The sequence below is a fragment of the Thalassobacterium sedimentorum genome, from assembly GCF_031127905.1.
GTDB lineage: Bacteria > Verrucomicrobiota > Verrucomicrobiia > Opitutales > Coraliomargaritaceae > Thalassobacterium > Thalassobacterium sedimentorum.
Map to the genome: position 1 here is coordinate 57,672 of NZ_JARXIC010000003.1, position 57,145 is coordinate 114,816.

General features: G+C 51.0%; 57 protein-coding genes (1 of these 57 running past the window's edge). 18 read left to right on the forward strand and 39 right to left on the reverse strand.

The window, feature by feature from the left end; translation table 11 throughout:
• Positions 1-73: the 5' portion of a Crp/Fnr family transcriptional regulator gene (locus QEH59_RS02445; RefSeq protein WP_308983773.1), read on the reverse strand. Its footprint begins 668 nt before the window's first position; 73 of the gene's 741 nt are visible here — the first part of the coding sequence; it begins with the start codon at positions 71-73; its stop codon lies beyond the left edge, outside the window.
• 131 nt (positions 74-204) lie between these two features.
• Here QEH59_RS02445 and QEH59_RS02450 point away from each other — a divergent pair, with 131 nt between their 5' ends.
• Positions 205-666, forward strand: coding sequence for a DUF2249 domain-containing protein (locus QEH59_RS02450; RefSeq protein WP_308983774.1), 462 nt, complete (start codon positions 205-207; stop codon positions 664-666).
• 1,215 nt (positions 667-1,881) lie between these two features.
• Here QEH59_RS02450 and QEH59_RS02455 read toward each other — a convergent pair.
• The 6 genes from QEH59_RS02455 to QEH59_RS02480 form a co-directional block, all read right to left on the reverse strand.
• Positions 1,882-2,667 (reverse strand): hypothetical protein, encoded by a 786-nt coding sequence (locus QEH59_RS02455; protein ID WP_308983775.1) that lies wholly within the window; start codon positions 2,665-2,667, stop codon positions 1,882-1,884.
• Positions 2,664-3,371, reverse strand: a complete 708-nt coding sequence (locus QEH59_RS02460; RefSeq protein WP_308983776.1) for an ABC transporter ATP-binding protein — start codon at positions 3,369-3,371, stop codon at positions 2,664-2,666. Before QEH59_RS02460 ends, QEH59_RS02455 begins: the two co-directional genes overlap by 4 nt.
• A complete protein-coding gene (locus QEH59_RS02465; protein WP_308983777.1) occupies positions 3,368-4,693 on the reverse strand; it encodes a NosD domain-containing protein in 1,326 nt (441 codons plus the stop codon). The genes QEH59_RS02460 and QEH59_RS02465 overlap by 4 nt, the downstream gene beginning before the upstream one ends.
• The gene (locus tag QEH59_RS02470) at positions 4,677-5,336 is read right to left on the reverse strand and encodes a hypothetical protein (protein ID WP_308983778.1); all 660 of its coding nucleotides are present in this window, start codon (positions 5,334-5,336) and stop codon (positions 4,677-4,679) included. The genes QEH59_RS02465 and QEH59_RS02470 overlap by 17 nt, the downstream gene beginning before the upstream one ends.
• A 122-nt stretch (positions 5,337-5,458) precedes the next feature.
• A complete protein-coding gene (nosZ, locus tag QEH59_RS02475) occupies positions 5,459-7,369 on the reverse strand; it encodes a Sec-dependent nitrous-oxide reductase (protein WP_308983779.1) in 1,911 nt (636 codons plus the stop codon).
• Between the two features lie 57 nt (positions 7,370-7,426).
• On the reverse strand, positions 7,427-7,966 hold the full coding sequence (locus QEH59_RS02480) for a plastocyanin/azurin family copper-binding protein (protein ID WP_308983780.1): 540 nt from the start codon (positions 7,964-7,966) through the stop codon (positions 7,427-7,429).
• A gap of 88 nt (positions 7,967-8,054) precedes the next feature.
• Here QEH59_RS02480 and QEH59_RS02485 point away from each other — a divergent pair, with 88 nt between their 5' ends.
• Both QEH59_RS02485 and QEH59_RS02490 read left to right on the forward strand, forming a co-directional pair.
• On the forward strand, positions 8,055-8,645 hold the full coding sequence (locus QEH59_RS02485) for an SCO family protein (protein WP_308983781.1): 591 nt from the start codon (positions 8,055-8,057) through the stop codon (positions 8,643-8,645).
• A gap of 94 nt (positions 8,646-8,739) precedes the next feature.
• Positions 8,740-9,000: an HPr family phosphocarrier protein gene (locus QEH59_RS02490; RefSeq protein WP_308983782.1), complete on the forward strand. Its 261-nt coding sequence runs from the start codon at positions 8,740-8,742 to the stop codon at positions 8,998-9,000.
• 2 nt (positions 9,001-9,002) lie between these two features.
• On the opposite strand, the gene tatA is transcribed toward QEH59_RS02490, so the two are convergent.
• Together tatA and QEH59_RS02500 are read right to left on the reverse strand one after the other, a co-directional pair.
• Positions 9,003-9,347: a twin-arginine translocase TatA/TatE family subunit gene (gene tatA / locus QEH59_RS02495; protein WP_308983783.1), complete on the reverse strand. Its 345-nt coding sequence runs from the start codon at positions 9,345-9,347 to the stop codon at positions 9,003-9,005.
• Between the two features lie 80 nt (positions 9,348-9,427).
• Positions 9,428-10,120: a glycosyltransferase family 2 protein gene (locus QEH59_RS02500; protein WP_308983784.1), complete on the reverse strand. Its 693-nt coding sequence runs from the start codon at positions 10,118-10,120 to the stop codon at positions 9,428-9,430.
• Positions 10,121-10,310: 190 nt separating this feature from the next.
• Here QEH59_RS02500 and QEH59_RS02505 point away from each other — a divergent pair, with 190 nt between their 5' ends.
• From QEH59_RS02505 to QEH59_RS19135, 3 genes are all read left to right on the forward strand, one after another.
• Positions 10,311-11,264: a glycosyltransferase family 2 protein gene (locus tag QEH59_RS02505; protein WP_308983785.1), complete on the forward strand. Its 954-nt coding sequence runs from the start codon at positions 10,311-10,313 to the stop codon at positions 11,262-11,264.
• A 17-nt stretch (positions 11,265-11,281) separates the two neighbouring features.
• Positions 11,282-12,382 (forward strand): DegT/DnrJ/EryC1/StrS family aminotransferase, encoded by a 1,101-nt coding sequence (locus tag QEH59_RS02510; protein WP_308983786.1) that lies wholly within the window; start codon positions 11,282-11,284, stop codon positions 12,380-12,382.
• A gap of 415 nt (positions 12,383-12,797) precedes the next feature.
• Positions 12,798-13,214, forward strand: coding sequence for a methyltransferase domain-containing protein (locus QEH59_RS19135; protein WP_308983787.1), 417 nt, complete (start codon positions 12,798-12,800; stop codon positions 13,212-13,214).
• Between the two features lie 8 nt (positions 13,215-13,222).
• Here the strand turns inward: QEH59_RS19135 and QEH59_RS02520 are convergent, their stop codons facing one another.
• The 10 genes from QEH59_RS02520 to QEH59_RS02565 all read right to left on the reverse strand — a co-directional run bounded on the left by QEH59_RS02520 (position 13,223) and on the right by QEH59_RS02565 (position 21,764).
• Positions 13,223-14,209 carry a Gfo/Idh/MocA family protein gene (locus QEH59_RS02520; protein ID WP_308983788.1) on the reverse strand — a complete coding sequence of 329 codons (987 nt, stop codon included), beginning with the start codon at positions 14,207-14,209 and terminating at the stop codon, positions 13,223-13,225.
• Between the two features lie 5 nt (positions 14,210-14,214).
• Positions 14,215-15,027, reverse strand: a complete 813-nt coding sequence (locus QEH59_RS02525; RefSeq protein ID WP_308983789.1) for an NAD(P)-dependent oxidoreductase — start codon at positions 15,025-15,027, stop codon at positions 14,215-14,217.
• Positions 15,028-15,045: 18 nt separating this feature from the next.
• A complete protein-coding gene (locus tag QEH59_RS02530) occupies positions 15,046-15,714 on the reverse strand; it encodes an acylneuraminate cytidylyltransferase family protein (RefSeq protein WP_308983790.1) in 669 nt (222 codons plus the stop codon).
• A 5-nt stretch (positions 15,715-15,719) separates the two neighbouring features.
• On the reverse strand, positions 15,720-16,535 hold the full coding sequence (locus tag QEH59_RS02535; protein ID WP_308983791.1) for an inositol monophosphatase family protein: 816 nt from the start codon (positions 16,533-16,535) through the stop codon (positions 15,720-15,722).
• A gap of 6 nt (positions 16,536-16,541) precedes the next feature.
• Positions 16,542-17,156 carry an SIS domain-containing protein gene (locus QEH59_RS02540; RefSeq protein WP_308983792.1) on the reverse strand — a complete coding sequence of 205 codons (615 nt, stop codon included), beginning with the start codon at positions 17,154-17,156 and terminating at the stop codon, positions 16,542-16,544.
• 74 nt (positions 17,157-17,230) lie between these two features.
• Positions 17,231-17,707 (reverse strand): NanQ anomerase/TabA/YiaL family protein, encoded by a 477-nt coding sequence (locus QEH59_RS02545; protein ID WP_308983793.1) that lies wholly within the window; start codon positions 17,705-17,707, stop codon positions 17,231-17,233.
• A gap of 47 nt (positions 17,708-17,754) precedes the next feature.
• Complete coding sequence (locus QEH59_RS02550) at positions 17,755-18,942, reverse strand: glycosyltransferase family 9 protein (protein WP_308983794.1); 1,188 nt, start codon at positions 18,940-18,942, stop codon at positions 17,755-17,757.
• A gap of 37 nt (positions 18,943-18,979) precedes the next feature.
• Positions 18,980-19,543 (reverse strand): methyltransferase domain-containing protein, encoded by a 564-nt coding sequence (locus QEH59_RS02555; protein ID WP_308983795.1) that lies wholly within the window; start codon positions 19,541-19,543, stop codon positions 18,980-18,982.
• A gap of 6 nt (positions 19,544-19,549) precedes the next feature.
• Positions 19,550-20,428 (reverse strand): hypothetical protein, encoded by an 879-nt coding sequence (locus QEH59_RS02560; protein WP_308983796.1) that lies wholly within the window; start codon positions 20,426-20,428, stop codon positions 19,550-19,552.
• Between the two features lie 10 nt (positions 20,429-20,438).
• Entirely contained in the window at positions 20,439-21,764 is a 1,326-nt protein-coding gene (locus QEH59_RS02565) for a polysaccharide biosynthesis protein (protein WP_308983797.1), read from the reverse strand.
• Positions 21,765-22,053: 289 nt separating this feature from the next.
• Between QEH59_RS02565 and QEH59_RS02570 the strand changes: the two genes are divergently transcribed.
• Both QEH59_RS02570 and QEH59_RS02575 read left to right on the forward strand, forming a co-directional pair.
• Positions 22,054-22,908 carry a 6-hydroxymethylpterin diphosphokinase MptE-like protein gene (locus QEH59_RS02570; RefSeq protein ID WP_308983798.1) on the forward strand — a complete coding sequence of 285 codons (855 nt, stop codon included), beginning with the start codon at positions 22,054-22,056 and terminating at the stop codon, positions 22,906-22,908.
• Positions 22,905-23,972 carry a glycosyltransferase family 2 protein gene (locus QEH59_RS02575; RefSeq protein WP_308983799.1) on the forward strand — a complete coding sequence of 356 codons (1,068 nt, stop codon included), beginning with the start codon at positions 22,905-22,907 and terminating at the stop codon, positions 23,970-23,972. The genes QEH59_RS02570 and QEH59_RS02575 overlap by 4 nt, the downstream gene beginning before the upstream one ends.
• Here the strand turns inward: QEH59_RS02575 and QEH59_RS02580 are convergent.
• The 5 genes from QEH59_RS02580 to QEH59_RS02600 form a co-directional block, all read right to left on the reverse strand.
• Positions 23,964-25,046, reverse strand: a complete 1,083-nt coding sequence (locus QEH59_RS02580; RefSeq protein WP_308983800.1) for a glycosyltransferase — start codon at positions 25,044-25,046, stop codon at positions 23,964-23,966. The two genes, QEH59_RS02575 and QEH59_RS02580, sit on opposite strands and share 9 nt — an antisense overlap.
• 12 nt (positions 25,047-25,058) lie before the next feature.
• Positions 25,059-26,237, reverse strand: coding sequence for a glycosyltransferase (locus QEH59_RS02585; protein WP_308983801.1), 1,179 nt, complete (start codon positions 26,235-26,237; stop codon positions 25,059-25,061).
• 16 nt (positions 26,238-26,253) lie between these two features.
• A complete protein-coding gene (locus tag QEH59_RS02590; protein WP_308983802.1) occupies positions 26,254-27,903 on the reverse strand; it encodes an ArnT family glycosyltransferase in 1,650 nt (549 codons plus the stop codon).
• Positions 27,904-28,040: 137 nt separating this feature from the next.
• Positions 28,041-28,493 carry a tRNA (cytidine(34)-2'-O)-methyltransferase gene (locus QEH59_RS02595; RefSeq protein ID WP_308983803.1) on the reverse strand — a complete coding sequence of 151 codons (453 nt, stop codon included), beginning with the start codon at positions 28,491-28,493 and terminating at the stop codon, positions 28,041-28,043.
• 3 nt (positions 28,494-28,496) lie between these two features.
• On the reverse strand, positions 28,497-28,901 hold the full coding sequence (locus QEH59_RS02600) for a diacylglycerol kinase (RefSeq protein ID WP_308983804.1): 405 nt from the start codon (positions 28,899-28,901) through the stop codon (positions 28,497-28,499).
• Positions 28,902-29,148: 247 nt separating this feature from the next.
• Between QEH59_RS02600 and argS the strand changes: the two genes are divergently transcribed.
• Positions 29,149-30,927 (forward strand): arginine--tRNA ligase, encoded by a 1,779-nt coding sequence (gene argS, locus QEH59_RS02605; RefSeq protein WP_308983805.1) that lies wholly within the window; start codon positions 29,149-29,151, stop codon positions 30,925-30,927.
• 9 nt (positions 30,928-30,936) lie between these two features.
• On the opposite strand, the gene QEH59_RS02610 is transcribed toward argS, so the two are convergent.
• From QEH59_RS02610 to hisG, 3 genes are all read right to left on the reverse strand, one after another.
• Positions 30,937-31,980: an agmatine deiminase family protein gene (locus QEH59_RS02610; RefSeq protein ID WP_308983806.1), complete on the reverse strand. Its 1,044-nt coding sequence runs from the start codon at positions 31,978-31,980 to the stop codon at positions 30,937-30,939.
• A 147-nt stretch (positions 31,981-32,127) separates the two neighbouring features.
• The gene (locus QEH59_RS02615) at positions 32,128-33,024 is read right to left on the reverse strand and encodes a carbon-nitrogen hydrolase (protein ID WP_308983807.1); all 897 of its coding nucleotides are present in this window, start codon (positions 33,022-33,024) and stop codon (positions 32,128-32,130) included.
• Positions 33,025-33,123: 99 nt separating this feature from the next.
• Entirely contained in the window at positions 33,124-34,005 is an 882-nt protein-coding gene (hisG, locus tag QEH59_RS02620; protein ID WP_308983808.1) for an ATP phosphoribosyltransferase, read from the reverse strand.
• Between the two features lie 151 nt (positions 34,006-34,156).
• Here hisG and bcp point away from each other — a divergent pair, with 151 nt between their 5' ends.
• Together bcp and QEH59_RS02630 are read left to right on the forward strand one after the other, a co-directional pair.
• The gene (gene bcp / locus QEH59_RS02625; protein WP_308983809.1) at positions 34,157-34,633 is read left to right on the forward strand and encodes a thioredoxin-dependent thiol peroxidase; all 477 of its coding nucleotides are present in this window, start codon (positions 34,157-34,159) and stop codon (positions 34,631-34,633) included.
• Between the two features lies 1 nt (position 34,634).
• On the forward strand, positions 34,635-35,372 hold the full coding sequence (locus QEH59_RS02630) for a response regulator transcription factor (RefSeq protein WP_308983810.1): 738 nt from the start codon (positions 34,635-34,637) through the stop codon (positions 35,370-35,372).
• A gap of 166 nt (positions 35,373-35,538) precedes the next feature.
• Here the strand turns inward: QEH59_RS02630 and QEH59_RS02635 are convergent, their stop codons facing one another.
• From QEH59_RS02635 to QEH59_RS02645, 3 genes are read right to left on the reverse strand one after another with little or no spacing between them, the layout of a single operon-like run.
• Positions 35,539-37,011 carry a tripartite tricarboxylate transporter permease gene (locus QEH59_RS02635; RefSeq protein ID WP_308983811.1) on the reverse strand — a complete coding sequence of 491 codons (1,473 nt, stop codon included), beginning with the start codon at positions 37,009-37,011 and terminating at the stop codon, positions 35,539-35,541.
• Positions 37,012-37,026: 15 nt separating this feature from the next.
• Positions 37,027-37,485 (reverse strand): tripartite tricarboxylate transporter TctB family protein, encoded by a 459-nt coding sequence (locus QEH59_RS02640; protein ID WP_308983812.1) that lies wholly within the window; start codon positions 37,483-37,485, stop codon positions 37,027-37,029.
• Positions 37,482-38,462 carry a tripartite tricarboxylate transporter substrate binding protein gene (locus QEH59_RS02645; protein WP_308983813.1) on the reverse strand — a complete coding sequence of 327 codons (981 nt, stop codon included), beginning with the start codon at positions 38,460-38,462 and terminating at the stop codon, positions 37,482-37,484. The genes QEH59_RS02640 and QEH59_RS02645 overlap by 4 nt, the downstream gene beginning before the upstream one ends.
• Positions 38,463-38,816: 354 nt before the next feature.
• Between QEH59_RS02645 and QEH59_RS02650 the strand changes: the two genes are divergently transcribed.
• A complete protein-coding gene (locus tag QEH59_RS02650) occupies positions 38,817-39,860 on the forward strand; it encodes a LacI family DNA-binding transcriptional regulator (RefSeq protein WP_308983814.1) in 1,044 nt (347 codons plus the stop codon).
• Between the two features lie 160 nt (positions 39,861-40,020).
• Here QEH59_RS02650 and QEH59_RS02655 read toward each other — a convergent pair whose 3' ends face one another.
• The 3 genes from QEH59_RS02655 to QEH59_RS02665 form a co-directional block, all read right to left on the reverse strand.
• Positions 40,021-41,112 (reverse strand): sugar kinase, encoded by a 1,092-nt coding sequence (locus QEH59_RS02655; protein ID WP_308983815.1) that lies wholly within the window; start codon positions 41,110-41,112, stop codon positions 40,021-40,023.
• A 5-nt stretch (positions 41,113-41,117) separates the two neighbouring features.
• A complete protein-coding gene (locus QEH59_RS02660; RefSeq protein ID WP_308983816.1) occupies positions 41,118-41,774 on the reverse strand; it encodes a bifunctional 4-hydroxy-2-oxoglutarate aldolase/2-dehydro-3-deoxy-phosphogluconate aldolase in 657 nt (218 codons plus the stop codon).
• Between the two features lie 123 nt (positions 41,775-41,897).
• Entirely contained in the window at positions 41,898-43,025 is a 1,128-nt protein-coding gene (locus QEH59_RS02665) for a substrate-binding domain-containing protein (RefSeq protein WP_308983817.1), read from the reverse strand.
• 187 nt (positions 43,026-43,212) lie between these two features.
• Between QEH59_RS02665 and xylA the strand changes: the two genes are divergently transcribed.
• From xylA to ilvB, 3 genes are all read left to right on the forward strand, one after another.
• On the forward strand, positions 43,213-44,517 hold the full coding sequence (xylA, locus tag QEH59_RS02670) for a xylose isomerase (RefSeq protein ID WP_308983818.1): 1,305 nt from the start codon (positions 43,213-43,215) through the stop codon (positions 44,515-44,517).
• A gap of 63 nt (positions 44,518-44,580) precedes the next feature.
• Entirely contained in the window at positions 44,581-46,161 is a 1,581-nt protein-coding gene (locus QEH59_RS02675; RefSeq protein WP_308983819.1) for a xylulokinase, read from the forward strand.
• A 264-nt stretch (positions 46,162-46,425) separates the two neighbouring features.
• Positions 46,426-48,126: an acetolactate synthase large subunit gene (ilvB, locus tag QEH59_RS02680; RefSeq protein WP_308983820.1), complete on the forward strand. Its 1,701-nt coding sequence runs from the start codon at positions 46,426-46,428 to the stop codon at positions 48,124-48,126.
• 232 nt (positions 48,127-48,358) lie between these two features.
• On the opposite strand, the gene QEH59_RS02685 is transcribed toward ilvB, so the two are convergent.
• The 3 genes from QEH59_RS02685 to QEH59_RS02695 form a co-directional block, all read right to left on the reverse strand.
• Complete coding sequence (locus tag QEH59_RS02685) at positions 48,359-50,323, reverse strand: phospho-sugar mutase (protein ID WP_308983821.1); 1,965 nt, start codon at positions 50,321-50,323, stop codon at positions 48,359-48,361.
• A 45-nt stretch (positions 50,324-50,368) separates the two neighbouring features.
• Positions 50,369-51,799, reverse strand: coding sequence for a UDPGP type 1 family protein (locus QEH59_RS02690; protein ID WP_308983822.1), 1,431 nt, complete (start codon positions 51,797-51,799; stop codon positions 50,369-50,371).
• 248 nt (positions 51,800-52,047) lie between these two features.
• Positions 52,048-52,383 carry an FtsB family cell division protein gene (locus tag QEH59_RS02695; RefSeq protein WP_308983823.1) on the reverse strand — a complete coding sequence of 112 codons (336 nt, stop codon included), beginning with the start codon at positions 52,381-52,383 and terminating at the stop codon, positions 52,048-52,050.
• 30 nt (positions 52,384-52,413) lie between these two features.
• Here QEH59_RS02695 and QEH59_RS02700 point away from each other — a divergent pair, with 30 nt between their 5' ends.
• The 3 genes from QEH59_RS02700 (at position 52,414) to QEH59_RS02710 (ending at position 54,546) form a co-directional block, all read left to right on the forward strand.
• On the forward strand, positions 52,414-53,232 hold the full coding sequence (locus QEH59_RS02700; RefSeq protein ID WP_308983824.1) for an ExeA family protein: 819 nt from the start codon (positions 52,414-52,416) through the stop codon (positions 53,230-53,232).
• A 115-nt stretch (positions 53,233-53,347) separates the two neighbouring features.
• Positions 53,348-54,106 (forward strand): hypothetical protein, encoded by a 759-nt coding sequence (locus QEH59_RS02705; RefSeq protein ID WP_308983825.1) that lies wholly within the window; start codon positions 53,348-53,350, stop codon positions 54,104-54,106.
• Complete coding sequence (locus QEH59_RS02710) at positions 54,106-54,546, forward strand: VanZ family protein (protein ID WP_308983826.1); 441 nt, start codon at positions 54,106-54,108, stop codon at positions 54,544-54,546. The genes QEH59_RS02705 and QEH59_RS02710 overlap by 1 nt, the downstream gene beginning before the upstream one ends.
• Positions 54,547-54,593: 47 nt before the next feature.
• Here QEH59_RS02710 and QEH59_RS02715 read toward each other — a convergent pair whose 3' ends face one another.
• The 3 genes from QEH59_RS02715 to infA form a co-directional block, all read right to left on the reverse strand.
• Positions 54,594-55,505, reverse strand: a complete 912-nt coding sequence (locus QEH59_RS02715; RefSeq protein ID WP_308983827.1) for a hypothetical protein — start codon at positions 55,503-55,505, stop codon at positions 54,594-54,596.
• 135 nt (positions 55,506-55,640) lie between these two features.
• Complete coding sequence (gene cysK / locus QEH59_RS02720) at positions 55,641-56,600, reverse strand: cysteine synthase A (RefSeq protein ID WP_308983828.1); 960 nt, start codon at positions 56,598-56,600, stop codon at positions 55,641-55,643.
• Between the two features lie 260 nt (positions 56,601-56,860).
• Positions 56,861-57,142 carry a translation initiation factor IF-1 gene (gene infA / locus QEH59_RS02725; RefSeq protein WP_345785319.1) on the reverse strand — a complete coding sequence of 94 codons (282 nt, stop codon included), beginning with the start codon at positions 57,140-57,142 and terminating at the stop codon, positions 56,861-56,863.
• Positions 57,143-57,145 lie beyond the last annotated feature (3 nt).

Sequence of the window (57,145 nt, forward strand, 5' to 3'; positions counted from 1 at the left end):
GCGTCTTCCGCAAGGATTGCACAATCATCACTTGCTGGGCGGATTGATTGTCGGAATGTTTAGACGTGGACATAGTAGCGATCGCAAACAGAAATAAAGGAAGCTCACGTAGATGCAGCGGGGCTCAGAAATACAACACATAGAGAATGAAATTGTTTTGATACAGATCAAGACCCCTTTCGCGAGATTCTATACACTACCCACATGAGTCCTTCCAATATGTTTACCCTCGACGTGCGCCCCTTACTAGAAGCGGGAACCGAGCCCATGACTGCCATCATGCAGGCAAAAGCCCAACTCAGCCCGGGGCAAACACTCCGTTTGCTCACAACTTTCGAGCCACGCCCGCTCTACGCTCTGTTTGAGGCCGACGGCTATCAAGCACAGCCGCGACAGCTAGATGCCAACCATTGGGAAATTTTATTTGTGCCGCAAAACGATGCGCCCGTCCCTGAGCAAGCAATGGACTTTCGCGGACAGCCCGAACAGGATTGGTTAGAGAAAGCCTTGGAAGCAGTCTCCTATCTAGGGCGTGAAGGTAATATCGTGCTCCACGCCTCAGAGCGGCCCAAGGCCCTACTAGCAGAACTCAACCCCGCCACCACCGACTACGATTGCGAAGCAGACGGTGAAGCACACTGGGTAATCACCATTTGGCGGCTCTAGCCCCCAAAAAACGTAATGGACCACTACGAAAAACGCGAAAGTGCGCGAAAAAGGCACTTTCGCATTTCGATAATCCGCGAACCTAGCGACGCAATAACCTTGATTGGTTTCGCGTCATTTAACGTTTGATCGTAATCAATTAACTATAGACAGGTAGGGAAGCCTCGCCGAGGCGTCCGTTGGCAGGAGATGTGCCGCAGCCCAAGTCGAGAGCTATCGGCAAACGATCCCAGCTGCAAAACGGCTCTCTCAGCGAGAGAGCCCTACCTTAAGAACAACTACATGTATCCTCTCGTCACGTAGGGTTTGGAGTTCCGAATTTATGCGGTCGATGGTACTAATCTTCGACTTAACGGATAGATCCAATTGCCAGAAAATCTCGCATGGTGGCATGACGCATGGCCGCATAAATGCGGAACTCCGAACCTCACCCGACTCAATGCCGACCACACCTTGGAAGCAACTTTCCTGGTAGGGAAGCCTCCCCGAGGCGTCCGTTGGCAGGAGATGTGCCGCCAGCCCAAGTCGAGAGCTATCGGCAAACGATCCCAGCTGCAGAACGGCTCTCTCGGCGAGAGAGCCCTACCCGCAGAACAACTTCATGTATCCTCTCGTCACGTTGGGTTTGGAACTCCGAACCTCACCCAACTCAATGCCGACCGCACCTTGGAAGCAACTTTACTGGTAGGGAAGCCTCGCCGAGGCGTCCGTTGGCAGGAGATGTGCCGCCAGCCCAAGTCGAGAGCTATCGGCAAACGCTCCCAGCTGCAAAACGGCTCTCTCGGCGAGAGAGCCCTACCCGCAGAACAACTTCATGCATCTTCTCGTCACGTAGGGTTTGGAGTTCCGCATCATGACCTGCGTAGCTCGACGAGCGAAGGAGGAAGAGTGAAGCATGGTTTATGCGGTCGGTGATACTAATCTTCGACTTCATGGGTAGATCCAATTGCCAGAAAATCTCGCGCCGTGGCATGACGCATGGCCGCATAAATGCGGAACTCCGAACCTCACCCGACTCGATGCCGACCGCTTATTGGAAGCAACTTTACTGGTAGGGACGCCTCGCCGAGGCGTCCGTTGGCAGGAGATGTGCCGCCAGCCCAACGAAGCTGATCTCGGACAAACGCTCCCAGCTGCAAAACGGCTCTCTCGGCGAGAGAGCCCTACCTGCGACCAGCATTCGGCAGCTTTCATCGAGAATGAAAGCCATGCTCTCTAATCGGAATATTTGCGACGAACAGAGCAAAGTGACAACGCGGCGCCGCTCAAGCTGAGCGACAGGCATGCATACCAGACACCGGGATGACGTAGCCACCACGCGGCTAAGGCTGGCAGTTCACCGGGATCGAAAGGTAGGTCGTCGATCGAAAAGAGTAGTCCGACGCGTAAGGCCTCGACGGGATGCAGCATCAGCGAAAGCGTCCAAAGCGATGGATGCGCCTGCAAGTAAGGCCAGCCTGCGGCCAGCCACGCAAAAATGCCGACACCAGCTAAGGCAAAAAATCCGAGTAACAAGGCACTTAAATGTGCCGCCACACTGTCACGGATCCAGCGTCCCAACAACAAGCCAGCAGCCAAAAAGACGGCCACTTCGCCCAGTGCATACGCCCACAGTTGCGGCAATGCCTGCCACTGCCCTGCGCGAGCGGCCGCGGGCAAGAGCCACAACAAGGCTACCAATCCCAACAGCAACGACCACAGTAACCACTTGACCAGCATGCGCTGCCCCACCCGCGGAATGCGCGAAGCGATCAAGGGCTCTTCCATGGCATCCCCTTGCGCGGCGGCCACACCTGCCAGCAAGCCGATTAAGGGGAGTGCATACAGCACCAGCGGCAACGAAAGCCAGACGGCGGTGCTCCCCTCACCGGCGCTGCCGGAAACGATCAAGAGTCCAAAGCAAAGGCACGCGAGTCCGAAGACCCAAATCACACGACTCGCCAACACGGTAGCCAACTCTCGCTGACTGAGTGCCAGCCAATGAACCGAATACGAACTCATCCCAATGCCTCCTGTTTCTGCTGCGGGACGCTTTCCATTTCAGAAAGTTCGTCCTGCATGTGAGCGACATCCAAGCTGTCGGCGATGCGCCCGCGCTCGCATAAATAACAATGATCGGCACGCCCCGCCCACTCCGCCAGTAAGTGCGTGGCCACCAGAATGGTGCGGCCCTCAGCGCACGCTTCACGCAACCAGCCTTGCAGACGACGACGCCAGAACGGGTCCAGACTCAGCCCGGGCTCGTCCAACATCCAGACCGCAGCGGGCGAGAGCGAAAGCACCGCCAGCCCGAGACGTTGACGCAGTCCACCAGAGAGCGCCGCGCTACGATGCCGCACATGCGCATCCAGCCCAAACTGTTCCACTGCCTGCGCCACCGCAGCCTTACCGCAGCCTTCGATTCGTGCATAAAAGCGAAGAATGTCCAGCACCCGCAGCCGCGGATGAAAGGCCGGCGCTTGCGGCAAATAGGCCACCGCACTTGATTGTGATGACGCAGCAGCTGCACCTGCACCTGTATCCACCATACGGATACGGCCGGAGTCAGCCTGCCAGAGTCCGGCACCGACTTTGAGCGCAGTCGACTTCCCGGCGCCGTTGGCACCGACGAGCAAATTAAGCTCCCCGACGGGAGGCTGCCAATCGAAACCGCGCAAGACGGGCTGTCCGCCCAGTTGCAGATGAATATCTTCAAAACAAATCATGGCGCAATCGTCCTCGTAAGTGGATGCGGGTCTTCAATAGTGGGCAGCTGTGGTAGCTTGGCCCGACTTTGTGCGAAACGGAGCAACTCTAGGCCTGGACTACCAGAGAGCAGGCCCACCAGTGGAAAACTACGCCGCATGTCGCCGAGAAAGTCAGCCTCGCGATGCGCCAGTTCGCCCACCCCATCGCCATCGAGATCGGGCGACTGCGAGAGCTGCCAGAGGTTGCCGTATTGCGGATCGCTCCATTGATTGGCATCGGCCGTCCCGGCAAATTCTGCAGGGTGCAAGTTGCGGGCAAATCGATTCTGCGCGACGCGATTATCCGCCGAACTGCCACCCATCCGTAAGCCGATATAGTTGCCCGCGATATGATTACCGACAAAGGCGTTGTGCTGACAGTTCTCGGCATACAGCCCGATGGTGTTGTCCGCAAAGAGATTGTTTTGGATGGTAGAATCGTCGACCGACTGCAGCAACATGCCGTAGGCACGGCTGCCACGATTGCCGCTAAAGTCGTTGTTCTCCACCCTCAGTCCGCCGGAATACATCAGCGCCGCCCCCGCGGCATTGCGGTCGAAGTAATTATGATCGAAACGATTCTCGTTACTATACATATAGTGCAGGCCGTAACGGGTGTCGCTGACATGATTGCCCGTGGCTACACAGGCATCGGTAAACGAAAAATAAATACCGTCGCGCGTGCGGGCCACGCGATTATTTTCAATGCGCAGATCCGACGAACTAAAAAGATGAATGCCATTGCCGCGGCGATTAGAGTCGAGCAAAGCCACTGCGCAAAACTCCGAACCACCGCCCAAGCGTGGCGCACCAGCGGTCAAGGCATCATGAATCGGCTCTAGCGTGCCACCTGTCGCACCGACGATGCTGTTGCCACGCAACGTGCCGCCTTTGACCTCGCGTAAGTAGATGCCATGCAGGCAACTTTCGATCCGATTGTTGATGATCGAGACCGAATCACCGGTGGCATGAATACCAGCCTCATCGTTGCCCAAGTTCAGGCCAGAGTTGCGAATCGTTAAGCCCTCGATGCTTACATGCGGCGCACGCACCCGAATAACCGAGCCCTCGCGTCCGCCGTCGATCACGGCGCCAGGCAGGCCACGCAGTGTCATAGCTTGCTCAATCGTGACCGGCCCACGGTAAATCCCCGCAGCCAACTCGAGCACATCACCGGGAGCGGTGGCATCGATGCGCGCTTGCAAAGATTGCGCAGGCAAGGTCGCCGCCGCGACGAGCGGGGCCGACAGCCCAGCCGCACAAGCAAGCAAGACTGCCCATTGACTATAACGAGTCCACATGACGTTTTCTAGAGAACCAAAATGCAGCGACAATCAGAACGGGGATCGTCATCATCAGCACCCCACCGATCAGCGGGAAGCTGTATTGGGTAAAATTCGCGATCTGATTCTTCCCCACCAACATGGGAGTAAACGGTTCCATGGTGATGGGCGCAGTGGGATCGAGCTCGTGGCCGTAGGTATAGAGACGGTAATAAAACAGTCCCACCGAAAAGAGCCCGAAGTAAGTGAAGAGCGCGAACAAATCAATAACGTGACTCATGCGTCCATGCACGGCAGCACGCAGCGCAATCATGGCAAACAAGCCCAGGGCGAAAGGCATCCACTTCATCTCAACGAAGTCACTCTGCACCAGCGGACGCATGCCGATGTAGTGATTCAAGTTATTAATTTCGAAGAGGTCTTGGCCATCCAGGCCACCGCCTTCGAGTTTATAACTATAGATGTTTACCCGCAGCCCTTCCTGATACTGTGGCGCAATCAGTGTGATGCGCCACAGTGGAAGAAATGCAGAGACCACGAAGCACAGCGCCACGAGTAGCAGGAAAAAACGTGAGAGCGGCGTCAGCGGACGATCGAGAAAGCGTGCTTCACGCCGCCACCAAGGGAGACTGCTGTCGTGACTGTTTTGTGTTTGGTGCATAGTTAAGTTACCTTGGTCATTCGTAGGGGCGCGACTTGTTTTCAATGCCCTTGGGCTGCACGCCCGCCGATCCTCGGCAGCCAGCCCAACGCGGGCGTGATAAATCGCGCCCCTACGTGTCCTCAATCAACCGAAGCGGTGGTGACACTTGCGGGTTTCACTTCCAAATAGCCCTGCATTTCCTGGTGCAGTGCGGAACAGAAGTTTGTGCAGTAGAATGGAAAGACGCCCACCTTGTCGGCCTTGAAGGTAACGGATTTCGTTTCGCCGGGATCGATGATGACATTCAAATCATAACCGCTAATAGCGAAGCCGTGAATGATATCAGTGGTTTGTTCCACATTAGTGATGTGGAGCACCACGGTGTCGCCCACTTCAGCGGTGATCTTATCGGGGCCGAATTGACTACGCACCGCAGCCACCTTAGCGGTCACCTTGCCGGGCTCACGCGTGTAGGTCGCATCCGACAAACTCCAGACCGCGTTGGGATTATTGCTTTCGGCCTTAGGATAGACTTCGATGGGCTGAATCATATCGGCCTTTAAGATCTGAGCAAAGTGTGGCTCTGGATCGGTGAAGGATTCATAGACCATCTCCATTTTCCTACCGGTGATATCAATCAATTGACTGCTTTCCGGCTGCGAGGGTCCCACCGACAGGTGACGCCCCTTGGAGAGTTTATTCATCGCCACCAACCAGTCGCCATAAGGTGCGCGGGTATCACTGCCGCCAATCACCAGGTGACCAATATTGTAGTGCACGCCGATCTTATCCAAGACGGTGAATTCGAGGTTAGCTTTTTCCGCATCCGTCCAAGGTGGTAGTTTCCACTTAGCGACTGCCGACTCGATATAGAGCGAAGTGTAGGCATTGCCTTTGCCGTCATATTGAGTGTGCAAAGGGCCGAGGCCGACTGGCACTTCGCCTTCGACGATGACGTCGTAATTGAGCACAGGCACGCCACGGAACTCCGCTTGAAACTCCTTATTATCGATGGCGGCTTGCACTTTCTCGAAATCAAAAACCGTGGTAGTGGGCTGTAGTTTGCCGGAAGCCGCGATCCAACGTCCGGAGGGATCGACATCGATACCGTGCGGCGACTTGCCGATCGGCACATAGTAGAGCACGCCCGGCACCTTGGCAGGATCAATCACTGGCACGCCGTCGAGCATGTCAGCCTTGCCATCTTTGACCGCCGCTTCGGCGGCCCTCCAATTAACGAAGGCTGCGTAATCGCGATCGCGCTGGCTCGCGTTGGCTTCCAACTTGGTGTGCGCCATCTCCGTATTATACGAAGTCCAGAACGCCCAACCACTGCTGGGTCCTTTGCCGGTGGAGCCGAGGTCCCAATTAAAGGGAGGTGTGATAATCTGCCAGCCGACCGATAGGTCGCCGCTCTCGGGGTCCACCTTTAGACCGCTGACCATGCCGTTAAACTCGTCGGCATAATCTTCAACGGGAGCGAAGCGCCCCATGGGCAGCGGCACCGAAAAACGTGTGCCGACCAATAGGTATTCAGAATTTTCAGTCACAAAGGACGAGCCATGATTACCACTAGAGTTGGGAATGGGCCCGAGAATTTGCTTGGTTTTAAAATCACGCAAATCGATACGAGCGACCCGATTATTGGCATTGTCGTTCACGAAGAGCCAACGACCATCATACATACCATCCGTCTTCGACAAGCCCGGGTGGTGCACATCGCCCCAAGTGAAGTCGCCCAACATCTCGCGCGACTCGTCGTCGAAACCGTAGCCCGTGCCCGGGCTGGGTGCGAAGACTGGAATCGTGATCAAGTGACGCATTGACGGCAGTCCCGCCACGAAGACTTGTCCCGAGTGTCCGCCCGAGTAGAACAAATAGTATTCGTCCTTCTCGCCGGGCGCCACGTAGGTGCGCTCGGCAGCGGAGCCTTTGTTTTGTGAGCTCGCCTGCGTCGCCGATGAGCCGGAATCCGAACAGCCAGCGAAGAAGGCTGTGCCCGTCAGCAAGCTCGCCAACAAGGTCAAGGAGGCGCAATAAGATGTTTTCATTTTCATAGTAGTCAGTATTGGTGAAATAGGCTTAGGGGTGGATGTAATCTGTAGTGGCTAGCGCACTACCATGAAGCCCTTCATGCCGACCTGAAAGTGGCCGGGGAAGGAGCAGATAAAGGTATAACGACCTTTTTTAGTCGGTGCTTTGAAGGTGATGCTATCGCTCTCGCCAGGACCGAGCAGTTTGGTGTGCGCGATGACAGAGCTGGCCATATCGGCGGGCACGTAATCGGTCACCGGTGCATTCATGGCTGCTTCGACGAAGGCTTGCTCATCTACATTATCTACCAGGATAACAAGATTGTGCCCCATCGACATCTTCGGCATAGAACCGACGTTTTTCAAAGTCAGGCGCACCACTTGGCCCGCCTCCACATCGAAGAACTCCAGATTAAATTTCATCTGGTCGTTGGCAGTCAGTTCAACTTCTTTGCCAATCGCTGCATTCGCGGCGACCGCATACGGATTCGGGGCGGCCGCGGCAGACCCAGAACCGGCCGCAGCGCTGTCTGAAGAGCCCGATGGCTTACATGCGGCCATCAAAGCTGCGAGGAGAATAAGAGGAGTGAGGAGGAGTGTTGTATGTGTTTTCATAATGTGATGATGCACTATGACACAGAAGAGCGGCCGACTTCTTGACCTGCATCAAGACGCTCAACGATATTCCTGCTATTGTATGAGGATGACAAAAAACTCAGCCATCCGCCCTAGCTTAAAAACATGCGCGCTCGGACTCGCCCTACTTTTCGCGAGCCTGCCGCAATTACTCCAAGCCGAAAAAGCGAAGCCTTTATATGAAGGCGACGCACTGCCGCAGACGCAGTTGATCAATGAAAACGGTGCTCCCATCGAACTGACTAGCTCCGATCAGCCGACAGTGATCACGTTCATCTTCACTCGTTGTGCCGCCATGCAATTTTGCCCGCGTATGAACGCGCAATTTGAAGCGCTGCAAGCACAGGCGCAAAAGGATGCGACACTTAATCTACGACTGGTCAGCATCTCGCTCGACCCCGAATTCGACCGTCCCGAGCGACTCAAAGAATACGGCCCAGCCATCGGCGCCGACCCGACAATTTGGCAATTCGCCACAGGCAGCACGGATGCGATTGATCAATTAACCCAAGCCTTCCGCGTGCACCGCGACAAATCCAAAGGCGTGCTTAATCACACCCTCTGCACCGCACTCATCGCTCCCGACGGCCGCATCCAAAAGATCTGGCGTGGCAACGCATGGGAAGTCGATGAAGTGATCGCGGCCTTGCGCAAGTAGCAGAAACTACTCAGCCATGAATCTCATCTAATATTAAAATACAAAAACAAGGAAACAAATGCAACCTAGCGCGTTGACTGTGGTCTGACTGAGCATGAAAGAATCCCACGTGACCGTCCAATGGAAAGCAGGTCTACACCTGCGCCCTGCGGCAAAGTTAGTGCAGTTAGGCAAAGACGCGAAGTCCACGATTCAAATCAAATCGGGCAACAAAGTGGCCAATATCAAAAACATCATGTCGCTCTTAATGCTCTGTGCCAGCATGGGCACGACACTCACGATCGAAGCGAACGGCGAAGACGAACAAGAAGTCACTCAAAATATTGAGCGACTTTTCATGGATCCAGACGCGTAAGTTTATCTCTCCGGAGAAGCTGTAAATGACGCCGCCTGGGCCTCATCAGTTTCGGAACTTACTGCCGGAGCCTCTGAAGCCTCCACAACTGCAGCCGGCTCAGACGCCTTAGCCGCTGCCTGCGCAACTGGCTTCACTACGGGACGTCGGGACACTGGCTCAGGTTCAACATCCATTGCAGTGCGAATGTCCTCTTCAATTCCCTCAGTTGCTTTCTTGAACTCACGCACTGACTGCCCCAAAGACTTAAACAATCCCGGTAAACGCTCTGCACCGAAAAGGAGCAAAACCACCAGGAAGATAAGAATCAGCTCAGGCCCATTTATATTCTGAAGAAATGCAATCATATTCATAATGTATAGCAATCAGACAGTCATCAAAAATTAAAGTTCACAAGATTCGCCTAAAGCGCTAGCAAAACACATATTTAACGCAACAAGCCGTATTTGAGGATAGCATAGATCGCACGCACACCGTCGCGCCAGCCGATTTTTTTACCTTCATCATAAGTACGTCCATAATACGAAATACCCACTTCGTAGATGCGCACATTAAGTTTCGAAATTTTAGCAGTCAGCTCTGGCTCCACTCCGAAGCGATTCTCTTCGACAGTGATTTGTTGCAACACCTCACGGCGAAAGATCTTATAGCAGCACTCCATGTCGGTCAGATTCAAATTCGTCATCATGTTACTCAACATTGTGAGAAATTTATTCCCCAACATGTGCCAATAAAAGACCACCCGATGGGCACCGCCTCCCATGAAGCGAGAGCCAAAGACCACGTCGGCCTGATCGCGAATAATCGGACGGATCAAACCAGGCAGCTCCTCCGGATCGTATTCAAGGTCCGCATCTTGTATCGCCACAATATCCCCGGTTGCTTGTGCAAAACCAGTCCGTAGAGCCGCCCCCTTTCCCTGGTTGACCGGATGATACGCTTTCTTAAAAATTGGGTCCTTGAACTCACGCTCAAGTAACTCACGCGTACCATCCGTTGAACAATCATCAACCAAGATGATCTCCTTAACCGACATCCCCTCGACGGCGAGCACGCGACTGACAATCTCGTGCAGCGTCTCGCACTCATTATAAATGGGGATCACGATAGATACTTGCATATGGAAAAGAAACTCATTCGAAACTTAAAGCGCAATATTTTATCGCCAGAGAACACAGGACTCAAATTCTCGAGTAATCATCGTAGCACTGACAGATGAATCCCTTAGACGCCCGACCGACGTCGAAGTTAGCATCTAGCCCCCGAAACTCTGCTTGCCTCAGAGCTTCGCGAAGGCAAGCTACTGCAAAATGCCATTGCCCATCGAGCCAGCACTATCCATCGTCATCCCCCTCTGTAATGAGGAGGCGACACTGACGCCACTGTTCGAAAAGATTGCTGCAACGGTGGAAGCCAACTCACTCGGCGACTTTGAGGTCATATTCATCGATGACGGCAGCACCGACACATCATGGGAAGTCATCGAAAGGCTCAAACAGGCCCACCCCGAGCAAGTAGCTGCACTGCGCTTCCGCCGCAATCATGGTAAGGCTGCCGCCCTCTCCGCCGGATTCACCCAAGCCCGTGGCGACATCATCATAACTATGGATGCCGACTTACAAGACGAGCCGGCGGAAATCCCCCATTTCCTCGAAAAACTCGACGAAGGCTACGACTGCGTCTCCGGCTGGAAGCAGCTACGCCAGGATCCACTCGGCAAAACCCTCCCTTCTCGCTTTTTCAACGCCGCCACTCGTGCCACTTCAGGCGTCAAGATCCACGATTTCAACTGCGGCTTTAAGGCCTACCGCGCCGAAGCCATCCACAGTATCGAACTCTACGGCGAACTCCACCGCTACATCCCCGTGCTCCTCGCCGCAGAAGGCTTCACCACCGCCGAAATCCCAGTCGAGCACCACCGCCGCACCTATGGCGTCTCCAAATACGGCTGGAAACGTCTCTTCAAAGGAGCTCTGGACTTAATTACTGTGGTCGTGCTCACCCGATATCTAAAGCGCCCGGGTCACTTCTTCGGCGGATTTGGCATGCTCAGTGGCATACTTGGATTTACAATTCTAACTATATTAAGTATAGAAAAGCTTATTTTCGGCCATGGCATTGGACATCGTCCGCTACTCCAATTGGGCATATTACTCGTCATTTTAGGCGTACAGCTCATATCAACCGGACTCATCGGCGAACTCATTAATTTTAATAGTAAATCGCAGAGCCAAAATACCCCCAAAATCACCGACACACTTTAAACGCACTTTCGAACATCATGCAATTCATCGACATCAAAGCCATCCACGCACACAGTGCCCAACAAATCGACGCTGCCGTAGCCAAAGTATTCGAACACGGTCGCTACATCAACGGCCCCGAAGTATATGAGCTCGAAGCCACTCTCGGCGAATTCCTAGGAGGCGCAACCCCTCTACACAGCGTCGCCGTCGCCAGCGGCACCATGGCCCTGGAAGTCGCACTACGCGCACTCGGCATCGGCCCCGGTGACGAAGTCATCACCACCCCCTTCACTTGGATCAGCACCGCTGAAACCATCGCCTTGGTCGGCGCGACCCCCGTCTTTGTCGACATCGAGCCCGACACCTACAACATCGATCCGACCGAGGTCGAAAAAGCCATCACCGACAAGACCAAGGCCATCATCCCAGTCGATCTCTTCGGCCAACTGCCTGATTACACAGCACTCGAAGCCATCGCTGAGAAGCACGGCCTCAAGATCATCGAAGATGCCGCACAAAGCTTTGGCGCCGAGCAAAACGGGCGCAAAGCCGGCACATTCGGCCATGTCGCCACCACCAGTTTCTTCCCCGCCAAGCCCCTCGGCGGCTACGGCGACGGCGGGGCCGTCTTCACCGCAGACGAACAACTCGCCGAAGACCTGCGCGCCGTCACCAACCACGGCTGCAAAGAACGTGAATCGCACTACATCCTCGGCACCAATGGACGTTGCGACAGCCTACAAGCCGCCGTCATTCAGGCAAAATTTGCCAACTTCCGCGACGAAGAGATCGCGCTACGCCAGCAAGTCGGCGCACGTTACTCCGAGGCACTCAAGGATCACGTCACCGTGCCCGCCATCCATCCCGGCAACACCCACATTTACGCGCAATACACGATTCGCCCCGAGAACCGTGACAGCCTAGGTGAAGCTCTCAAGGCGGCCGGCATCCCCAGCGCGGTGTATTACCGCAAGCCACTGCACCAGCAGGAAGTGTTCAGCCATCTGCCCTGCGCTAAAAAGAGCTTCCCGCACACCGAGCAAGCCGCCCAAGAAGTGATTAGCCTGCCGTTTCATCCCTACTTGAGCGAAGCCGATCAAGCTAGGATCATTGCCACAGTGGTCAAAGCAGTATAATCAACACTCCCTGGTACATGCAGGATCTAATTGGCAGCAGATTAAAATATATAACATGAACACAGTCCAATTCCAACGTAAGGTCCTAAGAGCATTATCTCAATGTGCATTCCTATCGGAAAAACTAATTGGCATACCCAAGTCACGCTACTATTGTCCGACCTGTTCACAAAATGTATTTAGCTGGCAACCTCTCGTTCGTGACATTGGTGATGGCCACTCCAAACTCGAAAAAAGTCCGAGAATCTGCCCCCACTGTAAGTCATTAGAAAGAACACGTCTATTCAGCCTATACTTAGCGAAATATAGAATCCTGGAGACTCAATTAGATATTTTACACTTTGCCCCCGAAAAGGGTCTCGAATCTATATTTCGCGCCGCAAACATTAAAGGTTATCTCACAACAGATCTGTTCATGCCAAATGTTGATAAGGTAGAAGATATAACAAAGATGTCGTTCCCTGATAATGCATTTGATCTGATCTATTGTAGTAATGTTTTGGAGCATATCGAAGACGACAAAGCAGCGATGTCCGAACTATACAGAATTCTCCGCCCTGGAGGACAAGCCATCATACAGGTGCCGATCATAGGAGAAACCACTTACGAAGATCCTAATATACGTAGCGAAACGGAGCGCTATAAACACTTCGGCCAAGGCGATCATGTTCGAGTTTACGGGACAGATATTGAAGAACGCTTAACTTCGGCCGGATTTGATGTGTCACCTTTTGACATTCTCGACGAACTCGACCTAACAGAGTTCGAAAAAGACAGAATGAATATAAAAAGACACGAGTTGATCCATCGTTGCCTCAAACAAAGCAAATAACAAAGAAGTTATCGATTTTCATAAATACGATCCATTGCTCGCATCAAGCGCAATGCATCGTCGGAATTGCCTAACAATATTGGTGTATCCTTAGAAATGGCCTCAAAGAAATGTGTTACCTCTTCTCGCCAAGAGAGGTCTGTGTGATAGATAATATGCTCTTCACGCTCAAACTGTCCCCCTTGAGGGTTTTCAGTGTTATATTTAATCGCTAAATCTTCGTCTCCGTAAACTCCAGAAGAAGTCTTCAAGCCATTCAAGATCAAGGCGCCTCCCTCAAGAAAAATCTCAAGCGAAAAGAGATAGCGCCATTGCGTCATAGTCGAATGCAGCGAAGCACACACACCCGTTTTAGAATTCTTTAATATTGAAAATACATTATCTTCTAAACCTTCCGTCTTCCAAAAGAGGCTCGAAACGAGCGAATGAATCACATCAAACTCTCCGCCGAAATGCAGAAACAGGTCCAGCATATGAATGCCTTGGTCTAGCATAATGCCGCCACCTGCAAGATTTGGATCCGCACGCCAACCATCAAAGTAGGCAGCATCCACCTCTTTACCATAGCGCCCCCGCATCCATAATAATTTACCCATCGAACCACTGTCGACAATCTGCTTCATCTTTTGAATACTCCCATGGTGGCGATGATTGAAACCATACACTAATTTGCACCCGCTGTCTGCTTCGACTTTGCGCACCGACTCAACCTCAGCCGCGTTAAACGCAGGTGGTTTCTCAGAAAAGACATGTTTACCCGCCTGCAGAGCTGCCTTGGTCAAAGGAACAATACGATAATTCGGGGTACAGATAAAAATCGCATCGATATCTGGATCCTCTAAAAGTGCTTCTTCACTCGCCACAATCGGATATACACACTCCGTCAAGTCGCGGGTATCATAAACGGCAAGCACCTCACCTAACTGCGTCTGCTCAATCGCTTCCGCACGTATTTGGCCCATTTTTCCGAACCCGATAATACCACACTTTATCATAATAATTAGTCCTCAAATCGATTGACGAAAGCTCGAAAATCCACGGCGAGCCCGGAGAGAAAATCCTCACAATTACTAGAGACATGTGGGCTCATCAGAAATCTATGCGGATGAAATGCTTTCAATTTCCCTGCATAGGGTTCTTCCCAAAACACATCAAACGCCGCACGTAAACGTCCAGTTTCGATCTCTTGATAAAGAGCCTCCTCATCAACCACGGGACCACGAGCGGTATTCACTAATGCTGCGCCATCCTGCATCCACGATAGTTTTTCCGCATCAATGAATCCCTTCGTCGCAGACAATAAAGGGATATGTAAGCTCAACACATCTGCCTGCCGAACGAGATCGTGCAATTCATTCATTTGATTATACAAAACATCAAAAGTCAGCACTTCGACCGAAGGTGCCAATTTGCGGACCACATGCGAACCAATGTTCCCCTGGCCAATGATCAACACCTTCTTATCGCCAAGAAAGCCACGTGATTGCTTCACCCAAGCATCCACCTCCCCGATATCGCTAAAAAGCATACGAAAAATAAGATACACCGCGAAGTTTGCAGTCTCTTCAAAGATGTAGCGCTTCGTATGCTCAGATGGCATACAAATTTCGATACCACGTGCTTTAGCCGCATCAAAAGGAACATTATCCGTCCCCACTCCACACTTAAAAATTCCTTTAAGCTTAGGCATTTTGCTCACATCAATCGGTTGGCTACCGATCACCGCAATCTCTGCTTCAGCCGCACCCACGGTATGCAATAATTCCGGAACTAAGCGATCAATGGTCGCCGTATTTTTCCAATATTTCATCATTCAAAATTTAATTACAACTCAGCAATCAGGCACCAAGGGCAGCACCGCTGCAGCAAACTCCAAATCGGCCTCCGTCTTGATGACATGAGCCGCCAAGCGACTAATAGGAAAGAAGCCAACGCCACCAGAATAAGTCGCACACTGTCCCGCTTTAAATGCCTTCAAATATGCGTCTCGACGCCAAGCAGTTATGCTCCAACTCACCCGTTGCACAGGATCCAAGTCCTGTGAATTTGTTTTTTCATCAAAAGTAAAATTCACAGGCCTCCCCTGATAAGCACACTCAATTTGTACCTCCTCACTACTCATCAGACAATCCAACTCTGGCGAATTCTCCATCTGAGCTACAAAGCGTTTGACATCCTCCACCGTCAGCAAGGGTGCAATACTGTGCACTTGAAAGAGTGCTTCGCACCGATGCTGTTCGAGAAACTCTGCAACAAACTCCTCACTCGTCGCTCGATCATTGGCGAGCTCTGCAGGCCGATGATGAAAAAATACCCCCTCCGCCTCAGCAATGTCGGCAAAATCCAGATGTTCAGAATTGAGCCATATTTCATCAAAACAGCCCGCTGCTTGGCATTTACGGATCGCTCTCACCACGAGAGGTATGCCTCCCAGTTCACGCAAATTCTTTTTCGCTAATCGTTGACTGCCCATTCGGGCGGGAATCATTGCTATATTCATATCAATTAAAGTGAAAAAGGTATTTTCGAATTACTAGCCATCACTGTTAGTTGCCAGGAATCTTTAATCTCTGAGATCGTAAAATCGCCCCCCGCGGCCTCAACAAGAGCAAGACCTGCTGCCACATCCCAAAGCCATATATCTTCTTCGAAATAAGCATCGACCCGACCCGAAGCAACATATGCATGCGATAATGCCGCGGATCCAATCATTCGTATTTTCTTAAATTGCTGCACCCGCTCAACAAAGCTCAGCAATGAAGCATGACTAAAATCTCTCCCACTCGGAAACCCCGTAGCTAAGGCTGCATGATGTAATTCCTTCGTATTAGAAACAAAGATGGGCTTCCCATTACACGCGGCCCCTTGCCCCACAATCCCTGAATACATCATATCCGAGGCAAAGTCATAAATCACTCCCAACAACGGCTTATTCACCCCCCAAAGAGCGATCGACACGCAACATGCGGGGAAACCTCGCGTGAAATTAAAAGTCCCATCTAAAGGATCTATAATCCACATGGGCTCAAGCTCGTTCATAATCAGGCTAGGACGTAGCGACCGCTGAGCCTCCCGAGAGAGCTTCGCGGATGAAAAACCGCTTTCCTCAGCCAAAATGCTATAACCACTCGGCCTCAACTTTTCCAAAATATGCTGTTCAGCCGCCTGATCCGCCTCGGTCTTGATATCTCTCCCAGCCATCGACTGAACCCCCGCATCCGTGGCATACGCATCATGCAAGAGAGTTCCGGCTTCCTTCGCCGCCCGCTCTGCCAGTCGCAAAAGCTCACGACTCACCTCATTTGATAGCTTTACACTCATTTTCAATTAAAGCCCACACTGACGCATATTCTGGTAGTTGCGGCAATTCCACTCCGCAACGCCCATAAATTTGTCCAACCACACATGTAGCAGCACCTGATGCGCACACTCCACAATCCCGTAGGTTTTGGCAGGAATATATAAATTAATATCGCCCAAGCTTCGCGAGGCATTGTCAGCCCGAAGCCCCGAAAATGTGACCACGTCCATACCTTTGGCACGCGCAGTTTCAATCGTCTTTATAATATTAGGCGAATCTCCTGAACTACTGATCGTAATCAACAGATCACCACTATTCGCATACCAACTCAGAGGTGCACAAAAGGTCTCCTGGTAACCGAGATCATTCCCCATAGCCGTCAACAATGCCGAATTAGCAAAAGCATGAGAAGGCACGCCCCCGTTCTTGGTCCAATCTAGTGCCATATGCTCTGCAAAAGCCGCACTAGCACCGTTACCGACTAAATACTGCTTAAAACCACCCTCACGTATTTTAGCCGAAACCTCACAAAGACGGTCAAAACCAACATCCTGATCCATCCAGTCACCACCACGGTTGGTAATTTCCAAGCTCTTAAGTGCGGTATCGTGCGCACTCAGGTAATTTTTATAGTAGGTCATGAAATGTATGCAGTCTGCATCTATGATAGCGTCTCAATCATTAAACATATTCAACTGCGCAATACAGCATCCTTTCAATCTAAAAGCGCTCGATTAATTTTCACAACGGCCTTATAAACAGACGGGGCCACTCCATCACTCAGCTGCGGTCGATGCCCATCTTCAGGAAAGAAAATCGCAAAATAACCAGCACGAAGATGCACACGTGTGCTGAGACGACGCGTCGGAGTCTTATAATACTGAAAATCAGTTGCTTCCTGATATGATCCGTCTTGCAGCAGCTCAGACTTCAGCATCCAATCTACATACTCTCCGCCTTGAATTATATATTGCACGTCAATCATGTCTCGATGCCCCTCGAAGCGGCAATCCGACTCTATCAAGGTGTCATAGGTATGCACATTGATGAACATATCTTTCCCTCGAAGCTCTTGAACGCCCAAGGGACTTCCTGCATCCAATTGCCGTAGGGCATTCAAAGCTTCTTCCCAAATCGGATGCCCCAATAAAGGTAGATAGGTGGATGGGGTATCTAATTTCCCGTAAAGCATGGTGTATTAATCAAATAATCTATCTACTACAAATGACCAGGTCGCATTTATAGTTCATGCTGAGTTTGATTCGTGAATTCATCAAACTCAACGATCTGAGCAGGCAGCGAAGGAAACGCCTTCATAGCATTGAATGCGTGGGCAACTGGAGTCAACAACCTCCAGCGTGAAACCTCACCTTTCCCTTTCAATATCTCGACTCCATATTCAGCCACTACTTTCGGCGAAATATGATCCAAACAACGACGTGATTCAAACTCACAATTCCAATTACAACCATAGCAATCCAGAGGCTTTAAGAGCAAATACTGATTCACGGCTCCAGGCCATGGAAAGAAGCGCGGGAAGGTCCCCCCTCCCATGATAATGAGCACTCGTTGCGCTCGCAAAGAAGCTAAATGTGTCAGTCCAGTATCGTTCGCAATGATCAACGAAGAACCAGCCATCTGTTTTTCTGCCTCCAGTAAGGTCAGTTTCCCCACAAAGTTCTCACAATTTGGAGCTACCTCTAGAATCCTACGGGCAATGGCCTCCTCACTCGGGCCGCCAAATACAGAAAGCCGATAGCCCCGATTGGTCAAAATTTGAACAAGTTCTATCCATGCAGCAGTCGACCAATTGGTTGAATCCCCTCCGACTATCAACGATATCGAATCTTCTTCAGTTCGACCGACATCCACTCCACGTTCCAATGATAACAGCGGCGCCGCAGTCGCAGCTAGCCCGAGTGCGTGCTGTATAAATCGCTGGTAATAAGACAACTCAGATAGGCTAGCACTTGAATCCTGATATCGCTGCCAACCTATCGATTTATTTACAGCAAAATCATTCGACGCATTAGTCACCATTTCCCAGCAAGAATATTTCTTATCTGCATTCACCGCGTCCATGAGCATCAACGAACTAGCCCGAATATAACGACGCAAACAAATAGCCGTATCGTATTTCCTGTGACGTAAAAATTTTAATACAGCAGAGTCATACTTCGGAACACGTTCCCATTCAAGGCCTAACATTTTTGGGTATTTATAAAAGCCCAAACCGTGCCTAGATACAGTAAGCACTTCCCGAACCCCTGGTATTGACTCAGCAATCTCTCGATTCTGCTCGCAGGTAACTAAATCTAACTTGCCACCATAACACTTCGCCAAATACGCGATAACACCAGAAGCCAGCACCAGGTCGCCAATACCATCATTTTTGATGACTAAACAACTGCCTCTAAAATTATCCATACCGTATTGTGACCACTACTTATTCACAAAGCGCTGCTTAAGTCTTCTTGATCACCATTTCAAAACTGTAGATACCAATCGGGAAGGCTTCATGAATCACTTCAGCATTCTCTAATTTCTCTACAATTTCCCAAAGGTACTTTGGCCCGAAAAATTCGTGAATATGATGTTCGTTTGGCGGCTTCCCCAGCGACATGCAATGCTTACGATATGTTTGTTCATCAGGCAAAAAAAGAACCACACTGCCCCCGGGGCGAACGACTCGTAACCACTCTTTAAGCACACTTTCAGTATCCTCAAAGTCTTCCAGCACATGCGATGAATAAACATAATCCAAGACATCATCACGAAACCAATGCAAATCCCTCGCATCTCCGTGCAAATGCTGGGGGTGTGACTGATAAGCAGCGTATTTTTTAGGTAGATCCATACAAATTGCGGATTCACTAATTGGGTCACCTCCATAGCCAAGATCCAATCCATCGCCCACACAATACTGTAGCAACTGCTCACGCACCTTACTGGTTTCTGAAATTCGAGTCGCCCCTGTTATCCCGAGGATACGCTTGAACCTTCTTAATATTTTTTTGAGGAGTAACATTACAAATTACGATGGTTTAGTTAATTCAATCATTAGGACGGCCGGCGCTCCCGGAAAACCATGCCCATAAGGCTCCTGAAAATTCGCTGGATCAATGATCTTTTTCCAGCCATTCTCATCGCCGGCATAGACAACGCAATGACAATCAAGACCTAATGATCGCGCGTGTGATTTCACTGCTTGCGCGGATGCCCAATCAAAAGACTGAAATGCGGGTAGCTTGGTAACTCGGTGCAAATTAACTGCACGCAATCCAAAAGGCACGCTAATCAAACTCTTTCCCTCTGGTAGCAATAATTCACTAATTTTCTCGATGGAAGTTAACAAAGGCTCGTCAGAAGGAACATCGTACAGAGCAGCTTCCTTTGAACCATACTGAGAGTTATCATACCCAATGTGCTCAATAGTCGACAAACAGGTAATTAATTTAAAACGCTCTCCAGCTGGAAATGCATCGATCAATTTACTAATATGATAATAAGTTGGCCGATCCAAAACGAGAGATTCCACCGCAGGATTACAGAACCAAAGAGACTCGACATGTGTATTTAAATACAAAGACACCGCAGGATTATTCAGCACACAGCCGATATCCAGAATAGTCTCGCAAGCACCACTTCTCTCATACCAATCAATAAAATATGGATACTCGACGATACGCTCACCGCAACGACGCCCATCGAATCCCTGCAAAACTTCATCTAGTGTCACTCCGTTAGCTAGCGCTTGCAGCATCTGTTGAATTTGTCGGGTTTGCCGGGTCAAAAACTCTTCATTAATAATCCACCCTAGATAGTCGTCTCGATGTTTTCCTGGGACATACTTTTTTACAAAGCAGTCTTTGGATTTGCGGATCACTTTTAGAAATGTTGCTTTTAAAGTCATAGATATTTGCTTAATTCCTGATAAACATAACCAGTCCCCAGCTAAAAGTACAAACCAAGTAAATCACTGAAATAATACCTTCTCGTAATAGTCGTACCTGCTTAATTCCAAGAAAATCACTCGCCTGGCGAATAGCGACCAATCTAAAAACAAAAGGATAGGGAGCTACAATACCAAGAACGATACCGAAATTGCCATATTTCGGCATCAGATAAGAAACCAGAAAAATTCCCAGTAATCCCACAAGTAATCGCTCCCAATACTGAATGACAACATTGCCTAACATTAGCACATGCTGAGCTAAGGAAAAATACTTAGCATAACAGCCAAAACAGCAATATAAGGCTGTCGTATAGAAATCCGGCAGTAATAGGTTAGCCCCGATGAACTGAAGCAACCATGGAGCAACAAAAACAATCCCAAACATGCCAACAACAAAAAGGGACAAAGAAGCACGAAAACGAAGCAGGATTTCATCCCGAACCGCAGCAATCTGCCCGCGTGCAATCTCCCGGGAGAACCTAGGTGCGACGCTTGAAAAAGGAGCATGGGAAAACAGATTTACCGCCGACCAAATACGTATCAACAAAAAGTAGCTACCGACCTCCGCCGCTGTGCCAGTGAACGAAAAAATGACTCCAATACCTTGCACAAAGCCAACGGCCGCAAAAGCCACTAAACCCTGCCGCCACATCGGCCCCCAAGCAGCCACGAATATTTCCCGGTCAAATAATAATTGGGGGAACTTTTGTATCGCTCCATCTTCAGCACGAAATGCCAAATAGCGCATTCGTAGAACATTACACATAATGACCATTTGCATCACCAGTGTGGTCCAAAAGATGCCACCACCTAGGACCAGTGAAATCACTCCCACTGCAACTGAGATCAAAGACATAATGGTTTGCCATCGATTCTCTAGAGCTACCTTGTTCATTCCCCTCAAGGCAGTTTCGTAATTTCCAAGAGATGTAGAAATAAAACCAGTGACCAAAATAATAATAAATGCACCAATCACTGCCTCTGGATGTGAAACACCATCCAAAAGGTTGCCTAAAGCATAATACCCCATCGCTCCGGCAAGTAATAAATTAGTAAAAGCAGTGCCAACTTGGAGCCATCTAAGAGTGCCATATGCCCGTGCGAAAGCACCCCAGTTGGGCCCGTCGGAATAATCCCTTACTGTCACAGCATTTTTGACCCCCAAGTCCTCAGCACCTCCCATGGCAAAGGATAACATATTGGAAAATATACTTCCCAATTGCTGACTCACAATCACTCCAAAAAAGGACAAATTTGCAAACAACAGCCACGAAATGGTTTCATGCTCAGGCATGCGAGTCAGAATTAATGGTGTCACCGCAAGCATCCGAAGCGAACTAACAAGCAGAGATACCCAGCTAGTAAATGTCGGGGAATGCCAAAGCACATGACACATGTGCTTGAAACTATAGCAGCGTTGGCGCAGAAGACTCAAAATGATAACCTGTATTGATAGCGGATCCCGCAAAGAATCAGGGCACCCACACATCGTCTATTTTTCAGCATACGAATCGTCAAGTTATTGAATGCCCTTGTTTTGGAAATCATCTTCAAAACTTGCCTTACTGACTACTATCTAAACTATGGACACGGCCAAACTGAAACCAATGAAGCCCTCGCATATTAGACACAAACTGCCCCAGTATTTTCGTAAAATCGCTGGATTTATAGCCAATACTGGTATTCCGATATCACCGAACTTCAAGCACCTCAAAGCACTTGATAGTAAACACCTCGGGCAAAAAGCTGTAATAATAGGAATGGGACCAAGCTTACAACTCACTGATGTAGAAATACTAAAAGATGTCACCACCTTCGCCTGCAATAAGATCTATCTCTGTTTCCCAGAAACAAACTGGCGCCCCGATTATTACTCGGTGAATGACGTCCACGTCGCCCGCAATAATCAGGAGGAAATTCTAAACGCTGATTTTGGCAAGAACTGCCAAACACTACACTCCTGCATTGTCGCGAATGAACTCGGTTCACACCAAAACCCGATTATTTACCACTATTTCCGAAACTTCAAACATCTGCAGGCGCAACCCAAGCCCGGATTTACAAAATCATTACAAATGGGCATTCGCTCCGGCGGCTGCTCGATCTGCATTGATCAAATACAACTCGCGTATCTCATGGGCTTCAGTGAAGTGTATTTGATCGGCATAGATTTTAGTTTTGACGTCAAGCCGCAAACAATCACCGAGGAATCTGAATCCGGCAAGGTGCTCAAATCAGCAGGCGAACAAAACCACTTTCACAAGAACTACCGAAAGCCAGGAGAAAAATGGACGGTTCCAAAACTCGAAGAACAAAGGCAAGCATTTGCCCAATGTCGCACCATATTTGAAGCTTCTGGACGCAAACTGCTCAATGCCTCCAGACACACCAAACTCGACGTATTAGAACAAGTCGAGTTCGACCAAATATTTAAATGAACTCAATCGAGACAGCGCGCAGTTTAAGCATTATCATCAACAATTATAATTATGCGGAATACATCGCTGCGTGCATACAAAGTGCGCTCAATCAAAGTCAACCAGCACACGAGATCATTGTTGTCGACGATGGTTCAACCGACGAATCGCTCGACATCATTAAAAAGTTTGCACCTCAGGTACGCCTGATTTCTCAGACGAATCAAGGCCAGGCAGCCGCCATGAACAGCGGATTCGCGGCCAGCAGCGGAGAACTCATCGTGTTCTTAGATGCAGACGACTGCTTACATGAAGAAGCTGTTGAGCACATCACACACACATGGAAAAATGGAACCGCGAAACTACAGTATCCACTGCAAATAATAAACCGGGCAGGCATTACGCTCGGGCAAATGCCCCCCGATCCAAAGATACTTCCCAGAGGGGAGTTACTGACGACACTACTTGAAAACGGCACTTATAACTGGATGCCAACCTCTGGAAACGCCTTCGCCCGCGAGACCTTAAGTAAAATAATGCCCATCCCAGCAGAACAGTTCCGAATATCGGCCGACCTATACCTATCGATTTGTTCCGTTCGTTATGGCTTAGTTCAAGCAGCAGCCAAAGCCCTCGGGAAATATCGCTTGCATGGAGAAAATGCCTTTGCCAGCAATCACATGCTAGCACCTGATGAAAAAACATATGCTTCAAGAATAGTCAGCCATATCAATCGGCATTTACTGCTAAAAGAGGAAGCCGCAAAGTCGAACTATGCCTTACCCACCGATGCCAGATGCTATTATACCACATTTTATGCGTGGATCGACATCACACTTTCTCTACGATTATTCGGTGAAGAATCCATAATACCTTACCGTAAAGAAGAGATCGCCACAGGTGTTCGCGAGCGAACTAAACGACAATTCTCAAAGCCTCATCAAAAGTGGAAATCTCTAATAATACGATTCGTATTCTGCTACTTGCTTCATTGTCCACATATTTTGCTCAAGCCAAGCCTCGCGGTAGGGAGGAAGCTGGAACCGATACTGTTTGCCCAGATACAAAAAACGATATCAAGCTAGAAGCATAGCATAATGCTCAGCAACCTTTTGAATATTAAATTCAGCCGATCGACCGCGCAGTCGATCGGCATCCATTGGTTCGCGAACGGCGAGTAGAATAGCATCAGCCAATTTCGCTGCGTCTGCACACGGCACCAAGCGCCCATAGCTCCCATGGTCCAAAAGCTCCGCAGGGCCAGAGGGGCAATCTGTCGAAACAATTTGCAGCCCCATAGACATCGCTTCCAGCAACACAAAAGGAAAGCCCTCCCAGTCGGACGACATGACATAGCAGTCCGCCCATTTGAACCATGCAAGGGGCTGATCCTTGAAACCTGGAAGCGAAACTCGGTCCGTGAGATTCAACTGCTGGATCAAGCCCTCTAATTCTGGACGATCTTCCCCTTCGCCCAATATTACAAGTCGTATATTCTCCGACAAATTAGACATGGCTCGAACTAACAACTGAAAATTCTTCTGCCGCGTCAAACGTCCCGCAGCAATTATTACTGGCCCTACAGATTGCTGAAAGTATGGATGCTCAGGTCGCTCCAAAGCCTGCTTAGTCAGTGAAAGATCGACTGGATTATAAATCACCTCAGTCTTCTCGCGGGCTAAATTTAATTCATCTACTAGGTAGTCTTGGATCATTTTGGAGACGACAACCACCCGATCTGCCCGTCGAAGCATCCAACCAATCACCAACTTTCTAAACGGATTAAGCAAAGAAGGCGTATGTGCATATTTAGCCCCCATATGATTATGAACAGTCGCGATGATACGTGTATGGATACGTCCAAACAAACGCGCGAGTATCCCAACCGCGTTAGCGGCATTCAGCACGCACAATAAATTATCAGCAGGCTGCTCTTTCAGATATCGAATGAGACGCCAGACTTGAATCCACGGCAAGCGACTGTTCAAAGAATGGATTCTCACATTTGGATGCAGTGCACTCAACAACACACCTGTTCGGCGAAAAAGGATCAAGCGCACATCACAGCCCTCGCTAGCCCAATAATTAGCCAGGAGAAGAACTGCTCGTTCCGAACCTCCGCCATCCATCGTCGGAACCATCAGTGTTATGACTTTCATTGATGTATTCATTTAATGCTTAAGAAAGCGTTGATACAAATCCTCCGTCTGTCGAGCGACGGCATCGGGTGAGTAATACGCTTCTACTCTAGCTTGAGCAGCTTGCGCCATACACTCGCTCTCAGATCGATTGATAAATGCGTTTACCAGCAAATCTGCTAACGACGAAACATCTTCCGCCTCAAATAGCCGCCCAGTTTCACGGTCGATGACCAGATCTGGAAGTCCTCCGACACGCGAGGCAATCACGGGCGTAGCGACGGACATAGCTTCAACGACCACCAAGCCCTGTGCCTCTCGCCAACTAGGCACTACCAAGACATCGGCAGCTGCCATCCAAGAAGCAATTTCTTCACCGGGACGCCAACCGACGAAATGCACCGACGATTCAATTTTTAAATCACGCGCAAGCGTCTCCATCTCCTCGCGCAACACGCCATCTCCAACAAATAGACACTGCAGGTCCTCGACCTGTTCGTTCATCTTTGAGAATGCCCGCAAGAGGTCTAAGACTCCCTTCTCCTCAATAAAGCGCCCAACAAACAGGACCTTCGGCCCCTGTCCGTATTTAGCTCCAATGCGCTCAACGATCTCAGTTTGCACCACACCTACATTCGCCACAGCAGGAATCAAATGAACTTTCTCTGCGGCAGCCCCCAAAGCAACGACTGCCGCTTGAGTGGCTGAGCTGTTCACTGTAATTGCATCGGCGTCCCGAATCACAGAGCGCTTTAAACGCCCCATGCCCCCTGTCTGCTTCAGTCCGAAGACATCGTTGCCATGACTTGTTGTTACATGCGGGATCCCCAACAAACGAGCGACCCAGCACGCGCTTAAGCCCTGCGGCAAGAGCGAGTGCGAATGCAGCAAGTCTGGCTTCGCACGCAGACAAATCAACAAGAGCGCGAGCAGCTGGGCTATATACATCAATGGCAATAGCAACTTCGTCCAGGGGCGCGCTTGTAAATTAATCAACATCCCTCCCTCATAGCAGAGCTTTTCCAGTGCAAAGGGAAATGCATACGGATACCGACGTACCTGAACTCCAGCGACTGTTTCACGAAAGGCCGCGCCCGAGCTGTGCGGCGCAAGTACAGTCACCTCCCAGCCCTCACGCGCCATCAGCTCGCATTGGTTCTGAACAAATGGTGGCGTCGAATCCTCACTCCAACGTGGAAACACAGAGGTCACAACTAGCACTCTTCCCTTATTCCCCATAACCGCCCATAGACTCAAGTGCTGGGTTCAATAGATAAACGTAGCATAACGGCACCCCTTGTCGTTCGACAATATGCAGTAATTTCCCCTCAGGATAACTCACGTGTAAATTAAACCGAGTAATTGAAACAAAGAAATCCGCCCCTTCACGCGGCTTCCACATTTCAAAATGTTCTGGATCGAGCGCCTCTTCTAACATCCAACGCGAGTAGCGTTGATGCACCTTAAAGGTTCGCTCACCAGCAGGCTCGATCTGCTCAACATACTGATTCAACCATTCGCCCGCCTCCTTATGCGTCAGTCCCCAATAGTCTGTTTCATCACGCCCAGATGCGCCCGAAAGACCTCCAGAGACGGAATTAAAATAAACATACTGATAGGGGTGTAACGCCCACATATCCACGGCAACAAGCCCCACCGCAAGCAAGGCAGCACTTTGCAGGACAAACCCCAAGGAACGACTCCACTTTCTTTCACAACACCTCAAGCACCACTCAAATGTCAATGCAGCCACCGCCACCAAAGGCGGCATAACAAAGATTACATGTCGCATACCATCGTACAACACTGGATCCTTCCAGATAATATACAGCAGCGGGAAAACGCCACTAAAGAGCAAGATCGCGCCACTAAAGAAAATAGTAGAATACGGGAAACACTGGCGCCGAATCCACACGTATACATGACTCAAGCCGAGCACGATCCCCCCAAGCATCAAAAGCAACAAATGTTCCGGCGTAGTACGAATGATCCAATATGGCAGATAATAAAACGGCAAATCTGTCGCTTGCCAGAAATGCCCATCCATTAAGACAACCCCATCCCAACCATAATTTTGCACTTTTTCAACCGAACCACTCGCCGCATCAACTGGATTACTGTGTAAGCTCGGCCAGAAAACATAAAGTATCGCAAAGCCAACTAAACCTGCAACAAGGCCTCGCACTGCCCAGTAAAATAGATCGCCTGCAAGGGACGCCCAATCACGTTTCCGCCTCAGGTACTCCAGCAGAAGATAAAGCCCCACAAAACCACCGAAATAAACTAGAATAAGAAATCCAGCAATTCGGCAGGACATGGCCATTCCAGCCGCGGCCCCGATCCAGATCACCCATTTCCACTGTGGCCGAGGCAAGCGCGAAAAAAGCGCCACCAGCGCCCACACACCAAAGGCATAAGTGCCCGCCAGTGGTATGTCTTTCGGATTAAAAAACATGTGTCCATAATAACGGGGCAGCGTTGCCAAAAACAGCAGTGCCCAAAAGCCTGCTCGCTCGCCGCCCATTCGCGCAGTCAATCGCCAAACGGATAAGAATCCAAGCAAGCCAAAGCATAGGCTCCAAATGTGGCCTTTTTGACTGCGAGTGCCCCAGTCAGGAAACTGCTGATGCGCCCAAGCCAGTGGTAGGTCAAAAAAGCTAGGATACGAACTCTGACGCACCCCTGGGTCTTTGCCAGCAAACAGATCATTGTAATAACTTAAAGCCGAGTCTCCCCCTCCAAAGCGAAAGCCTTCGTCCCAAGTCAAGCCGTAGTCCCGAACAGTGAAAATTCCGATTAATATCAACACTGCAAAAAGCACCATGGAAGCTTTGCGCCAATGCGAGTGATTTACATTTTCATAGAGTGCATCTGACATATGATCGGCTTCGAATAATGAAAAACAGAAAATTGCGTGAACAGCTGGAGATTACGACAATAATCAATCTGCTTATAAGTTTGATACTAAATAAACTGCGGAATGTATGCGTACACACGCAATCCTAGCCCACATTACTAACGCAACTGACGCAAGGCTTCATAAGTCACGATCCCGACGGATGTCGAGAGGTTCAGCGAGCGCATTTCTGTATTCTTGTGCGGGATCGTTAGCCGCTGGCCCGCCATCTTCGCATGTAACCAATCAGGCGCGCCGTGGCCCTCATTGCCAAAAACCAGCCCATCGCCGTCGGCGAATTCGACATCCCAATACGCGTGATCTGCCTTAGTCGTCAGCAGCCAAAGGCGTTTGGGCGCCTCGGGACTGGCTTCGAACGCCTCCCAGTTTTCATGATGATGGACATCCAGCGACTTCCAATAGTCCATCCCACTACGCTTCAGGTGCTTATCCGTAATAGTAAAGCCGAGTGGATGGATCAAATGCAGCCGACTTTCTGTGATTGCACAGAGGCGACCGATGTTTCCGGTGTTTTGTGGAATCTCTGGATTAAAGAGGACGATATGCAGCATTACTTAACTGAAATACCGATCCCAGTTCAAAGCAATGACTGATGCCCAACAAATGAAACAATTCAGCAGACTCAGCAAAACGGCCGCGCTGCCCATGTCTTTAGCCCGCTTGGCCAGTGGACGATTGCGCAAAGAGATGTCGTCCACCACGGCTTCGACTGCGGAATTCAGCAACTCAATGATCAGAACCAGAAGCACGCTGGCGACTAAGATCAGCTGCTGCATCAGCGGCACCTGCAACAGGAAAGAAGCTGGAATCAGCACCACGGCGAGAAAGACCTCTTGGCGAAAGGCTGCCTCATGCTTCATCGAGGAAGCCAGGCCCTGCAAAGAATAAGAAAGCGCCTTGAAAACCCGGGTAAAGCCAGAGTTTTTATGGATATTAGGATCGATTGGTTCGCTGTCCATAGTCGGTAAAAACACGGCACGATGTGTCGTTCCTGCAAAAAGTCGATCCAGTCTTTGTGACGATTCGGCGGCAAATCTAACAATCTCACAACGGCTCTCACCGTCGTAGGACTAAGCTAAGCCACGTATCGTAGAACGAAGGCGATCGCCGGTGTCGCGGCATGCTCGATCCAATTCCCACTAAGTTTAAAAGCAATCGACAAGGATAGGCTTGCCCCAGCCTTGCGGGCGGCTTTTCTGTGACGCCATGTCTGTCTGGTTCAATCCATCTCACGCTATCGATCAAATCCTGCGCCAAGTCGCGTCTGAAACCGAGGGTTTCAATGCCGACTTCGAACCGGGCGTGCGCCCTGCCGACCCGAAGTTTGGCGACTATCAGGCCAATGGGGTACTCGGCTTTGCCAAGCGCAACAAAGCCAACCCACGTGAACTGGGACAAAAACTGATCGAAGCCGCCCAGGCCTCGGGTCAATTTGATCCGGAACTGGTCGAACTCTCGCTGGCGGGCCCTGGCTTTATCAATTTCAAACTCAGCCCCAAATTCATCTGGGACTGGCAACTGGCCTTTTCCACCAAGGCCGACTATCAGAGCGGTGCCAAGGAGTTGAAAAACGGACGCAAGGTCATCATCGACTATCCCAGCGCCAACACAGCCAAGCAGGCCCACATCGGCCACCTGCGCCCGATGGTCATCGGCCAGGCCATCAGCCGCCTGCTGGATTTCTGCGGGGCGGATCTAGTTCGCGACAATCACATTGGCGACTGGGGCACCAACTTCGGCACCTTAATCATGAAGATCAAGCGCGACGACATCGACCTCAGTAATCTGGGCGAGAACGCGCTGGTCACGCTGGACCAACTTTACAAAGACGGCTCTGCGCTGGAAACCGAGCAACCCGAGCTACGCGACGTCTCCCGCAATGAGCTGGTGCTACTGCAAAACGGCGACGCCGAGAACACCGCGATCTGGGAGCAGATTGTGGAGATCTCCAAAGTCGCTTTTGACAAGTTGTTCGCGCAAATGGGCGTCGAAGTGGATATCACTCTCGGAGAATCCTTCTACCGCGACAAAGTGGAGCGCATCTACGATGAATTAACCGAAATCGGCCTCGCAGAGGAAAGCGATGGTGCCCTGGTGGTCTGGCACGATGAGGTCAAAAAATTCGCCCGCGACAACGAGCGCCCCTACCCCTTCAACATCCGCAAAAGCGATGGCGCCTCCAACTACGCCTCCACCGACCTCGCCACCGTGCTCTACCGAGTGGAAGAGTTTAAGGCCGAGGAGATTATCTACCTGACCGACGCACGTCAACAAGATCACTTCCAACAACTCTTCCTGACCACCGAGAAGTGGTTCAAGGCCAAGGGCTATCCGCTGCCGGAAATGAGTCACGTATTCTGGGGCACCATTCTGGGAGCCGACAAAAAGCCCTTCAAAACCAAGTCCGGCGAGTCCATCAAACTACAAGAACTTTTGGACGAAGCACGCAGCCGCGCCTACGACGTGGTCAGCGAGAAGAATCCCGACCTGCCCGAAGATGAGCGCCGCGTGATCGCGGAATCCGTCGGAGTGGGCGCGATGAAATACGCCGACCTCTCCAGCAACCGCACCCAAGACTACGTCTTTAGTTGGGACCGCCTGCTCAGTTTTGAGGGCAACACCGCGCCCTACCTACTCTACGCAGTGGCACGCATCAACAGCATCTTCCGCAAGGTCGGCGTCGATCCAGAAGCCACAATCGAAGGTGCCAGCCAACTGGAAACCGAAGCCGAAATGGGCCTTGCCCGCAAGCTGATGGGCTTTGTCACCGCGCTGGAATTAACCATCAACGACCTGCGCCCGCACTTCCTCTGCACCTATTTGTATGAGCTGACCAGTGCCTACAGCACCTTCTACAACGCCGACAAGGTCATGGTCGACGATGCAGCCGTCAAGGCCCGCCGCCTGATCTTGTGCGCGCGCACCCGCACCGTGCTCAAGACTGGCCTAGAACTGCTCGGCATTCAGCCATTGGAACGGATGTAAGCAGCCAACTCAAACCGCTGGCTGATGTTGGCTCATACAGTGGAGCGCACCGCCTTCTTTGATGATGTCGGTGCAATCCACACCTACGACCTCGCGTCCGGGGAAACAGTCGCCGATAATCTCGATCGCTTCAGCGTCGTTTTTCGGCTGATTATAAGTAGGCACCAGGACGGCTCCATTGAGCACGACGAAATTTAAATAGCTAGCAGCGAGCGGCTCGCCCTCGTGCGTAATCGGCTCCGGCAGCGGAAGTTGCACCGAAGCAAAGGGCGCGCCGGCAGGTGTACGAAATTGCTGCAAGCGCTCAATATTCTCGGTGAGTGCAGGGTAATTGGCATCTTCTGGGTCTGCGACTTCAGCAATGAGAATACCATCGGCCTTAAAGAAACGAGCCAGATTATCAATATGACCGTCAGTATCGTCCCCCACCAAGCCGTCGTGCAGCCAAAGCACCTCATTAGCGCCGAGGCCGGAGGTGAGCTGACGTTCGACATGAGCCGCGGTGGTATCGCCGTTGCGACTAGGATTGAGCACCACCACTTCGGTGGTTAAGATGTGGCCTGCGCCATTACTCTCCACCGCGCCGCCTTCGAGCACTTGATCAAAAGCAAAACGACGAATACCAAGCTGATCGGCGATCCAAGCCGACGCGCGATCGTCTTTCTGCTGATCAGGAAACTTATTGCCCCAGGCATTGTAGCGCCAATCAGCGATGCACAGTTCACGCTGTGCGTCATTGATAAGAAAAAGCGGGCCAAAATCACGGATCCACACGTCATCACTTTGATAATCAAACAGTTCGACAGAGCTGTCATCGCCCTGCGATGCCATCAGAGCACGCAGCGTTTCTTGTTCCTCCAAGGCACAAAGGACGCGGACAGGTTGGTAACGAGCGGCGAGCACGTAGAGTGCGGCAAGTTGCTCGCGGACGCGATCAAAGCAGTCAGGCCAGAGGCTACGGCGAACTGGCCACGCGAACCAGATCGCGGCTTGCGGCTCCCATTCGGCGGGAAAACGATAACCAAGTTCTTTAGGAGTTTTAAGGCGAGACATGAGGAGATAGGATGAGCGTCGAACATCGAACGCTCAACTTTGAATTTAAAATGAATGAAAGGACGCGGGATGCGATGACTGACTTGAACGCTGCCAATACAGAGATTCGCGATCCCGAGACATTCGGTAGAACCTTCACTCAGAACGCTACGCGTCAATCATCCGCTGAGTGACATCAGCGTAGGTATCGATACGACGATCGCGGAAGAAGGGCCAGATGCGACGCATGTCTTCGAGCGCCTTCAGATCGCAGTCGGCCAGTAGAATGTACTCCTCAGCGATCGGGGCGCGTTCGACAATTTGGCCGTAGAAGTCAGAGACAAAACTTTGCCCCCAAAACTCGGTATTCCCTTCGGTGCCAGTGCGGTTGATCGCAGCCACATAGCAAGCATTGGCGACCGCATGCCCGCGCTGAACAGTCTCCCACGCGGTGTGCTGCGCTTCGCCCAATTCCGCTTTCTCTTCGGGCAACCAACCGATTGCGGTGGGATAGAAAATAATCTCCGCACCAGCGAGCGCCGCAAGACGAGCCGCTTCGGGATACCACTGGTCCCAACAAATCAAAACAGAGATCTTACCAAACTTAGTGTCCCACACCTTGTAGCCCAGATCGCCGGGTGTGAAGTAAAACTTCTCCTCAAAACCGGGATCTTGCGGAATGTGCATCTTACGGTATTTACCAAGATAGCGGCCATCGGCATCGATCACGGCGGCGGTGTTGTGATACACGCCCGCCGCGCGACGCTCAAAGAGCGACGCGATGATAACCACGCCTAAGTCTTTAGCGACAGCTTCAAGCGCCTCGGTGGTTGCACCGGGGATGGGCTCGGCTAAATCAAAGAGCTCGGTGTCTTGAGTACGACAGAAATAGGGCGTATTAAACAGCTCCTGCGTGCACACGACCTGCGCCCCAGAGGCGGCTGCCTCACGGATGCGCGCAATCGTGTAGTCGAGGTCCGCAGCGGGGCTGCCCTGCTCGCGTCCTTGAATCAGGGCGATACGAACCTTGCGGTGACTTCTATCGTGGTTGGAATGGTGACTCATACAATGCGCGCTTGAAAACAAAAAGACTTCACTTGCTCGAATCTCATCTGATTGAAAACTTGAGCACGGCGGTCTTCACAAGTGAAGCCCCTACACGGTCTAGAAAACAACTTTATTGAGCGGATACTCAATGATACCCTCGGCACCACGTTTTTTCAACTCGGGGATGATTTCCCGCACAACCTTCTCGTCGATGATGGTATCGATAGCAACCCATGCCTCGTCGGTGAGGCGATTGATGGTCGGATTACGCAACGCAGGCAGATCGGCGAGTACACTATCCAACTTAGCACGCTCGATATTCAGCTTCAGGCCGACCTTGCTGTTGGCTTCGAGGGCCGCCTGCAGCAGCATTGCGATACTCTCGATTTTTTTGCGCTTTTCAGGGTTCTCCCAAGCAGCCTTATTAGCAACCAACACTGTATTTGTATAAAGAAGCGTGTCCACAATACGAAGATTGTTCGCACGGATCGAATTGCCAGTCTCGGTTAAATCAACGATGGCATCAACCAAATCAGGCACCTTCACCTCCGTCGCGCCCCAAGAGAACTCAACTTCGGCATTCACTCCATTGTCCTTAAGATACTGGCGTGTGATATTCACCACCTCGGTGGCGATGCGCTTACCTTCCAAATCTTTAACAGACTGCACTGGCGACGCCGCTGGTACTGCAATAATCCATTTAGAACGCTTATTGGATGCACGGCTATAAACCAGACTGCACACTTCAACCACGTCGGAATCATTTTCCTTCACCCAATCTTGTCCCGTCAAGCCACAGTCGAAATAACCATGCTCGACGTAACGGCTCACTTCTTGGGCACGCACGAAGCGACCGTCCAACTCCTCGTCGTCAATCGACGGACGATAGGAGCGGGAACTCACAGAAATATTGAAACCCGCTTTACCAAATAATTTGATAGTCGAGTCCTGTAGACTGCCTTTAGGCAGACCAAGCATGAGTAATGGCGTATTTTCCATAAGCGCAAAAGCTGAGGCAGGACGATGCAGGCACAAGATTAAATTTTGTAAAAGCGCAGGCTTTTGCGCTTGGAGAATCAAAATAAGTCATTGTAAAAGACATCGTAGTGCCTAGTTTTTACATTTCAAAGATCTCTTTTTTAATCAGATTATGGGCAAGCCAACACCACTCGAAGCTGGAAAAAAAGCACCTAACTTCCAATTTACGGAAGATGGAACCATACGTACACTCGATGAACTGGGCCAGGCCTGCCTGCTATATTTCTACCCCAAAGATGACACTCCAGGCTGCACAAAAGAGGCCTGCGCCATCCGTGATGCATGGAGCGAATTCATCGCAGCGGGCCTGAAAGTCATCGGAGTCAGTAAAGATGACGATGCCGCACACACAAAATTTAAAGACAAATATCAGCTCCCCTTTCCTCTGATTGCAGACACCGACCTTCAACTCTCGCAGGCCTACGGTGTCTATGGAGAGAAAAAGTTCATGGGACGCATTTACGACGGCATCCATCGCATGTCATTTCTGATCGATGCCAATGGAACCATCACTAAAGCTTACCACAAAGTAAAACCGGACGCGCATGCGAGTGAAGTTCTCGCCGACCTCGCAGCCCTCCCAGAATAAGATGAACCAGACACCGAAGCCCCTCATTATCATCGCTGAAGATGATAAAGACCTAGCCACGTTGATCGCGACACAATTGGATGTCGCTGGCATGCAAAATCAGATCTGTCACGAAGCTTGCCATGTAGAGCGCTTCCTGAAGAACAATTTTGCCAATCTCATCCTACTGGATGTCCACCTACCGGACAATACAGGCTTCAATTTGATGCGTAACCTACGCAATTCAGGGAACGAAACCCCCGTCATATTCCTGACAGGTGAGAATGATGAAGTCAAAAAAGTAAAGGCACTCGAAATGGGAGGCGACGATTACATAACTAAACCATTTGGTTTCCCTGAGCTCATCGCCCGCATCAATGCCGTACTTCGCCGAGCAGAAACTGCCAATGACGGTAATATTACTCATAACGCATCCATCACCGACAAACCATTTGAATTCTGCGGAGCCGAAATCAACCCCCAGCGCTTGGAAGTGACCTTTCCAGATGGAGAAACTGAAAGCATCGGCCGAAAGGAATTGGGCATATTTGCATACTTGGCCAGCCATCCAAACGCAGTGCTTACACGCAAGAACTTGATTCACGCGGTCTGGGGCATTCACGCCGACGTCCGCAGCCGCTCGCTCGATCAATATATTGTAAAAATCCGCGAACTGTACAAGCGTCACGAGCTGACACTCGACGCCTTCCGTACCGTTCACGGCGTCGGCTACATCTACGACGTCAAAGTACCCGAATAAGCCCAGTCGAGCCAGCTACGCCAGTAGAACAGCCCCGCCCCACGACGGCAACAACAAGAATAGTAGCCAGGAGCAGTAGCAACGTTGAGCGACAGCGCGACTGGAGTTAGTCGCATACATACGTCAACCAAGCGCGACGATCACCAACAGCAGCAATCTCCATGCATTAAGCAGGCGCACCACGCCGGCGAATTAAGCCGTAGAATAGCGCAGCAATCCCCGCCAGTAAGAGGACAACCGTGATTGGACGTTGAATGAAAATCGCGTAATCGCCTCCAGACAAAATCAATGCTCGGCGTAAGTTCTCTTCTGCCAAAGGGCCAAGGATCAAAGCAAGCAAGAGCGGGGCAACCGGATAACCTCCTCGGCGCAGCGCATATCCTAGAACTCCAAATGCCAGAGCAAGCCACACATCGGCAAGATTATTTCTCAATGCAAAGGCGCCGACCAAAGAGAGGATCAAAATACCCGACTGAAGGAAACGACGATCGATTTGGTTCACTCGTAAAAGAATGCGCACCCCAGACACCGCCACGATGAAGACCAGAATATGAGCAAACAAAACAGTTGCGAAAATTGAATAAGCTAGGCCGGAATGATCTTGAAAGAGCAATGGTCCAGGCTGCACACCGTGCAAAATAAATGCACCGATTAGAACAGCAGTCACCGAATCCCCAGGCAGACCAAGCGCCAGCAGTGGAATCATAGCACCTGCCGTTCCAGCAGTTTTAGCAGCCTCTGGAGCCGCAACCCCCTTGACCTCACCCTCACCAAACTTATCGCCTTTGCCAGCCTGCTGACGAGCGATACTGTAGGCTAAGAAAGCCGCAATATCACTCCCAGCACCAGGTGTCGCCCCCACAAAGGTGCCCAAAAAACTAGATTTTAATATGGTGGGTGTACTACGACGCACATCACTACCACTCGGAAAACGGGCGATCTTCGACTCTGAACTTGCAGTGTTACCACTCTTCAGTCCTCCCATCGAAAGCACTTCCGCGATCGCAAATAAACCAATTAAGGCAGGAATAAACGGCATGCCTTCCATCAAGCTCGCCTGGCCATAAATAAAACGTGGGTATCCCGTCAACGGATCCATACCTACCGTCGAAATGAGCAAGCCGAAAACAGCGACGATCAAGCCCTTCCTGACCGAGCTCTCGGAAATCGCCACGATCATGGACAGCCCAAAAGTCGCCAGAGCGAAATATTCTGGCGGCCCAAAGCGCAGTGCAAAGCGCGAGATTTGAGGCGTGAGCGCAATCAGCAACAAAGTGCCAATGACCCCACCGACCAGCGCGCTCAGCGCAGCCACACTCAAGGCTTTGCCAGCTTCACCGCGCGCAGCCAACACAGCACCATCAAAGATTGTTGCGGCCGACGCGGGTGTTCCGGGCGTGCGAAATAAGATGGCAGGAATAGAGCCCCCATAAACCGCGGCACAATAGACACCAATCAAAAGCGCCAAAGCAGGCATAATTGACAAATCAAATGTAAACGGGATCAGCAATGCCACCCCCATCGTCGCCGAAAGCCCAGGTAATGCCCCAAAAATCATACCAGCCATCACACCTGCGAGCAAAGCCACCCACACTTGAATGCTACTCCCATTAACTAAAACTTCGTTAAATATTTCCATTTTCGTAATGATTGGCTAACCAAGCCATCCTGTTGGAAGAGCGACATTCATGATCAGACTGAAAAGAATGTAGAGAATGAATGCGAGTGAGAGACTAATCGCGGCAGAGCGGACATAGTTATAATAACCAAATATACGCAAAGACGCCATCGAGAGAAGCGCGCTAGAGCTAATAAAACCGAGCCAAGGCAACAGCCAAATGTAGAGAATGAGGATGCCAACCAGTAACCAAGTCGCGCCCGTGTGTTGCTGATCTTCAGCAGAGTCCGAATTGCTATTTTCTTTTTTGCGAGTCGCCAAGAAATCGACCAAAGCCAAACCTCCTAGCAGCAGAGCCAAAATCAAAGGAAGCATCCCTGGCCCAAGACCATCTCCCTTCGCACTCGGAAATTGCAATGAGGTGAACATGGCAAATGCCGCGCAAGAGAGCCATAAAGCTGGCGCCAACAATTTTTGTGACTGAATACAGTTCATTTTTCGTAAATCAGGCCTAGTTTTTTCATAATCGAGGCAATCTGGGCTTTTTCGTTTTTGATCTGTAGAGCAAAATCGCTCCCAGAGGCCAAGGCCATATTCAAGCCCGCAGCATCAGCAAATTCAGCCAGTTCAGTCGAATAGGCGGCTTTAGAAAACACTTCGGCGAGCTTGGCACGGACCTCTGCCGGCGTCTCACGTGGCACTGCCAAACCGCGCCAGGTTCCAAAAATCAATGGGTACCCAAGCTCGGTAAAAGTAGGTGAATCTGGTGAATAAGAAACTCGATCTTCACTCATCACACCTAAGATTTTCACCTGCCCCGCTAAGATCTGTGAACGAAGCTCGCCCGGGCTGACGGTGACCGCATCGATATGTCCTCCAACCAAGGCAGTGACTGCATGTGAAGCGCCTCCGAATGGCACGTGATTGAATTCGAGTGATGCAGCTTCAGCCAATCGAGCGGCAGCCATGTGCCAAACAGTGCCAGGGCCGGAATTACCAACGCTAAGTTTAGAATCACGCTTGGACCACTCCATGAACTCCTCAAAGGTATTGGCAGGACAATCCGCTCGCACAGCCAAGGCGGCAGGATCCATATTCAGACGCAAAATCGGCGCAAATTCGTCTGGCTGAAAAGGCACGAGCCCTTGCAATGGGAGAGAGACCAGCTCAATGGTAATCATCGTAACGGTATGCCCATCAGGCGGTGCCAGCAATCCAGCGACAAAGCCTACCGCACCGCCACCACCTGTCACATTATTGACCGTAATAGTTTGTCCCAAATCAGGCTCCGCAGCACGGGCCAGCCCGCGAGCAAGCATGTCGCTTCCGCCACCAGCGGAATAAGGGCAAATTAATAACACAGAGCGATTAGGAAAAGTCCCCGAACTATCGACGCGCATTAGACGCTGACCTACCAAAGCACACAATAACAGGATGACCGTGCACCACGCGATTTTATCTCGGACATTCATAATCAACAGTTAAAGAAAGCAGAATTCAATTGAGGAACATTAGCGCTGCTCAGCAGCGCATCAAATCGCGCTGTAATAAGCGATTACTAAGCAATGGAGTAACAATTTCATATTTCGTTGAAGCGAATTGAAATACAGGGGATCAGCTCGAATTCAGTGATAAATTAAACTTAAGCACCTTGCGCACCGCGTATGAAAGAAGCAACACTACCATTATGTTATACTAACATGATATCCATGTTTGATACCACAATATAGCCTCCCAGCAGACTCCCCGACAAACAATCACACGGGAACCGACCAGTACGCTCACTCTGAATTTGACAAACACCGCTCAATGTTATGTTAACATAAATGCCTCGTCCCCCACACCCTGCCAGCTTATCCTCCGTCGCTCGCGCAGCAGGCGTCTCATCAATGACCGTGTCGCGAGTCTTCCGGGGTGAGCAAAACGTAGCCGAAAGCACCCGTCGCCAGGTGATCGCCAAAGCTCAAGAGCTAGGTTACCAACCCAACCCTCACATCAGCCGACTAATGGAGGTGGTCCGCAACAACCGCACACAACAACTGCGTGCGGTGCTGGCAGTCATCCGCGACGACGGGAGCAATGACAAACCACAAGGCGCAGTACACAATTATGTATCCATTGAACACATTCGCGCAAAAGCCGAACTTCACGGCTATGGAGCCGAAGAGTTCGTGTTAGGCAGCAACGGCATGACCGCTGAACGACTGGGCGGAATACTAAAAGCACGCGGCGTAGATGGCATTCTAATATCTCCCCAGTCACTCTCGTGCTTTGCCGCAAAGATCGACTACTCATCGTTCAGCTCTATCGTATTTGGCTATGGCTTAATTTCCCCCCAGCTGCACCGTGCCAGCACCAACATGACTCAGGGCATCTTAGAAGCCACAGAAAGGCTCGAAAAACGCGGCTACCAACGCATTGGAATCGCAGTGACCGAATGGGTCAATTCTCGCGCGGACCACACCTATTCCGGTGCAGTATTGCACTACCAACAAGCTCTTCCTCAGCAACGGCGCGTACCGCTATTACTCCTACAAAATAAACTAGCTCAGCAAGACGAAGAAACATTCTGCAATTGGATTCAGCAGCACAAACCAGATGCAATCATTTCATTTCACGCCCCTGTTCCATACTGGCTCCAACATAAGCTCAACCTCCGCATCCCTGAAGACATTGGGGTCGTCGTTCACGATTGGATGCCAGGAATGGAAGCTTATGCCGGCATTGATCACCAGCGTGCACATGTCGCTGCGGCAGCAGTCGATCTAGTCGCCACTAAACTCAAACACAACGAGAGAGGCATCCCCCCAGTCCCCCAGCAAATACTCATCCCACCACGCTTCGTGGATGGACCAAGCATCCGACCATAAGACACTAAGGGCTGCAGATGATACCAATCGAATAGAAACGCGCAACTTAGACCTCGAAATCACGATCGATCAGAAGAATCCAGCGTCGCATGCGATCGGAATAAGAAACCACTGCTCTGAACACCTTGCGCAAACTGAGTTTAAATAGAGAGGGCGTGCTCTAACGAACGACGCGGCCTGAAGCATTTCCCTGCATCAAAGCCTCAACCTCACTCCGATCATTGAAATTGAAATCTCCCTTAATTGAATGCGCTAAGCAGGATGCTGCCACCGCGAAAGAAATTGCATTTTGATCTTCAGGAAACTCACCTGAGCTTAAAGCGAAAACCAGGCCAGCCGCAAAGGAATCTCCCCCACCAACGCGATCTACAATATCACGAATTTCGTATGCTTGGTATTCACCATTTGCAATCGGCGCAAAGCTAGCCTCCTTAGTTGCAGTATCAAAAAGCATCGCACCCCAGTTATTATGAGTCGCTGAAATACTCTCGCGTAAGGTGATCGCCACCTTCTTCAGGTTCGTAAACTGCTCACTGATAGCGGCGGCCACCTGCGGATACTTCTCAATAGACAAAACACCCGCCTCAACATCAGAGCCTTCTGCATGAATGCCAAGCACGTCGGCCGCATCTTCTTCATTGCCAATCACTACGTCGACATAAGGCAAAATCTCACGCATGGTCTTCTCGGCCAATTCGCGTGCTGAGCAAGTAGAGTCCCACTGCCATAGCTTTTTGCGGAAGTTCAAATCGCAAGAGACAGTCAACCCCTTCTCCTTGGCCTTCATCGCAGCAATTTTAGTCGCTTCCGCCGCCTGCTGAGAAAGTGCTGGCGTAATACCAGAAACATGCAACCAAGTCGCGCCGTTGTAAATTTCCTGCCACTGATATGCATCTCCAGGCACCAATGACACAGAGGAATAGCTCCGATCATAAACCACCTTACTGGCACGCTGATTGGCGCCTGTTTCAACAAAATACAACCCAAGCCGACCTTCGTCCACACGCAACAAATGCTCCGTGTCTACACCAAGACCACGCAATGTGCGCACACAAGCGTCTGCAATCACATGACGAGGCAGCGCAGAAACAAAAGCACTCTGGCCGCCGAGCATAGCAATAGATGCCGCGACATTCGCCTCAGCTCCCGCAAAAGTAAGATCAAGCTTACCTGGGCAAGCTTGCGCAAAACGATAAAATTGCTCAGGAGCCAAGCGCCCCATGATTTCACCAAAACATACAACAGTTTTCATATAATTTAACTATTCTGCCTAATTATTTCGACGGCCTCACGTGCGCGAGCAGCCACAGTTTTCCAATCCTTACGATCAATCAAATCTTTCGGAGCTACCCATGAGCCTCCCACCGCCAATACGCTGGGCTCTTCGGTATAGGTCGCGACGTTTTCGACATTCAACCCTCCTAGGGGAATAAAATGCAAACCCAAGTGCTTGTAGGGTGCCGTCATATTACGGAGATAGGCGAGCCCCCCCGATGGCTCCGCGGGAAAGAACTTCAATACATTACAATCGTATTCGAGCGAAGTTTCAATGTCGCTAGGAGTGACAATACCCGGCGCAAAAGGAAGCTTCGCTGCACGAGCCGCTGTGAGAACGCGAGCATTAGTACCAGGTGCGACTGCAAAATCCACACCAGCGTCTTGCGCCAGCTTCACCTGCTCAGGACGAATCACCGTACCGGCCCCCAGCAAGAGCTCAGGTGCATGCTTACGCATCGCAATGAGGGCTTCAATTGATCGCGGAGTCCGTAGCGCTAGCTCTACAGCACAAATACCTCCTTCGAGTAAGGCATCTGCCATGGCTCCAGCGTCGGCTGGATCTTCCAAAACAACGACTGCAATAATGCCAGAAGTGGATAACTTTGATACTAAATCAGGTAAAAATATTAGACTCATAACTAGAGGATATTTATTCGAAACAATTTACTTGAACATAGATATGCGCTTTATCTGGACAAAGCCTATTCCGTGTTATGTTAACATCATGCATCTCTCCCGCTCGCCACAAAGTCTCACGACTCAGCTACAAGACTTTCGGAAACTCGACGGTGCTTCGCCCGTCACACGCTTAAAGACAACAGCCATTTGCTCGGCATCATTGAAGCCACACAGCCCCGAAATCATACTGATGGGATGATTCGTTTGAACTAATAGCTGTTTAGCCCGAGCGATACGCATACGGCACAGCATCTCCCAAGGCGTGCAGCGGTAAAACTCCTTAAATTTGCGCTCCAAACTGCGACGAGCCAGTCGCAGGTCATCACACATTTGCCCGATACTGATCGAATCCTGCACGCGTTCGGACAGATAGGACATCGCACGGCGCAATTGAGGGTCGTCCACTGCCAGGTGATTCGCTGAGTGCCGCATAACGACCCCGCCAGGCGAAACTAAGATCGGTGCTTGCGATGGCTTTTGCTGAGCCAACAATTTCTGCATCGACTCCCCCACCAGTGCACCGATGGCATGCCAAGGGATCGAGACACTCGACAACATCGGGTAGCTCAAGCCACAGACCAATTCATCATTATTCGCACCAATCACCGCCACCTGCTCCGGAACTGAAATGCCAAGTTGTTGACAGGCACTACATAAAAACCTCCCCAGCGGGTCATGCACCGCAAAGATCCCCACCGGCTTGGGCAAAGACTCTAGCCATTTTCGCAGCTTCGGCTTCGGCGCCACAAAATGCTCACTATAACGCTCATTCTCAAAAACAGTCTCGGTATGGACTGAAACAGCGGAATCCACTGCCTGCAAAAAACCATCAATTCGCTGTCCCGAATAAGGCGTGCCGTTGCCTAAACAAGCAAAACTCCGGTAACCTGCCCGCTGAAAGGCCTCCGCCGCCGCCGCTCCCACAGCCCAATCGTCCACATCAATACTGACGACACTCGGATAACTAAAGTCCGTATCGGCAATCACAGTAGGGAGTTGCAACTTTAGCAGCGCCTCCGTCACCTCAGGCAACCACTCAGTAATCAAGCCATCAGGCTCTAAATCTCTCAATAAATCCAAGAGTTCGTCGATCGGTCGATGAATACTTACAATCCGAAAATCCTGCTGCCGACGCACAAAAGGCATCAAGGCTGGCGTCAATCGCCGCAGGAATACCTCCGTCATTACAATCGCAATTTGTTGACTCATATCAACCGATTCCACCACATACAATGACGCAAATCAACAGAATATAATCGCAATTTGCGGTTTAAAGCCTCCCTCAAATCGAGTATTATTAAGTTTCTAAAACAGCATCCTTAGGGCTTACACATCTGCAGGCTTTACAAAAACCCACTCAACCACACGACTCGGCCCTTCGCGCCGCGCCTCTACCATGCAATACTTCGACTGCGACAAAATTCAATACGAGGGCAGCTCCTCTAAGAATCCTCTGGCTTTCAAGCACTACAACTCCAGTGAGATGATCGCTGGTAAGAGGATGAAAGATCACCTTCGATTCGCTGCACCTTACTGGCACGTCATGCGCAACGAGCTCGCGGATCCCTTCGGTGCCGGCACCGCTCAAATGCCATGGGATGATCATTCTAACTCGGTTGAGAACGCAGTCGCTCGCGTGGACGTTTTTTTTGAATTTCTTGAAAAAATCGGCATCGATTTCTACTGCTGGCACGATCGTGACATCGCCCCCGAGCTTAACGACCTAGCCGCCTCTAACGCTGCCCTCGACGCCGTCGTGGCCAAGCTCAAATCCAAACAAAAAGAAACTGGCGTCCAATTACTCTGGGGCACTGCCTGTCTCTTTTCGCACCCCCGCTACTCCCAAGGCGGCGCGACGTCACCCGACGCCCACGTTTTCGCCTACGCAGCGGCACAAGTAAAAAAGGCACTCGAATGTACCAAGGAACTCGATGGTCTCGGCTACACATTCTGGGGCGGTCGCGAAGGCTACGCCACATTACTCAACACCAACATGAAGCGCGAGCTGGATCACTTGGCCGCCTTCCTTCACATGGCAGTCGACCATGCCGACAAAATAGGCTTTGACGGCCCCTTCTATATTGAGCCCAAACCCCGCGAACCCTCCACCCATCAATACGACAGCGATGCGGCCGCCTGCCTTAACTTCCTACGTGAATATGGCTTGATGGATCGCTTCAAGCTCAACATTGAGACGAATCATGCCACCTTAGCCGGCCACACGATGGAGCACGAGCTCACGGTCTGCCATAATGCAGGCATGCTCGGCAGCATCGACGCCAATCGTGGCGACGAACTAATCGGATGGGACACAGACCAGTTCCCAACCGACATTTACCTGACCACTCAAGTGATGTTGGTCGTGCTCGAAATGGGCGGCTTCACAACTGGAGGTCTCAACTTCGACGCCAAACGCCGCCGCGAGTCACATGAGCCACTAGATCTTATGCACGCCCACATCGGTGGTATGGATGCCTTTGCCCGCGGTCTTAAAATTGCACATGCCATCCGCGAGGACGGTCGTCTCGGAGACTTCGTACAGGCACGCTACAGTAGTTTTGATAAAGACATCGGAGCCAAGGTCGAAGCCGGTGAAGTCGGGTTCGAAGAACTCGAGAAATATGCGCTCAGCAACAGTGAGCCCACCCTCGCCAGCGGCCGCCAGGAAATGCTCGAAAATCTACTCAATGAGTTTATTTGAAACTCTTTGAGCAGAAGTGAAAACTCTCCACTGCCCACTGCCACGAAGCAGCCCCACTTCAGAATGCACTCACTCGGCCTAGATTCTTCCACCCAGAGCTGTTCCGCCATCGTCATTGATATCGAAACAGGTTCTATCATCGCCCAAGCTTCCGTTAATTTCGGCGAACACCTGCCCCAATACAAGGCCCCCGCCGGCTTCATTCCTGGTGCCGCTGCCGGTGAAGTACATGCGGATCCACGCATGTGGCTCGACGCCCTGGAACAACTACTCGAAGCACTCAAAAATCAATGCGATCTCTCCAAGATCGCAGCTATTTCCGGCGCAGGCCAGCAACATGGCTCCGTTTATCTCAACGATCGTTGGCTCACTACCATCAACAGCTTGGACCACTCGCAAAGCCTCGCCAACCAAATCGAACCCTGTTTCTCACGCAGCACCTCTCCAATCTGGATGGACACTTCCACTGGAACAGAATGCCGCGAAATTACCGCGGCAGTAGGAGGCGATGCCACGGTTTGCGCGAAGTCTGGTTCCATCGCCATCGAGCGCTTCACAGGACCGCAAATCCGCCGTTTTTATAAAAACGCCCCCAACAGTTACGCACAAACCGCCCACATTCATCTTGTCAGCTCATTCCTATGCTCCGTCCTCTGTGGAAGCAATGCCCCTATCGATACTGGCGACGGTGCTGGAATGAACTTGCTCAATATCCAGACGTGGGACTGGGACACCGACCTACTCACCGCGACCGCACCTGAGTTAAACCAGCGCTTACCTAACATCGTAGATGGCAACAGCACAGCTGGGCAGATCTCAAAATATTTCGTCGCAAAATACGGCTTCACTCCAGGCACCCAGGTCACTGTATTCACAGGCGACAACCCCAGCAGCCTCGTCGGAATGGGCGCTAGCCAAGCTGGTAAGCTCGTCATTTCACTCGGCACCTCCGATACCTTTTTTGCCGCGATGCCCGAAGTTGTCGCCGACCCACAAGGCTGTGGCCACGTATTTGGCAATCCGGCAGGCGGCTCAATGTCACTGCAATGCTTCGTCAATGGCTCGCTCGCCCGCGAAGCAGTCAAAGATAAGTTCAACTACGACTGGGATCAATTCACAGCAGCCTTCGCCAACACTGCCGCAGGCAACGACGGCCAGGTTATGCTGCCTTTTTTCCGTCCCGAAATTAGCCCTCGCATCGACCTCGACGCGCCCCGACTAGAGGGCAGTGAAGCCTTTAAACACTGGCAACAAGCCGATACCGCGATCCGCGCCTGCGTTGAAGGCCAATGTATCAATATGAAATTACGCAGCGACTGGATGCAACTACAGCCCGAGGTTATCTACCTAACCGGTGGCGCGTCAAAAAACAACGCCATCGCGCAAGTCGTAGCCGACGTCTTTCAGGCCAAAGTGCAGCGTCTGGCCGTCAGTGGCTCCGTAGCACTCGGCGCCGCCCTACGCGCCGCCAGTCACACATTCGGACAGGACCTACATCTATTGGAAAGTCGCTTCTGTAAGCCCGAAGCCGACAGCACCCTCGAACCCATTGCTTCCTCGGACACCTACCAGAGCGCAACGAAAGCTATCGCTCAATTACTTAGCATGCAATCGCAGTACAATCTCAATCCGTCGACATCGTAAGCATACACAGCAAAAAAAGTCTTTGACAAAACCCTGGTCGCGGCAGACAAAGAAAAAATCTAATTTTGAAATGACTCAATTTTTCACAGTCGTGCTCGTCAATGTAGTCGTGGTCCTAGTGACCTCGATCGGATCTGCGCGGACTTAGAACACACTTTATATTCATTCTAAAAACCCCCGCCGGATTCGATCCGACGGGGGTTTTCTTTTGCCCGCGTCGCGACTGATTCCACAGGGAATAACCATACAGCCAAAGACAACATTATGAAAATGACCGGAGCAGACCTCGTTATACGATTACTTGAACGCCAAGGAATTCGCCTCATTGCAGGCATTCCCGGAGGAGCCAACTTGCCCCTCTACGACGCGCTTGCGCGCCGGCCTGTCATTCAACACATACTCGCCCGTCATGAACAGGGCGCTGGATTCATCGCCCAAGGCATGGCGCGCACCACCGGACAGACGGCGGTTTGCTTCGCCACCAGTGGACCGGGTGCTACCAATATCCTCACCGCCATCGCGGATGCCAAATTGGACTCGATTCCGGTTGTTTGCATTAGCGGGCAGGTTCCGCAACACTTGATCGGCACGGATGCGTTTCAAGAGGTGGATGTTTTCGGCATGAGCCTCTCAATCACTAAGCACAACTATTTGGTTAAGTCGGTCGAGGAACTTTTGGAAACCATCCCCGAGGCATTTCGCATCGCGGCCAGTGGTCGGCCGGGCCCGGTTTGGATCGATATTCCCAAGGACGTGCAGAACGCCACCATCGAGTTTGATGAGTGGCCCGAGATCGGTAGCGCCACGCCGCGCATCGAGCCTGAGAGCCCAGCGATCGAACAAGCGCAGGCGATGATCGAGGCCGCCGAACGGCCGATATTATACCTCGGCGGCGGAGTTATTCACAGTGAGGCATGTGAACAAGTCTGCGCCCTCGCGGAGCGCTCAAATTTGCCCACCGTCAACACTTTGATGGCGATGGGCGCCATGCCAACGGACCATAAACTAGCTCTTGGAATGCTTGGAATGCACGCTGCGCCCTATACAAACCTGGCTTTGCAGGAGTGTGACCTATTGATTGCGGTCGGTGCACGCTTCGACGACCGAGCGACCGGCAAGGTTGCGGAGTTTTGCCCCAAGGCAAAAGTTATTCACATAGATATTGACAGTTGTGAACTTGGGAAAATCCGTCAGCCCACACTCTCGATCTGTGCCGACGTCGCTACCACCATGGACCAATTATTGCCCACATTGCCACCGCGCGCGCGCACGGATTGGAACGCACGGATCGCCGAATTGAAAGCGGAGCACCCGATCAATATGCCGGGCACCGACGATCCTTCGCAGCCTTACGGCTTGATCGCAGCCATCGCGCGTCATGCCGGACGCGATGCCATCGTTGCCACCGATGTTGGTCAGCACCAAATGTGGACGGCGCAGGCCTTCCCCTTCATGCGTCCACGTCAGTGGTTGACCAGCGGCGGGCTCGGCACCATGGGCTTTGGCTTGCCAGCCGCGCTCGGAGCCGCGCTCACCGATCCCGACGAGACAGTGGTTTGTATCAGCGGGGACGGCAGTTTCTTGATGAACAATCAAGAGATGATCACCGCGGCCGAAGAAGGGGCCGATCTCAAGATCGTTTTGATGAACAATCAGACCTTGGGCCTCGTTCACCAGCAGCAGAATTTGTTTTACGGCAAACGTCTGTCGGCCTCCAAATTCAAGCAAGGGCCCGACTTCGCGATGATGGCGCAATCGATGGGCGTCGCCTCCGTCGACCTCGCCGACGAGCCCGACATCGACGCCGCACTGGCGCGCGCCTTTGCGATCAAGGGAGCGGTTCTGATCCATGTTCCGATCTGCCCCGAGCAGCAGGTTTTGCCCATGGTTGCGCCGGGCGGTGCGAATCATGACATGATTCGCCATCCCGAGCAAAATAAGGCCGCGATCAAGCAGTCCGCATGAATCGGAAAGATGAATTGAACCATTAATAGACCTTAATTTGCTCTAATAAAAAATGCATCTCGTAACGTGGCGTGTTCGCTTGCGGACGCCTCTGTGCCGGTTTAGCCCTCCTGCAAGGCTTTTTCGGCTCAGCGAATTCAGGCGCTCGCAAGCGAGCACGCCACGTCTCAACTTCCACAAAAAAGGCTTCCCGCTGCCGGGAAGCCTTTTGCTTAAATGTATGATACCTACTTTACGCTTCGGCGCGCTCGCGGGCGTCGGCGTCGATCGCAGCCAGCATGGCTTCCATCACTACGCTGGCGTCAGCTTTCACCTGTGGCAAATCTTCTGGCTCAATCACATCGGAGCGACCGAACACGTAGAACTTGATCTTGGGCTCGGTGCCGGAGCCGCGCACTGCGAAGCTGTAACCGTTGCTCAATTCCAAGAAGTAGAAGTCTTGTGGCGCGATGCGTTTGCCGTCGGCGTCGATAATTTCGTCCTTACCAAAGTCGGTGAAGCCAGAAACCGTGACATCACCAAATGCCTTGGGTGGATTACTGCGATAAGACTCAAGGATGTTCTTAATCTTCTGCGAACCAGCGGCTCCCTCGTAATAGATATTAATAGTTTTCTCTTCGTAGTAGCCATGCTGCAAATAAAGTGCATCCAGATACTCAGGAAAGGTCATCTCTTGCGCTTTCAAGTAAGCAGCAAGCTCACAGAACATCACCACCGCGGCGTTGGCATCTTTATCACGCAACTTATCCGTAGCGAGGTAACCATAACTTTCCTCTCCGCCGAAGACAAAGTAGGTGGAATAATCCAGCATCAGGTCGGCCTTAGTCCAAACATCACAAGCATCGTAATTGATCGCGAGCCCTTCTTGCTCAAAAAGCTTGGTCTTCATCTCTGCCTCATATCCGGCAAGCTTTTCACCAATCCACTTGAAACCGGTCAGCGTGTTGATCGTCTTAAGGCCATGCCAGGTAGCAACAGCTTCTTGCATGGGGCTGGTCACAAATGTCTTGATCAACACTGCGTTCTCCGAGCCATCTTCTGGTATAATTTCCGCATCTTTGAGTGTGGAAATCCGATATTCAGCCATCAACGTGCCAATTTGATTGCCAGTCAGCAGCACCATCTCGCCTGAGCGATCACGCACGGCAACTCCCATGCGATCTGCATCGGGGTCGGTCGCGAGCACGACATCCGCCTCGCTTTCATTAGCTTTGGCGATCGCCATCGCAAGTGCTTCGGCGTTTTCGGGGTTGGGCGATTTCACTGTAGGGAAACGACCATCCGGCTCCATCTGCTCAGGCACTTCAATCACTTCCACACCAAGCTTCTTTAAAGCCGGCACTGAACTGATCGCACCGCACCCATGAATAGGTGAAAAAACGACCTTCGGCGCCATTTTTTGCATCACCTCTGAGTCGACCACCATTTCTTCCAGAAGATCCAAGTAAGGCTGATCGGCATCTGCACCCAGCACGATGACAGGAGCCAAATCAATATCCAAGAACTGTGTCAGCTCTTCTAAAGTTACTTGGTTGACCAGATCCACGATCCCTTCGGCATGCGGGGAGACCACTTGTGCCCCGTCTTCAAAGTAAGCTTTAAAGCCATTATCATGCGATGGATTGTGACTCGCAGTGATCACGGCTCCGCAAGTCGCCTGGAATTGACGCACAGCAAAACTGAGCTGTGGAGTGGAACGCGGGCCTTCAAAGATTAAAGCCTGCCCCCCAAGCTTGCACCAAGTCGATGCAGCCAGTTCGCAGAAATGACGCGAAAAATGACGCACATCGTGTGCAATTACAAAGCGTGGCAGATCGTGACGACCGCTCTCCTCCAGATACTGCTTCACGTAGCGAAACATACCAACGGTCGCACGGATCAAATTAAAATCGTTCAACACATTGGTGCCAACGGCAGCGTGCTCGGGAGTCCCTTGGGCAGAAAGGGTGCCCGTTTCCACCGAAGTAGCAACCTTACCAATCGTTCGGCCACGTATACCGCCCGTGCCAAAAGCCATGGTTTGATAAAAACGGTCATTGAGCTCCTCCCACTCTCCGGCTTCGACCAGTTCGGTAATACTGGCTCCTACCCATGCAGGCAAGAAGTCGGCGCTCACCCAAACCTTCAGGTTCGCGACTGTGCTTTCAAGGAGAGAGCCTGCGGCTCCGGCGGATTCAATCTTTTCAATTAGGCTCATGCTATGACAAATAAAGAGTTTAGAAATAGGAATTACGATTTTTATTTACTCAATCACGACACCATCCTCAATCACAGGCTTGGGATCCAGCGAAGCCCACTGCGCGATAAAATCAGCCTCATCAGCAGCAAAGCGATGACTGATTTCAAAAGTGATCGCGGGCAAACCGGTTTCATCGGTATCAACCGATACACCCGCGGCTTTTAACCAACGTGCAAACATACGGCGTTGATCCTCCTTACAACTCTGGGGTGAATCCACGCCCTCTGCATTTTTGACCGGACTGAAATCATCGGCCCGGGCCGCCTCGATAATGACTGGATTCTTCGCCAAAGGTAATGCATCAAAGACGAACATCTCAAACTTCACACCGTTGGGAGCATCTGGACGGATCACCTCGCCAGCCTCATTGATATAAGGAATCTTTTTATCAGCACGGTGAAACGGCAACTTAGAATCTGCCCCAGAACCACCCGCGCGGGCAATAAAATCACGGTCGAAAACATGGATCGCTACGCTACCTCCGTTAAAGCGGATACCTCCCTCGGGCGTCGTTTCCTGCTGCATTGCATCCGGCATGTCACTGTATTCAACCACAAGCGCCTTATTATTCTGCACACAAAAATGACCGACCTTTTCGAGTGCATAAGCCTTAGGCACCATTTTACTCGACAACTCGGACTGCCCCAGAACATGAAAGCCGATGAATACAGGGTCAATGCACTGGACAATCGGATTATCCACCTGAAAATAACTGACGATATCGATGCCCTGTGCCTGCATCGCATCCACGGCACCACTACGTACCAAGGCGCGCAATGAACCGCCATGACCATCCGGAGTCATTGCAATTTTACCCTTTTCAGCGAGCAGAATCTTTCCATCGTAATCAACCGCGGGCACCAAGCCTTGCACAATAAAATGCACCGACTCAGGCTCCAGTCCAAAGAAGTTAGCGGATTCAAATGCAGCAACGGTGGCATCGTTATTAATTTCACTCGTCAGAATATACCATGGGATGGTGACGCCGAAACGTTCACCCGAACGAGCAATTTTTTCAGCAAAAACCTGGAAGAGAGTCTTATCAGTCACTGGTGTCACCGGATAAGTGCCTTTAGGACCATCGTAACCGAGACGCGTACCTTGGCCCCCTGCAACTGTGAAAGCGGCCACCCGGCCCGCCTGTAAAGCTGCCGAACCAGCGTCCCAAGCAGCTTTCCATTTTGCAGGATCTCCGCCATTCACAGGAAGCGCCTCATAAGGAGCCGGCTCTAAACCGTCAAGATTCAGCGAGCTGTCATGCGCTCCTTTAACATGCTCGGCAACCAGTGCGTTCACTTCGGCAAGATCAATTGTCTTCGCCTGTGCGACTAATTTGGCTTGTGCATTCGCATCCAGCTCATTGAAAAATTGAAAGACTTGGCCTTGGCCAGCTTGCTTGAAGGACTCGATCAGAGAATCATTGGAATTTGCCATGGACTTTGGGAATAGAAGCTCTCGTAGGAATTGCAAACACGTATCGAGCGCATTGGTAAAGATTGTGTCACCGTCTTAATTAAAGGGAACTGCGACGCAGCCACTCCACCACGCGATCAAGCAAAAGTCCCTAGAGCACCTCCCGAAAGCCCTTCATACCGGATCCAAGCGCACTCAGATCCGAAAAAACGTTCCTCCAAAGCGTTAATTCGAGGTAAAACACTCTCGTGCACAGTGTCTCCCGAGACTCAAGGCTCATCTGAAAAACGGAACAATAGCTCGTCAGGACGCGCATATCCAAGGCGTTCCCGCACCACACGCTCTAAAAACTCAGGATCATCCAGCAGGCGCGCCATATAGGCCTCCTTTTGATCAAACTCTTTTCGAGCTTGTATGAGCTTAGCCTCGATTCTATTTTCTCGAGCTTTAAAATTTTGATACTCTCGATGTGTCTTAAGCATGAGACCGCCAAAAAACACCACCAACACGCACAACATGCCCATCAACATGAGCAATAAAACACGTTCTTTTCTGTGTGTGGATTTTTTTGACATCAGAAACGACAAAGAAGGCCATTTTTCCACATTTGGAAAGGGTAATTTAACCTAAGCGCTATGTATCTCGAATACTTCGGATTTAAGGAAATGCCATTCCATGTGACGCCCAACCCGCGTTTTCTCTTTCTAAGCCCCACCCATGAAGAAGCACTACAGCACTTACGCTATGGGATTGAAGACAAAAAAGGCTTCATCGTACTGACTGGCGAAGTCGGCTGCGGCAAGACCACACTGTGCCGAAAGCTACTGGAAGAACTCGACGCTCGTGCAGAAGTCGATACTGCCCTACTATTGAATCCACGCATCTCCGAAACACAATTGTTGCGTGGCATCATGAAAGAGCTAGGTGAAGAAGCCAAAGCACGCTCGAAGAACGACTTACTCGACAAGATAAATGACCTGTTACTGGAGCGCATTCATGCCGGACGCGAGATTGTGGTGATTATCGACGAAGCCCAAAACCTGTCTTTCGAGGTCATGGAGATGCTGCGTATGCTCTCCAACTTGGAAACTTACGATCAAAAGTTATTACAGATTATTTTAATGGGACAGCCGGAACTCAATGATAAGCTTAAAGAAGAGCGGCTACGGCAATTCCGTCAACGAGTGCTGGTCCACTATGACTTAAAACCTTTGGTTCAGGCAGAAGTCCAACTTTATATTTTACACCGCCTATCGCTTGCAGGCAGCAACGGACAACCACAATTCACCCCTCGAGCGATCAAAAAAATTGCGGCAGGCAGCCTGGGAATCCCACGCATGATCAATAACATTTGTGATAAATCCCTACTCTCCACATTTATCCGCAATGGCAACGAGGTCAACTACTGGGACGTAAGACGCGCGCTTAAGGATATCAACCGCCTACACCGGTAGGCAATTCGATCGAAACCTGAACACTGGCAAGAAGAAACAACACACACTTCAATATGCCTCGAATCTCTCAATCTCGGCGTGTTTCTTAAAATTTCCGCATTACAATTTACAAACAATGAGCCTCATTAACCAAGCCCTCCGCAAAGCTCAACGCGACCGCAGCCCCAACCGTATGGCCCAGCCCTGTGAGCAAGCTTCCAACAATTATGCCGGCTCAGTAACAAATGGGATGAATCCAAGCATCCTAATCGGTCTAGCCATCGTTGTGGCCTTATTGATCGGCTTAGTGGTCGGGCTAAGCATTGTTCTTTTTAAAGACAGTTCCACCCCCATCGCACAGCAGATCGCGGATCAGCCAGCGACGGCTCAACCTAAGCCCCAACCCACAGCGTCAGTGACGCCGCAACAATCAATCAGCACCCAGCCCAGCGACAGCCCCTCAACCAACTCAGACAGTGCACAAACATCACCAGTGTCTAGTGAGTCCAGCGTGCCGAGTGTGGTCAGTGAACTGCGCAAGGCACGTGAAGCGGCTGAAGCAGAAGCCATCGCCCAAAAGGAAGCAAAGCTGAAAGCAGCTGCAGAACAAGCAGCTGCTCAAGCGAAGGCCGCCGAAGCGGAGGCTAAAATAGCCGCTGCTGCTGCAGCTCGAGCGGCTGCCCAACCCAGCGAGGCGATCATTGACTGGCTCGGACGCGCTAAGCTTTCCGGAGTCAGAATCTCTGAAACCGGGAGTAAAGTGATTCTCAACGGCGAAGCCTATGCTGCAGGTGAGTTCGTAAACTTCAAACTAGGCCTAAAAGTCATGCTCATCCAAGAGTCACGTGTACTCTTTGTAGATCTCAACGGTAAGAAGTACATGAAACGTTTGTGATGCGGCGACTGATTTTGAAGTATCCATGTGCCTATCAATGGCCAATATTACTCGCTCTGGCCATTTTCGCAGCATCCGGGACACAGCACTTGGCCACACCAGAGCTCGGCTTTGAATTCTCCAAGGATAAGCTCGCCCACTTTCTGGTCTTTGGATTGCTTGCCACATCCATCTTGCGTACTCCCAAGCTCCAGAATTGCAGCACAGGCAGTATGTTAATCGCAGCACTCATCACCTCCGCATTTGGCGCGTGTGATGAGATTCGCCAATCCTTCACACCTGGACGTAGCGTTGAGATCGCCGATTGGGTCGCCGATACTTCAGGAGCCCTGGTTGCAGTCATCAGCTACAGCTATTGGAAAAGGTATCGCCATATGTTGGAATGGCAACTACCCAAACAACGCCGCATCCGACAGCGCTCCATATTGACAAAAAAATAGCGCGCTCATAATGAGCACGCTAGCAACTGCTATAACTGTTCTTAAATTTACTGTACGGGCGCTGTCGGCGCCATTGGGGCGCCTCCACCCATGCCGCCTTGCATCATCATGAGTCCCATAATAGGCATCATCGCACCTTGTAGGGCCTGATCGAATTGCTCTTGAGTTTTAGCTGCGTCAAGCTGGGTCAATACTCCCTCAAACATAGTGATTGCTCCCATTATTTGAGGTTTCATCTGAGCCATTTCGCTTGGAGAAATGGCCTCAAGTTGTGCCTTAGCCGCAGCTAAATCGCGAGTCCAGGTACTGGCCATTTCACTAGGCACCCAGCGGGATTCCACTAAAGTAACTTCTGCTATTTCCACGCTGCCATCGGGCGATGTCATCTCCAGAACAGCTGTCGTGTCAGTGCTCTCCAGCAACTTCACAGTGCCGAAATCCAATGGGATCGGCTCGTCAGTCAACACCGCAAGCTGCTTAGAGTAATCCACCAACGCGGAAACCGTTTGCTCACAAAAAGCCTGTCCGTCAAAAGATTGAAGTCCTGCGGCAGTGCCAATTGAACTACCAGTTAAAGTCTTCACAAAACCAATAATTGCAGGCCATGCGGCTTCCAGCTTCGCAATTTGATCGGCAGATTGCCCGCCTCCCAATTGTGTATTCAAAATAAAGTCTTTCTGCTTACTCGCCACATCTGCCAAGCGATTAACCAAGCCAAAACCCTTATCATAGATCTCGGCGTCAATCTTGCTACCCGCAAGTTGAGCAATCGCATTGACGTCAACTTGATAGCTAGCCGGCATCGCGTCCCACAAGATACCGCCATTCCCATCATTTAGCTCTTTCGCGATTGCTTCAATCGCTGCATCCGGAGCAGTTGGAATCGCAGCATGCGATGTAGTGAGAATGAAGGCCCCAGCAGTCAGCAAGGGAAGAATTTTTTTGAGAGAAACAGACATATAAATTCAGGTGTTATGATGTGAGTAATTGGGTCGCTAGGCTGGTAACAGTTGATACAAAAGGTAAACATAAAAAGCCCCGAACCTGAGAGAGGATTCGGGACTTGCTCAAAAAATTTACAGAGTAGAGAACACTTAGCTCGCAGTCGCGGCTGACATTTCTTCGCGCGCCTTCTCAGCTAAAGGAGTCGAAAGGTAGCGTTCACCGAAGCTGCAGCCGACAGTAACGATTCGTTTACCAGCCATTTCAGGACGTTTCGCAAGCTGCATTGCTGCCCAAACGTTCGCTCCGGTTGAAATCCCCACAAGCAAACCGTCCTTCTCTGCCAGCGCTTGTGCAGTCGCAAATGCATCTTCATTCGAGACCTTAATAGTATCGTCGATCACATCGGTATTACAATTTTTAGGAATGAACCCCGCACCAATGCCTTGAATCTTATGCGGTCCCGGCGCATCGCCTGAAATAACGGCACTACCTTCTGGCTCGACGGCCACAGTGAAGAGTTCCTTACGCGACTTGATGACTTCCGAAACGCCCGAAATCGTCCCTCCGGTTCCCACCCCCGCAACAAAGGCGTCGATATTTCCATCAGTCGCTGCCCATATTTCTTCAGCTGTAGTCTGACGGTGCACCTCTGGGTTAGCCGGATTTTCAAATTGCTGCGGCATGTAAGCTTTTTCGCCATATTCTTCGACCAATTCACCCGCACGCGCAATTGCACCAGGCATTCCCTTCGGGCCTGGAGTCAAAACGATCTCAGCACCGAGCATACGTAGAAGCACGCGTCGCTCAACCGACATAGTCTCTGGCATGGTAAGGATCAGCTTGTAGCCCTTCGCCGCACAGACAAAGGCCAGAGCAATTCCAGTATTTCCCGAAGTCGGCTCAATAATAATGCTCCCCTCACCAATCTTACCGTCGCGTTCAGCTGCCTCAATCATGGCCTTACCGATACGATCTTTGACACTCGCGAGCGGATTAAAGAACTCACATTTCAGGTAAATATCCGCCGCGAGCCCCGCAGTGGTATTATTAATTTTAACCAGAGGTGTGCCACCCACTGTATCCGTAATTGAGGCGTATAACTTATTCATAATTCTATATGTTTGGAGAGGTTGTAGAAAGAACATCAGCACAACTTTTTTTCAAGTCGAAGCAAGCATTCATAAAAAAACACCGTAACACGGTGTTTTTCCAACAAGGCATCAAATGTCATAACGCCGCGTACAAAGCAAGTAAAGGAGACTCAACCAACGATCTCCACTCAATCACGCATACCGGTCCAATCAACAAGGATCGTTCAGTGCCAACGGCTTTAGCATGCACATGCGGCAAACGTCAAACTGGGCCGCCGCTAGCGACGACGGGGACCGTAACTACGCTTAGGCGCATTGCGCTGCACGTGTGCATTGCGCAATCGATAGACAATGCGCGCCTTATCCAAGTCGTAAGGGCTCATCTCCATTTTTACCGTATCACCCGTGGTGATTTTAATAAAGTGCTTGCGAAGTTTACCCGAGATGTGAGCGAGCACTTGGTGCCCATTCGCAAGCTCGACACGAAACATAGTGCCCGGGAGGACCGCTACAATTTTGCCTTCGACTTCAACGTATTCTTCGCTTTGTGCTTTTGCCATAGA

Coding starts and splice junctions, on each gene's coding strand:
- QEH59_RS02540 (WP_308983792.1), bottom strand. CDS start 17,156: ATGACCTACTATAAAAATTACCTGAGTGCGCACGATACCGCACTTAAG.
- QEH59_RS02615 (WP_308983807.1), bottom strand. CDS start 33,024: ATGAGTCACCATTCCAACCACGATAGAAGTCACCGCAAGGTTCGTATC.
- QEH59_RS02650 (WP_308983814.1), top strand. CDS start 38,817: ATGCCTCGTCCCCCACACCCTGCCAGCTTATCCTCCGTCGCTCGCGCA.
- QEH59_RS02655 (WP_308983815.1), bottom strand. CDS start 41,112: ATGAAAACTGTTGTATGTTTTGGTGAAATCATGGGGCGCTTGGCTCCT.
- QEH59_RS02520 (WP_308983788.1), bottom strand. CDS start 14,209: ATGATAAAGTGTGGTATTATCGGGTTCGGAAAAATGGGCCAAATACGT.
- QEH59_RS02505 (WP_308983785.1), top strand. CDS start 10,311: ATGCCATTGCCCATCGAGCCAGCACTATCCATCGTCATCCCCCTCTGT.
- QEH59_RS02640 (WP_308983812.1), bottom strand. CDS start 37,485: ATGAACTGTATTCAGTCACAAAAATTGTTGGCGCCAGCTTTATGGCTC.
- QEH59_RS02705 (WP_308983825.1), top strand. CDS start 53,348: ATGAGCCTCATTAACCAAGCCCTCCGCAAAGCTCAACGCGACCGCAGC.
- QEH59_RS02450 (WP_308983774.1), top strand. CDS start 205: ATGAGTCCTTCCAATATGTTTACCCTCGACGTGCGCCCCTTACTAGAA.
- QEH59_RS02630 (WP_308983810.1), top strand. CDS start 34,635: ATGAACCAGACACCGAAGCCCCTCATTATCATCGCTGAAGATGATAAA.
- QEH59_RS02555 (WP_308983795.1), bottom strand. CDS start 19,543: ATGTTACTCCTCAAAAAAATATTAAGAAGGTTCAAGCGTATCCTCGGG.
- QEH59_RS02550 (WP_308983794.1), bottom strand. CDS start 18,942: ATGGATAATTTTAGAGGCAGTTGTTTAGTCATCAAAAATGATGGTATT.
- argS (WP_308983805.1), top strand. CDS start 29,149: ATGTCTGTCTGGTTCAATCCATCTCACGCTATCGATCAAATCCTGCGC.
- QEH59_RS02465 (WP_308983777.1), bottom strand. CDS start 4,693: ATGTGGACTCGTTATAGTCAATGGGCAGTCTTGCTTGCTTGTGCGGCT.
- QEH59_RS02570 (WP_308983798.1), top strand. CDS start 22,054: ATGGACACGGCCAAACTGAAACCAATGAAGCCCTCGCATATTAGACAC.
- tatA (WP_308983783.1), bottom strand. CDS start 9,347: ATGATTGCATTTCTTCAGAATATAAATGGGCCTGAGCTGATTCTTATC.
- QEH59_RS02485 (WP_308983781.1), top strand. CDS start 8,055: ATGACAAAAAACTCAGCCATCCGCCCTAGCTTAAAAACATGCGCGCTC.
- QEH59_RS02455 (WP_308983775.1), bottom strand. CDS start 2,667: ATGAGTTCGTATTCGGTTCATTGGCTGGCACTCAGTCAGCGAGAGTTG.
- QEH59_RS02490 (WP_308983782.1), top strand. CDS start 8,740: ATGAAAGAATCCCACGTGACCGTCCAATGGAAAGCAGGTCTACACCTG.
- cysK (WP_308983828.1), bottom strand. CDS start 56,600: ATGAATAAGTTATACGCCTCAATTACGGATACAGTGGGTGGCACACCT.
- QEH59_RS02645 (WP_308983813.1), bottom strand. CDS start 38,462: ATGAATGTCCGAGATAAAATCGCGTGGTGCACGGTCATCCTGTTATTG.
- QEH59_RS02500 (WP_308983784.1), bottom strand. CDS start 10,120: ATGCAAGTATCTATCGTGATCCCCATTTATAATGAGTGCGAGACGCTG.
- QEH59_RS02595 (WP_308983803.1), bottom strand. CDS start 28,493: ATGCTGCATATCGTCCTCTTTAATCCAGAGATTCCACAAAACACCGGA.
- QEH59_RS02590 (WP_308983802.1), bottom strand. CDS start 27,903: ATGTCAGATGCACTCTATGAAAATGTAAATCACTCGCATTGGCGCAAA.
- QEH59_RS02525 (WP_308983789.1), bottom strand. CDS start 15,027: ATGATGAAATATTGGAAAAATACGGCGACCATTGATCGCTTAGTTCCG.
- QEH59_RS02710 (WP_308983826.1), top strand. CDS start 54,106: ATGCGGCGACTGATTTTGAAGTATCCATGTGCCTATCAATGGCCAATA.
- QEH59_RS02635 (WP_308983811.1), bottom strand. CDS start 37,011: ATGGAAATATTTAACGAAGTTTTAGTTAATGGGAGTAGCATTCAAGTG.
- QEH59_RS02480 (WP_308983780.1), bottom strand. CDS start 7,966: ATGAAAACACATACAACACTCCTCCTCACTCCTCTTATTCTCCTCGCA.
- QEH59_RS02530 (WP_308983790.1), bottom strand. CDS start 15,714: ATGAATATAGCAATGATTCCCGCCCGAATGGGCAGTCAACGATTAGCG.
- nosZ (WP_308983779.1), bottom strand. CDS start 7,369: ATGAAAACATCTTATTGCGCCTCCTTGACCTTGTTGGCGAGCTTGCTG.
- QEH59_RS02580 (WP_308983800.1), bottom strand. CDS start 25,046: ATGAAAGTCATAACACTGATGGTTCCGACGATGGATGGCGGAGGTTCG.
- xylA (WP_308983818.1), top strand. CDS start 43,213: ATGCAATACTTCGACTGCGACAAAATTCAATACGAGGGCAGCTCCTCT.
- QEH59_RS02675 (WP_308983819.1), top strand. CDS start 44,581: ATGCACTCACTCGGCCTAGATTCTTCCACCCAGAGCTGTTCCGCCATC.
- QEH59_RS02660 (WP_308983816.1), bottom strand. CDS start 41,774: ATGAGTCTAATATTTTTACCTGATTTAGTATCAAAGTTATCCACTTCT.
- QEH59_RS02565 (WP_308983797.1), bottom strand. CDS start 21,764: ATGCCTGAGCATGAAACCATTTCGTGGCTGTTGTTTGCAAATTTGTCC.
- QEH59_RS02535 (WP_308983791.1), bottom strand. CDS start 16,535: ATGAGTGTAAAGCTATCAAATGAGGTGAGTCGTGAGCTTTTGCGACTG.
- hisG (WP_308983808.1), bottom strand. CDS start 34,005: ATGGAAAATACGCCATTACTCATGCTTGGTCTGCCTAAAGGCAGTCTA.
- QEH59_RS02700 (WP_308983824.1), top strand. CDS start 52,414: ATGTATCTCGAATACTTCGGATTTAAGGAAATGCCATTCCATGTGACG.
- QEH59_RS02685 (WP_308983821.1), bottom strand. CDS start 50,323: ATGAGCCTAATTGAAAAGATTGAATCCGCCGGAGCCGCAGGCTCTCTC.
- QEH59_RS02600 (WP_308983804.1), bottom strand. CDS start 28,901: ATGGACAGCGAACCAATCGATCCTAATATCCATAAAAACTCTGGCTTT.
- QEH59_RS02545 (WP_308983793.1), bottom strand. CDS start 17,707: ATGCTTTACGGGAAATTAGATACCCCATCCACCTATCTACCTTTATTG.
- infA (WP_345785319.1), bottom strand. CDS start 57,142: ATGGCAAAAGCACAAAGCGAAGAATACGTTGAAGTCGAAGGCAAAATT.
- QEH59_RS02510 (WP_308983786.1), top strand. CDS start 11,282: ATGCAATTCATCGACATCAAAGCCATCCACGCACACAGTGCCCAACAA.
- QEH59_RS02715 (WP_308983827.1), bottom strand. CDS start 55,505: ATGTCTGTTTCTCTCAAAAAAATTCTTCCCTTGCTGACTGCTGGGGCC.
- QEH59_RS02575 (WP_308983799.1), top strand. CDS start 22,905: ATGAACTCAATCGAGACAGCGCGCAGTTTAAGCATTATCATCAACAAT.
- QEH59_RS02690 (WP_308983822.1), bottom strand. CDS start 51,799: ATGGCAAATTCCAATGATTCTCTGATCGAGTCCTTCAAGCAAGCTGGC.
- ilvB (WP_308983820.1), top strand. CDS start 46,426: ATGAAAATGACCGGAGCAGACCTCGTTATACGATTACTTGAACGCCAA.
- QEH59_RS02560 (WP_308983796.1), bottom strand. CDS start 20,428: ATGACTTTAAAAGCAACATTTCTAAAAGTGATCCGCAAATCCAAAGAC.
- QEH59_RS02610 (WP_308983806.1), bottom strand. CDS start 31,980: ATGTCTCGCCTTAAAACTCCTAAAGAACTTGGTTATCGTTTTCCCGCC.
- QEH59_RS19135 (WP_308983787.1), top strand. CDS start 12,798: ATGCCAAATGTTGATAAGGTAGAAGATATAACAAAGATGTCGTTCCCT.
- QEH59_RS02665 (WP_308983817.1), bottom strand. CDS start 43,025: ATGAGTCAACAAATTGCGATTGTAATGACGGAGGTATTCCTGCGGCGA.
- bcp (WP_308983809.1), top strand. CDS start 34,157: ATGGGCAAGCCAACACCACTCGAAGCTGGAAAAAAAGCACCTAACTTC.
- QEH59_RS02460 (WP_308983776.1), bottom strand. CDS start 3,371: ATGATTTGTTTTGAAGATATTCATCTGCAACTGGGCGGACAGCCCGTC.
- QEH59_RS02470 (WP_308983778.1), bottom strand. CDS start 5,336: ATGCACCAAACACAAAACAGTCACGACAGCAGTCTCCCTTGGTGGCGG.